Origin of the sequence: Dyella japonica A8 (assembly GCF_000725385.1) — a bacterium.
Taxonomy (GTDB): Bacteria; Pseudomonadota; Gammaproteobacteria; order Xanthomonadales; family Rhodanobacteraceae; genus Dyella; species Dyella japonica_C.
The window spans coordinates 3,221,396-3,278,318 of sequence record NZ_CP008884.1 but is presented as its reverse complement, the minus strand read 5'-3'; the positions used below and the strand labels follow the sequence as shown (position 1 = coordinate 3,278,318).

General features: G+C 64.6%; 52 protein-coding genes and 1 pseudogene (2 of these 53 cut by a window edge). 31 read left to right on the top strand and 22 right to left on the bottom strand.

Translation table 11 applies throughout. The annotated features are described in order from the left end of the window. Nucleotides 1–1,179: the final stretch of an autotransporter outer membrane beta-barrel domain-containing protein gene (locus HY57_RS13705; RefSeq protein ID WP_026034311.1), read on the top strand. 2,103 nt of this gene lie to the left of the window's left edge; 1,179 of the gene's 3,282 nt are visible here — the last part of the coding sequence; the start codon falls outside the window, past its left edge; its stop codon occupies nt 1,177–1,179. 73 nt (nt 1,180–1,252) lie between these two features. Here the strand turns inward: HY57_RS13705 and HY57_RS13700 are convergent, their stop codons facing one another. Both HY57_RS13700 and HY57_RS13695 read right to left on the bottom strand, forming a co-directional pair. After that, nucleotides 1,253–2,011 (bottom strand): SDR family oxidoreductase, encoded by a 759-nt coding sequence (locus HY57_RS13700; RefSeq protein ID WP_019467450.1) that lies wholly within the window; start codon nt 2,009–2,011, stop codon nt 1,253–1,255. Nucleotides 2,012–2,049: 38 nt separating this feature from the next. Continuing rightward, nucleotides 2,050–2,451 (bottom strand): nuclear transport factor 2 family protein, encoded by a 402-nt coding sequence (locus tag HY57_RS13695; RefSeq protein WP_019467451.1) that lies wholly within the window; start codon nt 2,449–2,451, stop codon nt 2,050–2,052. A gap of 132 nt (nt 2,452–2,583) precedes the next feature. On the opposite strand from HY57_RS13695, the gene HY57_RS13690 reads away from it, so the two are divergent. The 3 genes from HY57_RS13690 (at nt 2,584) to HY57_RS13680 (ending at nt 5,058) form a co-directional block, all read left to right on the top strand. Further along, entirely contained in the window at nt 2,584–3,219 is a 636-nt protein-coding gene (locus HY57_RS13690; protein ID WP_200873882.1) for a TetR/AcrR family transcriptional regulator, read from the top strand. Nucleotides 3,220–3,448: 229 nt separating this feature from the next. Then, nucleotides 3,449–4,576 carry a GGDEF domain-containing protein gene (locus HY57_RS13685; protein ID WP_019467453.1) on the top strand — a complete coding sequence of 376 codons (1,128 nt, stop codon included), beginning with the start codon at nt 3,449–3,451 and terminating at the stop codon, nt 4,574–4,576. Between the two features lie 206 nt (nt 4,577–4,782). Next, nucleotides 4,783–5,058, top strand: a complete 276-nt coding sequence (locus HY57_RS13680; RefSeq protein WP_019467455.1) for a hypothetical protein — start codon at nt 4,783–4,785, stop codon at nt 5,056–5,058. Between the two features lie 192 nt (nt 5,059–5,250). Here HY57_RS13680 and HY57_RS13675 read toward each other — a convergent pair whose 3' ends face one another. Then, nucleotides 5,251–5,862 (bottom strand): histidine phosphatase family protein, encoded by a 612-nt coding sequence (locus tag HY57_RS13675; protein WP_019467456.1) that lies wholly within the window; start codon nt 5,860–5,862, stop codon nt 5,251–5,253. Nucleotides 5,863–6,084: 222 nt separating this feature from the next. Between HY57_RS13675 and HY57_RS13670 the strand changes: the two genes are divergently transcribed. The 4 genes from HY57_RS13670 (at nt 6,085) to HY57_RS13655 (ending at nt 10,046) form a co-directional block, all read left to right on the top strand. Then, on the top strand, nt 6,085–6,504 hold the full coding sequence (locus tag HY57_RS13670; protein WP_019467457.1) for a DUF1801 domain-containing protein: 420 nt from the start codon (nt 6,085–6,087) through the stop codon (nt 6,502–6,504). Between the two features lie 60 nt (nt 6,505–6,564). Further along, nucleotides 6,565–7,047 (top strand): iron chaperone, encoded by a 483-nt coding sequence (locus tag HY57_RS13665; RefSeq protein ID WP_100218304.1) that lies wholly within the window; start codon nt 6,565–6,567, stop codon nt 7,045–7,047. A gap of 86 nt (nt 7,048–7,133) precedes the next feature. Then, nucleotides 7,134–7,583 (top strand): DUF2946 domain-containing protein, encoded by a 450-nt coding sequence (locus tag HY57_RS20935; protein WP_318024216.1) that lies wholly within the window; start codon nt 7,134–7,136, stop codon nt 7,581–7,583. A gap of 168 nt (nt 7,584–7,751) precedes the next feature. Then, nucleotides 7,752–10,046 (top strand): TonB-dependent receptor, encoded by a 2,295-nt coding sequence (locus HY57_RS13655; RefSeq protein ID WP_019467460.1) that lies wholly within the window; start codon nt 7,752–7,754, stop codon nt 10,044–10,046. An 85-nt stretch (nt 10,047–10,131) separates the two neighbouring features. Here HY57_RS13655 and HY57_RS13650 read toward each other — a convergent pair whose 3' ends face one another. Then, nucleotides 10,132–10,569, bottom strand: a complete 438-nt coding sequence (locus HY57_RS13650) for a universal stress protein (RefSeq protein WP_019467461.1) — start codon at nt 10,567–10,569, stop codon at nt 10,132–10,134. 244 nt (nt 10,570–10,813) lie between these two features. On the opposite strand from HY57_RS13650, the gene HY57_RS13645 reads away from it, so the two are divergent. Then, nucleotides 10,814–11,248, top strand: a complete 435-nt coding sequence (locus HY57_RS13645) for a universal stress protein (RefSeq protein ID WP_019467462.1) — start codon at nt 10,814–10,816, stop codon at nt 11,246–11,248. An 18-nt stretch (nt 11,249–11,266) separates the two neighbouring features. Here the strand turns inward: HY57_RS13645 and HY57_RS13640 are convergent, their stop codons facing one another. Further along, nucleotides 11,267–11,494: a hypothetical protein gene (locus tag HY57_RS13640; protein ID WP_019467463.1), complete on the bottom strand. Its 228-nt coding sequence runs from the start codon at nt 11,492–11,494 to the stop codon at nt 11,267–11,269. A gap of 120 nt (nt 11,495–11,614) precedes the next feature. Here HY57_RS13640 and HY57_RS13635 point away from each other — a divergent pair, with 120 nt between their 5' ends. Next, the gene (locus HY57_RS13635; protein ID WP_019467464.1) at nt 11,615–11,839 is read left to right on the top strand and encodes a hypothetical protein; all 225 of its coding nucleotides are present in this window, start codon (nt 11,615–11,617) and stop codon (nt 11,837–11,839) included. A 17-nt stretch (nt 11,840–11,856) separates the two neighbouring features. Here the strand turns inward: HY57_RS13635 and HY57_RS13630 are convergent, their stop codons facing one another. Beyond that, the gene (locus HY57_RS13630; protein ID WP_019467465.1) at nt 11,857–12,858 is read right to left on the bottom strand and encodes an NAD(P)H-quinone oxidoreductase; all 1,002 of its coding nucleotides are present in this window, start codon (nt 12,856–12,858) and stop codon (nt 11,857–11,859) included. Nucleotides 12,859–12,871: 13 nt separating this feature from the next. Next, a complete protein-coding gene (locus tag HY57_RS13625) occupies nt 12,872–13,873 on the bottom strand; it encodes an MBL fold metallo-hydrolase (protein WP_081500766.1) in 1,002 nt (333 codons plus the stop codon). Between the two features lie 343 nt (nt 13,874–14,216). Here HY57_RS13625 and HY57_RS13620 point away from each other — a divergent pair, with 343 nt between their 5' ends. Further along, complete coding sequence (locus HY57_RS13620) at nt 14,217–14,684, top strand: hypothetical protein (protein ID WP_019467467.1); 468 nt, start codon at nt 14,217–14,219, stop codon at nt 14,682–14,684. Between the two features lie 33 nt (nt 14,685–14,717). Here the strand turns inward: HY57_RS13620 and HY57_RS13615 are convergent, their stop codons facing one another. Both HY57_RS13615 and HY57_RS13610 read right to left on the bottom strand, forming a co-directional pair. Further along, nucleotides 14,718–16,358, bottom strand: a complete 1,641-nt coding sequence (locus HY57_RS13615) for an MASE1 domain-containing protein (protein ID WP_019467468.1) — start codon at nt 16,356–16,358, stop codon at nt 14,718–14,720. A gap of 321 nt (nt 16,359–16,679) precedes the next feature. Further along, nucleotides 16,680–17,096 (bottom strand): OsmC family protein, encoded by a 417-nt coding sequence (locus HY57_RS13610; protein ID WP_019467469.1) that lies wholly within the window; start codon nt 17,094–17,096, stop codon nt 16,680–16,682. A gap of 317 nt (nt 17,097–17,413) precedes the next feature. Here HY57_RS13610 and HY57_RS13605 point away from each other — a divergent pair, with 317 nt between their 5' ends. The 4 genes from HY57_RS13605 to pgm all read left to right on the top strand — a co-directional run bounded on the left by HY57_RS13605 (nt 17,414) and on the right by pgm (nt 21,556). Next, the gene (locus HY57_RS13605) at nt 17,414–18,916 is read left to right on the top strand and encodes an efflux transporter outer membrane subunit (protein WP_038581087.1); all 1,503 of its coding nucleotides are present in this window, start codon (nt 17,414–17,416) and stop codon (nt 18,914–18,916) included. Then, nucleotides 18,913–19,332 (top strand): GNAT family N-acetyltransferase, encoded by a 420-nt coding sequence (locus HY57_RS13600; protein WP_019467471.1) that lies wholly within the window; start codon nt 18,913–18,915, stop codon nt 19,330–19,332. The genes HY57_RS13605 and HY57_RS13600 overlap by 4 nt, the downstream gene beginning before the upstream one ends. Before the next feature lie 112 nt (nt 19,333–19,444). After that, complete coding sequence (locus HY57_RS13595; RefSeq protein WP_019467472.1) at nt 19,445–19,708, top strand: DksA/TraR family C4-type zinc finger protein; 264 nt, start codon at nt 19,445–19,447, stop codon at nt 19,706–19,708. Nucleotides 19,709–19,903: 195 nt separating this feature from the next. Then, nucleotides 19,904–21,556 (top strand): phosphoglucomutase (alpha-D-glucose-1,6-bisphosphate-dependent), encoded by a 1,653-nt coding sequence (pgm, locus tag HY57_RS13590; protein ID WP_019467473.1) that lies wholly within the window; start codon nt 19,904–19,906, stop codon nt 21,554–21,556. Nucleotides 21,557–21,613: 57 nt separating this feature from the next. Here the strand turns inward: pgm and HY57_RS13585 are convergent. From HY57_RS13585 to HY57_RS13570, 4 genes and pseudogenes are all read right to left on the bottom strand, one after another. After that, a pseudogene (locus HY57_RS13585) lies at nt 21,614–22,646 on the bottom strand (aldo/keto reductase). 152 nt (nt 22,647–22,798) lie between these two features. Then, nucleotides 22,799–23,149 (bottom strand): GIY-YIG nuclease family protein, encoded by a 351-nt coding sequence (locus HY57_RS13580; RefSeq protein WP_019467476.1) that lies wholly within the window; start codon nt 23,147–23,149, stop codon nt 22,799–22,801. Next, nucleotides 23,149–23,508, bottom strand: a complete 360-nt coding sequence (locus tag HY57_RS13575) for a DUF2239 family protein (protein ID WP_019467477.1) — start codon at nt 23,506–23,508, stop codon at nt 23,149–23,151. Before HY57_RS13575 ends, HY57_RS13580 begins: the two co-directional genes overlap by 1 nt. Continuing rightward, complete coding sequence (locus tag HY57_RS13570; RefSeq protein WP_019467478.1) at nt 23,505–23,870, bottom strand: hypothetical protein; 366 nt, start codon at nt 23,868–23,870, stop codon at nt 23,505–23,507. The genes HY57_RS13575 and HY57_RS13570 overlap by 4 nt, the downstream gene beginning before the upstream one ends. A gap of 553 nt (nt 23,871–24,423) precedes the next feature. On the opposite strand from HY57_RS13570, the gene HY57_RS13565 reads away from it, so the two are divergent. Next, nucleotides 24,424–27,645, top strand: a complete 3,222-nt coding sequence (locus HY57_RS13565) for a GH92 family glycosyl hydrolase (RefSeq protein ID WP_019467479.1) — start codon at nt 24,424–24,426, stop codon at nt 27,643–27,645. A 208-nt stretch (nt 27,646–27,853) separates the two neighbouring features. Here the strand turns inward: HY57_RS13565 and HY57_RS13560 are convergent, their stop codons facing one another. After that, on the bottom strand, nt 27,854–28,489 hold the full coding sequence (locus HY57_RS13560; RefSeq protein WP_026034314.1) for a response regulator transcription factor: 636 nt from the start codon (nt 28,487–28,489) through the stop codon (nt 27,854–27,856). 268 nt (nt 28,490–28,757) lie between these two features. Here HY57_RS13560 and HY57_RS20930 point away from each other — a divergent pair, with 268 nt between their 5' ends. The 3 genes from HY57_RS20930 (at nt 28,758) to HY57_RS13545 (ending at nt 34,517) form a co-directional block, all read left to right on the top strand. After that, a complete protein-coding gene (locus HY57_RS20930) occupies nt 28,758–32,588 on the top strand; it encodes an ATP-binding protein (protein WP_158407933.1) in 3,831 nt (1,276 codons plus the stop codon). 117 nt (nt 32,589–32,705) lie between these two features. Continuing rightward, nucleotides 32,706–33,011 (top strand): BON domain-containing protein, encoded by a 306-nt coding sequence (locus tag HY57_RS13550; protein ID WP_019467482.1) that lies wholly within the window; start codon nt 32,706–32,708, stop codon nt 33,009–33,011. A gap of 117 nt (nt 33,012–33,128) precedes the next feature. Further along, nucleotides 33,129–34,517 (top strand): FAD-containing oxidoreductase, encoded by a 1,389-nt coding sequence (locus HY57_RS13545; protein ID WP_026034315.1) that lies wholly within the window; start codon nt 33,129–33,131, stop codon nt 34,515–34,517. Nucleotides 34,518–34,711: 194 nt separating this feature from the next. Here HY57_RS13545 and HY57_RS13540 read toward each other — a convergent pair whose 3' ends face one another. The 8 genes from HY57_RS13540 to HY57_RS13505 all read right to left on the bottom strand — a co-directional run bounded on the left by HY57_RS13540 (nt 34,712) and on the right by HY57_RS13505 (nt 43,252). After that, a complete protein-coding gene (locus tag HY57_RS13540; RefSeq protein WP_019467484.1) occupies nt 34,712–35,494 on the bottom strand; it encodes a 3-keto-disaccharide hydrolase in 783 nt (260 codons plus the stop codon). 19 nt (nt 35,495–35,513) lie between these two features. Beyond that, entirely contained in the window at nt 35,514–36,416 is a 903-nt protein-coding gene (locus tag HY57_RS13535) for a hydroxypyruvate isomerase family protein (protein ID WP_019467485.1), read from the bottom strand. A 75-nt stretch (nt 36,417–36,491) separates the two neighbouring features. Beyond that, nucleotides 36,492–37,547 carry a sugar phosphate isomerase/epimerase family protein gene (locus HY57_RS13530; protein ID WP_019467486.1) on the bottom strand — a complete coding sequence of 352 codons (1,056 nt, stop codon included), beginning with the start codon at nt 37,545–37,547 and terminating at the stop codon, nt 36,492–36,494. 35 nt (nt 37,548–37,582) lie between these two features. Further along, nucleotides 37,583–38,173 carry a gluconate 2-dehydrogenase subunit 3 family protein gene (locus HY57_RS13525; protein ID WP_019467487.1) on the bottom strand — a complete coding sequence of 197 codons (591 nt, stop codon included), beginning with the start codon at nt 38,171–38,173 and terminating at the stop codon, nt 37,583–37,585. Between the two features lie 10 nt (nt 38,174–38,183). After that, nucleotides 38,184–39,875 (bottom strand): GMC oxidoreductase, encoded by a 1,692-nt coding sequence (locus HY57_RS13520; RefSeq protein WP_019467488.1) that lies wholly within the window; start codon nt 39,873–39,875, stop codon nt 38,184–38,186. A gap of 46 nt (nt 39,876–39,921) precedes the next feature. Beyond that, nucleotides 39,922–40,800, bottom strand: a complete 879-nt coding sequence (locus tag HY57_RS13515) for a sugar phosphate isomerase/epimerase family protein (RefSeq protein ID WP_019467489.1) — start codon at nt 40,798–40,800, stop codon at nt 39,922–39,924. Nucleotides 40,801–40,841: 41 nt separating this feature from the next. Continuing rightward, nucleotides 40,842–42,059: a nucleoside permease gene (locus HY57_RS13510; protein WP_019467490.1), complete on the bottom strand. Its 1,218-nt coding sequence runs from the start codon at nt 42,057–42,059 to the stop codon at nt 40,842–40,844. Then, nucleotides 42,056–43,252: a Gfo/Idh/MocA family protein gene (locus HY57_RS13505; protein WP_038579848.1), complete on the bottom strand. Its 1,197-nt coding sequence runs from the start codon at nt 43,250–43,252 to the stop codon at nt 42,056–42,058. The genes HY57_RS13510 and HY57_RS13505 overlap by 4 nt, the downstream gene beginning before the upstream one ends. Nucleotides 43,253–43,694: 442 nt before the next feature. Between HY57_RS13505 and HY57_RS13500 the strand changes: the two genes are divergently transcribed. The 12 genes from HY57_RS13500 to HY57_RS13445 all read left to right on the top strand — a co-directional run. Further along, nucleotides 43,695–44,675 (top strand): LacI family DNA-binding transcriptional regulator, encoded by a 981-nt coding sequence (locus HY57_RS13500; protein WP_026034316.1) that lies wholly within the window; start codon nt 43,695–43,697, stop codon nt 44,673–44,675. A gap of 64 nt (nt 44,676–44,739) precedes the next feature. Beyond that, the gene (locus HY57_RS13495) at nt 44,740–45,549 is read left to right on the top strand and encodes a hypothetical protein (protein ID WP_019467493.1); all 810 of its coding nucleotides are present in this window, start codon (nt 44,740–44,742) and stop codon (nt 45,547–45,549) included. A gap of 21 nt (nt 45,550–45,570) precedes the next feature. Beyond that, the gene (locus HY57_RS13490; RefSeq protein ID WP_019467494.1) at nt 45,571–46,251 is read left to right on the top strand and encodes a hypothetical protein; all 681 of its coding nucleotides are present in this window, start codon (nt 45,571–45,573) and stop codon (nt 46,249–46,251) included. 531 nt (nt 46,252–46,782) lie between these two features. Further along, nucleotides 46,783–47,286: a type VI secretion system contractile sheath small subunit gene (tssB, locus tag HY57_RS13485; protein ID WP_019467495.1), complete on the top strand. Its 504-nt coding sequence runs from the start codon at nt 46,783–46,785 to the stop codon at nt 47,284–47,286. A gap of 6 nt (nt 47,287–47,292) precedes the next feature. Continuing rightward, a complete protein-coding gene (tssC, locus tag HY57_RS13480) occupies nt 47,293–48,786 on the top strand; it encodes a type VI secretion system contractile sheath large subunit (protein ID WP_019467496.1) in 1,494 nt (497 codons plus the stop codon). Nucleotides 48,787–48,837: 51 nt separating this feature from the next. After that, the gene (locus tag HY57_RS13475; protein WP_019467497.1) at nt 48,838–49,338 is read left to right on the top strand and encodes an Hcp family type VI secretion system effector; all 501 of its coding nucleotides are present in this window, start codon (nt 48,838–48,840) and stop codon (nt 49,336–49,338) included. A 24-nt stretch (nt 49,339–49,362) separates the two neighbouring features. Next, on the top strand, nt 49,363–50,157 hold the full coding sequence (locus HY57_RS13470; protein WP_026034317.1) for a type VI secretion system accessory protein TagJ: 795 nt from the start codon (nt 49,363–49,365) through the stop codon (nt 50,155–50,157). Nucleotides 50,158–50,169: 12 nt separating this feature from the next. Continuing rightward, a complete protein-coding gene (tssE, locus tag HY57_RS13465; RefSeq protein WP_019467499.1) occupies nt 50,170–50,673 on the top strand; it encodes a type VI secretion system baseplate subunit TssE in 504 nt (167 codons plus the stop codon). A 5-nt stretch (nt 50,674–50,678) separates the two neighbouring features. Next, nucleotides 50,679–52,562 (top strand): type VI secretion system baseplate subunit TssF, encoded by a 1,884-nt coding sequence (tssF, locus tag HY57_RS13460; RefSeq protein ID WP_019467500.1) that lies wholly within the window; start codon nt 50,679–50,681, stop codon nt 52,560–52,562. After that, nucleotides 52,526–53,548, top strand: coding sequence for a type VI secretion system baseplate subunit TssG (tssG, locus tag HY57_RS13455; protein ID WP_019467501.1), 1,023 nt, complete (start codon nt 52,526–52,528; stop codon nt 53,546–53,548). Before tssF ends, tssG begins: the two co-directional genes overlap by 37 nt. Before the next feature lie 123 nt (nt 53,549–53,671). Next, the gene (tssH, locus tag HY57_RS13450; RefSeq protein ID WP_019467502.1) at nt 53,672–56,404 is read left to right on the top strand and encodes a type VI secretion system ATPase TssH; all 2,733 of its coding nucleotides are present in this window, start codon (nt 53,672–53,674) and stop codon (nt 56,402–56,404) included. Between the two features lie 48 nt (nt 56,405–56,452). Continuing rightward, nucleotides 56,453–56,923 carry the 5' portion of a hypothetical protein gene (locus tag HY57_RS13445; RefSeq protein WP_019467503.1) on the top strand. 1,017 nt of this gene lie beyond the right edge of the window, so the window shows 471 of its 1,488 coding nt (coding positions 1–471); the start codon lies at nt 56,453–56,455; the stop codon falls past the right edge of the window.

The following is a 56,923-nucleotide window of genomic DNA, read 5'->3' as shown; positions in this document are numbered from 1 at the left end:
ACGCTCAGCGCCGTGCTCGGCATCGCCACCGCGTATGACGCGCAGCACGTCTATCTGGATGTGGTGCAGAACCGCAGCCTGGGCAGCGTAGGTGCCACGCGCAACGAAGTGTCGACGTTGAATGGCGTGCAGTCACTGGCTGCGAACAACGCCATTTTCGCGGCGGTGGCGAACCTGCCCAGCGATGCGGCTATCCGTAGCGCGGCCGATCAATTGCAGGGCGATATCCACGCCAGCGCGCGTGGCACCTTCCTCGAAGACAGCCACTTCATTCGCGATGCCGTGAACGGAAGGCTGAGCCAGCTGGATGGCGGCGGCACGCCGAGCGCGTCCAGCGCCGACGCGTCGGCGGCGAATGGCCTGGCGTGGTGGGGGCAGTTCCTGGGCTCATGGGGGCATCGCGACAGCAACGGCAACGCGGCGGCTGTATCGCGTTCGCTGGGTGGTTTCGTCATCGGCGCGGATATGCCAGTGGGCGAGTACACGCATGTGGGCGCGCTGGGCGGCTACACGCAGACGTCGCTGCAGGCCGCGAGCCATCACAGTTCGGATGCCAGCGACGATGCGCACGTCGGCCTGTATGCCGGCTCGCAGTGGGGTGCATGGGGTCTGCGCGGCGGCGTCGCCTATAGCGGCCATAGTTTCGACAGTACGCGCGGCGTGGCCTTCGGCACGGTCGGCGAGCAGCTGCTGGGGCACGGCAAGGCCTCGACGGAGCAGGCGTTCGCCGAAGGCGGTTACCTCATGCAGTGGCGGCGCATGTCGCTGGAGCCGTTTGCGCAGGCTGCCTACGTTCGCCTCCATAGCGATGGCTTCACCGAGCATGGCGGAGCGGCTGCCCTGCGTGTGCAGGGTGACGATGATGCCTTGACCTACGGCACGCTGGGCGCCCGCGCCGCGACCCACTTCCAGCTCAATGGCGATGTGTTCGATGCACACGCCATGCTGGGCTGGCGTCATGCGTTCGGACAGGTGAACCCGCAGGCGCAGATGGGGCTTGCCGGTGGCGACGCGTTTGCGGTTGATGGCGTGCCGTTGGCCCGCGATGTGATGGTGCTGGATGTGGGACTGTCCGTGCCGGTGACCCGCCATGCGAACGTCAGCCTGGCCTACAACGGGCAGGTGGGGCATCGCGTGGTGGACAGTGGCTTCCGCGGAGGCTTTGTCTGGAAGTTCTAAGCGTCATCTGTGCATGAACGAGCCCCGGGGCTGTTTTCCCGGGGCTTTTTTTTGCTGTAGCGAGACGTTCTGGTCAGGCCGTGGCAAACAACGCAAGCGCCTGCTCGTTGAAGCCGTTGACCAGCGCGTGCTCGCCCGGGCCGACATTGGCGCGGAAGCCCTTGGCGGCCTCGACCAGGATCTCATCGGCGTCGGTGCCGAGCACGGTCATGGTTTCAGCGATGAACTGATCCAGCGGCATGGCCTGTTCGGCCTCCTGGCTGTTCATGAGTTCGGTGCGCACCCACGGCGGCGCGATCTCGAGCACGCGCACGCCGGTGTTGCGCAGCATGAAACGCTGCGACAACACGTAGGAATGAATCGCTGCCTTGGTAGCCGAATAGATGCCGGTGACCGCCATGGGCACGAAGGCGAGCACGGAGCTGGTGTACGCCACCACGGCGTGTTCCTTGCGCTTGAGGTGTTCGATCAGCGCGGAGGTCATGCGGATCGGGCCGAGCACGTTGGTGGTCATGGTGGCGGTAAGCAGGGCATCGTCGATCTTTCCGGCCACGTCGTCGGCCTGCATGATGCCGGCATTGTTGATCAGCACGTTGAGTTCCGGGTGTTCCGCGACCAGCCTGGTGGCTACGCGTTCGATGCTTGCCGGGTCGGTGATGTCAAGTTCCACCGCTTCCATGCCGGGGTTGGCGGTGATGACGGCGTCGAGATGGCTGCGGCGACGGCCGGCGATGATCACCTTGTTGCCGCGCTTGTGCAGTGCCTCGGCGAGTGCGCGACCAATGCCCGAGCCGCCGCCGGTGATGAGGATGGTGTTGCCGTTGAGTTTCATGACGATACTCCTGGGATGGGGATCAGATTGGCTAAAGATCAGGCGGGAAAGCGGTTGCCGAACATGGGCAGGCCGCTCCTGGATTCCGTTTGGGTGGCTTCGTCCTGCAGTACGTCCCAGTGCTCGGCAAGCTTGCCGTTTTCCATGCGCACGACGTCGGCGGCAATCCACGCGGCCGGGCGGCCGTGGCCAGTGAAACGCCCGTGCACGATCACGTAGTCGCCTTCGGCCAGGATCAGGCCGTGCTCGTAATGCAGGGTGTCCGGGATGCTGCGCACCAGGTTGAACAGGCCGTCGCGGCCCGGTTCGATATGCGCGCTGTGCTGGATGTACTTGTCGGACCAGAAGCGCTCGGCGGCGTCGTAGTCGCGCTGGTTGAACAAGGTGTTGAAAGCCTCGATGACGAGGGCCTTGTTCTGTTCGGGTGAGGTCTTTGACATGGTCGTGTCCTCTTCGATGACGGATGGTTGGGCGGCGGGTCGGCCTGAAACACAATGGTGACCGCCATTGACGTGATGTAGGATGGTCCTGCGGAAATCCCGTGTCAATGGTGATCACCATTGTTTTTTCGGATGGCCGCCATTGAACCGTTGAATGGGAGTAGGAATATGGGTGTCTCCAAGCGCCAAGCCATTGAAAACAAAGAAGCCATCGTCACCGCGGCAGAGAAGCTCTTTCGCGAGCGCGGGGTGGCTGATGTGGGCCTGTCGGAGCTGACCAAGGCCGCCGGCTTCACCCAGGGCGGCTTCTACAACCACTTCAAATCCAAGGACGCCCTGGTGGCCGCCGCCATGGACAAGGCGATGGAAGACGGCGCGAACCTGCTCCTCGCTGGCTTCGACGCGGCGCATGCGAAGGCGGCGGACCCCATGCGGCAATACGCGGAGTGGTACCTGTCCACCGAGCACCTGGCCAACATCGAATCGGGCTGCCCGCTGACCGCATATGCGGGCGATGTCCGGCGGCTGGGGCCGGAGGCGCGGCAATCCTATGCGCACGGCCTGTCGTGGAACATCGACCAGTTGGCCGCGTTGATGGATGGCGAGAGCCCGCAGGAGAAGCGGAAAAAGGCGGTGACGCTTTTCAGCCAGATGGTCGGTTCGCTGGTGCTCTCGCGTGCGGTGGCCGAGGCGGCACCCGCACTTGCCGAGGAGGTACTCGACGACGGGCGTCGGCAGGTGCTGCAGGCCATAGCCGGCGCAGCGTAAGTCCGCTGCTGCCGGTGCGCTGGTAAGAGCCGCAAACAAAACTCAGTGACATCTCGCATTCGTCATTCCGGCGCAGTCCGGAATGACGGAGCTGGGATCTCGCGGGGTTCTGTTAGCGGCGCTAAAGCCAGCCACGTCGTGGCCGATACCGGCTTGGTGCACGCATGCCACACGGCGGTGGCGCTGTGTGCGTTGCCGGTTGTTCCCGTCGCCCTCACCGAGATGCCGCGTGCTTTCCTCTCTCATTACCTCGGGCAGCATCGTCGTCATCAGCCTGATGTTCGGGCTTGCGCTACTGGTGGCCTGGCGACGGTTCGGGCTGGAGCGGCACGCGGCGCTGTGGGCCGGGTCATTCCTGGCGGCCGCCGTGGGCCACGGCCTACGCACGGCGGGACAGATCTGGCCAGGTCAGGTGGAGTTGTTCGCCACGCTGGCCTGCCATGCGTCGGTGGCCAGCTTCGCCTTGCTGGCGTGGGGATTCCGCCGGCGGGCGTCGCGCTCATCCCGGGGCGTCATGGCGGGCTGGCTGGTCTTCACTGTATGGATTCTCTGGGAGTGGATCGATCATTCGCAGACGTGGCGCGCCACCTCGCGCCTCCTGACGGCGACTGGCGATGCTTACATGGTGGGCTGGATCGTCGCCACGCTGTGGCACAAGCGTGGCACCGGCGCGCTCGCGCGGTGGATCATGATCTTCTACGGTCTATACGCGATGAGCGTGGGCGTGGCGGCGGAGCTGGCCAGGCCGGGCGGCATCATCAGCGACAAGGCCTTTATCCTTGTGCTTTCCATCGGTACGCCGACCGGCATGATCGGCACCGGCGTGATGACGCTGCTGATCGTGGCATCCGACCTGGCGAAGGGCTTGCAGCAACAGGCACGCACCGACGCGCTGACCGGCCTGCTTAACCGTCGCGGCGTGGAAGACGCCATCCGCGCCTTGCTGGGTACGGCGCGCAAGGCGGAACCGCTGACCGTGGTCGTGGTTGACCTGGACTACTTCAAGGCGATCAACGACAGGCTGGGGCATGCGGCGGGCGATGACGTGCTGCTGCGTTTCGCGCAACACCTCAAGACCAGCCTGCGCGCGCACGACGTGGTGGCGCGCATCGGTGGCGAAGAGTTCGTGCTGTTGCTGCCGCAGACGCCCCGGGCGGATGCCATGGCGCTGGTCGAGCGCCTGCGTTGCTCCGTGCCGGAGGCGTTCGCGCACGATACGAACCTCGAACGCGTCAGCGCCAGCTTTGGCGTGACGCAAGTGCGGCGAGGCGAAACTTTCGATGCCGCACTGGCAAGGGCCGACGAAGCGCTTTATCGCTCCAAGCATGAAGGGCGTGACCGCGCCACGCATGCCTGATCCCGAGAGCCTTGCCGTCGGGCCAATGCCTGCCGGCTGCGGCCTTTCAGTTCGCTGACAGAAGAGAAAGCGGTGCTGAACGGAAATGCCGGGCATCGGAATCCGGGCCGTTTCATTCATCGCCGGTATGGCGCGCCGGGCCCATGTTTCGTTCACCGCCCACGCGGCAGACGCCGCCGTGCTTTTCCGTGAACAGGAGCCATGTCATGCGCAAACTCATTCCTCTTGCATTGGTCGCTTCGCTCTTTGCCATGCCGTTGATGGCGTCGGCGCAGCATGGACACGGTGGCGGCGGCCCGGGCGCCTCTGGCGGCATGCCGGCCAGCATGTCGATGAACCACGACGCGCACGGTGATGCCGTATCCGCCGAAGCCAAGTCCGCCAAGGCTGCCGACGAGAAGGTGGGGCCGGAAGTGCGCGGCGTGGCGCGCGACAAGTCCCACGGCAAGGGTCTGACCAAGACCAAGGGCAAAGGGCACTAATGCACCGGTGCTGCGCCAGGCACGATGATGGGATGAGCAAGTGGTATCGCGACGGGTGGCCCGGCGCGGTTCCCTTATCGGTAGCGGCGGCGCGTTGAGGTGCACAACAAACGAAGGCCCTGCCGGTATGCAGGGCCTTCGTTGTTTCCGCCCGGTTTCATCCCGGTCCGCGCGGAAGCTTGGCGCGAAGTGTCAGGGCTGCAGCAGGTGCTGGGTGTGGTTGATGGCCGGGATCGCGAAGCCATCGCCAGCGTGGATCACGCTTATTCCGCAGGGTGATGGCTGGAACAGCCAGTAACTGGACAGCGGAAGCCCAGCCAGATGACAGAGCAGCACGCGGATCACGCTGTCGTGCGTGACCACGGCGACGGTCTGCTGTGGATGGGCATCGAGTATGGCGGCGAGCGTGTCAGTCGCCCGGGCGGCCACTTCCTGCAGCGACTCGCCGCCGGGGATGCGGAACCGGTGCGGCGCGGTTTTCCAGAAGCTGGCTTCGTGCGGCCAGCGTTGTTCGACGTCGGCCACCGGCAGGCTGCTCCAGTTGCCGTAATCGATGTCGATCAAGCCGGCTTGCGTGACGCCTTCGAGGCCGAAGGCGCTGCCAATGCCGCCGGCGGTAAGTACGCAGCGCGACAGCGGACTGCAGTAGATCGCGTCGAGCTTCCAGTGGCGGCTGAGGTGATCGCGCGTGAGCGCGATCTGATGCCTGCCGTTCTCGGTCAGCGCCAGATCCAGTCGGCCGCGAAACGTGGGTGGGGTGATGCCTTCCACTTCGCCATGCCGAATCAGCAGCAGCGTGGTCATGCGTGCGTTTTCCTTGAGTGTGCCCGCCCAGCGCCAGGCAGGCGCGTAGTGCAGGGTGTGGAATTTTTGCACGCCGCCGGGGAGCCCGGGGAGTGTTCTGAATACCGTGATGGGTGACGAAAGGGGTTTGTATCGCACGCGGCGTGGCGGCAGTATGCGCTGGCGCGGTGCACCCCCAAGCCGTGTTCCCGTCCCTTCAGGCATGCCAGGAGCAGTGACACGATGAATCCGTCAGAACGCATCGACCAGCTGATTGCAGGCATCACGGACTGGCGGGGCAAGACGCTGGCCGGTTTGCGCGAAACCATGCTCGGTGCCGACAAGGGCATCATGGAGGAATGGAAATGGATGGGCAGTCCGGTGTGGTCATGTGACGGCATGATCGCGGTGGCCAATGCGCACAAGGAGAAAGTGAAGATCACCTTCATGCACGGCGCGCAGCTGGATGATCCTGGCGGGCTGTTCAATGCAGGGCTGGATGGCGGTAAGTGGCGGGCCATCGATTTCCACGAGGGCGACAAGATCGACAAGCGCGCACTGAAGCAACTCGTACGCGCCGCGATTGCCTACAACCGCGCGAACCTCAAGAAGAACGCACCCGCCCGGCCACGGACGAAAGCCGCCAAAAGCGCCAGCAAGTGATGGTGGGCATGGGCCGGGATGGATCGGCCCCGGAAACTTGTCGCAACGGAGAAGGTACCCATGTCCGGGAAAAAGGCGTCGAGCAGCCCAAGGGTCGGCAAGGCGGCAAAGAAACCTGCCGGGAAGTTCTCTGTCGAGGAGCAGGCCGCCATGAAGGAGCGCGCCGAGGAGCTCAAGGCTTCCGCGCCCGGCCGTCGGCGCGGCGGCAAGGTGGACGACGAAGGCGCTGTGCTTGCGAAAATCGCCGGGATGGCGGCGCTGGATCGCACACTGGGCGAACGGCTGCATGCGCTCGTCAAAGCCAACGCGCCGGGGCTTTCGCCGAAACTCTGGTACGGCATGCCGGCGTATGCCAAGGACGGCAAGGTCGTCTGCTTTTTTCAGAGCGCGGAAAAATTCAAGACGCGGTACGCGACCTTTGGCTTCATGCAGGAGGCGACGCTTGACGACGGCCACATGTGGCCCACGGCCTTCGCACTGACGGCGCTGACGGCGGCCGATGAGGCGACGCTGGCATCGCTCATCAAGAAAGCGGCAGGCTGAGTTACGCGGGGCGACGCCACGCCGCACCTGACGGGCGGTGCCAGAACGCTCCGCTCATGCGATGATGTCTGGAGCCCACTCAAGGGTTGGGGAAACGTTTGATCCGACGCAGGACATCACGGCGCTTTGTTGCGTGGCTGGCTATCGCCGCCATGTGGCTGCTCGTGGCCGCGCCGACCATTTCGCGCGCCCTCCCGGGCTGGGCTCCGGCGTACGCAAGCGCCATGCAGGGGCAAGGTGGCGACCATTCGTCCATGCCTGCCATGCCCGGTATGCCGGATATGCCCGGCATGGTGCATACGCCAGGCACGCCCCCTGCGCCCGATATGCCGGGCGATCCTGCCCAGCATCTGGATCACTGCGGCTACTGCGTGCTGCTTTCGCACACGCCGCTGCTTTCGGGCGGAGTCGTCGCCCTTCTTCTGGCGACCCCCTTGCCGGTGATCGCACCGGCCATGTCCACGCCTGCGTCGTGGCACGCACAGCCAGTGCTCAGCGCAAATCCGCGGGGGCCACCGTCCATCCTGCCGGGATGACGCTCATGCAGCCTGGCGTGCACGTCGTGCGCCACTGACTGCTTTCGACGGCGACACAGGGTATGGGCGTGAACACGCGTGGAGTCGCGTGGGTGCGCCTGTTGCCCGTGCCTGCCGTGCCTTCGCCATGCGCCGCCCAGCGGTGCTGGACAGTCTGGAATTCATGTCATGCGCTTTTCCTTTTTGCGTGGGGCGGCCCTTGGGCTGCCGCTCACGTTGCTTGCTTCATCCATCGCCATGGCCCAGGGCGGGCCTGACGATCCGCCGGAACCCGCGGCCGCCGACAAGACGGTGACCAGCCTGGATCCGGTGAAGGTTTCCGCCGCCACGCAGAAGCTGGTCGCGCCGGGCTTTCCCGCCACGGTGGTATCCGTGCCCGCCGAGCAGGTCGAGGCCACCGTGAACCTGGTGGACGTGGAAGACGCGGCGAAATACCTGCCCAGCCTGTTCGTCCGCAAGCGCAACTACGGCGATACGCAGCCGGTGCTTGCCACGCGTACCTGGGGCGTCAACTCCAGTGCGCGCACGCTGGTGTATATCGATGACATCCCGATCTCGGCGTTGATCGCCAACAACAACACCATCGGTGCGCCGCGCTGGGGCATGACCTCGCCGGAGGCTGTCGACCACATCGACATGATGTACGGGCCGTATTCCGCCGCGTATGCGGGCAACGCGATGGGTGGCGTCATGCATATCGTGACGCGCATGCCCGACAAGACCGAGGTAACCATCAAGCAGACCGAGGCGGTACAGTCCTTCGACCTGTACGGCACGCACGGCGACTACAGCACCAGCCAGACCAGCCTTACGGCCGGTGGGCGCAGTGGCAAGCTGGGCTGGTTCTTTGGCGCCAGCGCGATGAACAGCTTCAGCCAGCCGTTGTCGATCATCACGGGCAACAACACGCCGGCCGGCACCAGAGGCACGATTCCGGCGCTGAACAAGACCGGCCAGGTGGCGAACGTCTATGGCGCGGGCGGCCTGCTGCATACGCGCATGCTGGATCTCAACGGCGAGCTGACCTACGACATCACGCCCCAGTGGAGGGCAAGCTATCTGGTGGGCTACTGGAGCAACCACGGCCAGTCGCGCACGGATACGTACCTGGCGGATGCCGCCGGTGATCCGACCTACGGCAAGGTAGCCGGGTTCGCCAGCAACACCTATCGGCTCAGCGCGCATCACCTGATGCAGGGCCTGTCTCTGAAGTCGGATACCAAGGGTGACTACGACGCTTCGTTCGTGGTGACGCATTACGCTTTCCTCAAGGACAATCAGTGGCAGCCGGCCGGCGTCACCAGTGGCACGGGGCTGGCCACCAACGGCCGTCTGGCGAGCTACGGGGGCACGCAATGGTCCACCGCCGATGCCACCGGGATCTGGCGGCCGCAGGGTTACGGCGGGGCGCACGAAGTGTCCGCCGGTGCGCACGCGGATGAGTACAAGCTCAACAACCCCACCACCAACCTGAGCGATTGGCGGGACACGGACAGCCTCACTACGCTGTATTCGGCGGGCCGCGGCAAGACGCAGACGCAGGCGTTGTGGTTGCAGGATGCCTGGAAGCTGGCACCTGCCTGGCTGCTCACCGTGGGCGGCCGTTACGAATGGTGGAAGGCGAGCGACGGCTACAACTTCAGCGGCAAGACGGCCGTGCAACAGCCGGTGGAAAAGGCCGATGGTTTCTCGCCCAAGGCTACGCTGCAGTGGAGCCTGGCACCCGACTGGCGCATCACGGGCTCGCTGGCCAAGGCGATACGCTTCCCCACCGTGGGTGAACTGTATCAACTGGTGCAGACGGGCTCGACCTACAGCGTGCCCAACCCCAACCTGAAGCCGGAAACCGCACGCAGCGGCGAGCTGGCCGTGGAGCATGCGATCGACCAGGGCGTGGTGCGCGTATCGTTGTTCCAGGAGAACACGCGGAATGCCTTGATATCGCAGACCTCGACCCTGCCGAACGTGGCCGTGCCGGTAACGTTCGTGAGCAACGTGGGCAAGCTGCGCAATCGAGGCGTCGAGCTGGTGATGCAGAAGAGCAACGCACTGGTGAAAGGACTGGATCTGTCCGCCAGCGTGACCTTCGTCGATTCGACCATCCTCTCGAACACCAGCTTCGCCAGCGCCGCGGGCACCACCTCGGAAGGCAAGCATGCGCCCTATGTGCCGCGTTGGCGAGCCACGGCGATGGCGACGTACCGCCCCGATGCGGCGTGGGCGTTCACCCTCGCGGGTCGTTACAGCGGCAGGCAGTACTCGACACTGGACAACACCGACAACACGCCGCATGTGTTCGGCGCGTTCGACACCTTCACGGTATTCGACGCGCGTGCGCACTACCAGATCAACGAGCACCTGGCGGCGTCGTTCGGCATCGACAACGTCACCAACCAGAAGTACTACCTGTACCACCCGTTTCCGCAGCGTACGTACGTGGCGGACCTGAAGCTGAGTCTTTGAGGGCCGTGAGGGGCCGAACGGCCATCGTCAGGTGGTGAGGCACGGCTGCGTTCCTGGGGGTATGGCGTCAGGAGCGCAGCCTGGGTCAATGGCAGACCAGGACGGGTACATCGGCGCGCAGGAGCACCTTGTGGGTTTCGCTGCCCAGCAGCAGACGCGTCATGCCGCGCCAGCCGTTGGAGCCCATGACGATGAGGTCCGCGTGCCTGTCCTTGCAGGCCTGCACGATGGTTTCGTACGGCTGGTCGCCGAACTCCGCGACGCCCTCGAACGGTACGCCGGCGGCGTCGGCCAGTGCTTTCACCTGGTCGAGATAGCGCTGGCCGTTGGCCTTGGCTTCTTCGTTGTAGGCGAACTCGGTGGCGGCCAGGATGGCGCCCATGTAGGCGATGGTCTGGAAGGGCGATATCACATGGATGGCGGTGACCTTGCCCTTGGTCAGCGCAGCTTGTTCGATGCCGGTTTTCGCGGCGCGCATGGAAAGTTCGGAGCCATCGACGGGGATGAGGACGTGTTTGAACATGGGTTCCTCGCATGAAGCCGCAAGGGCGGCGGAAGGGGCGTTTGCCAACGCCGAGGGAAGCGTGACGCGTCGTCCGTGCATGGCCTGTCACGGCGCGCATGGGGCAGCTTAGGCCGGGCGCCGGGGCGGGCGGGCGCGTGGCGTCAATCCGCCGCACGGAAGATGGGTCCGGTGCATGTCCGTGCACGTCATGGCAACGCCACGGGACTAAACTTGGCCCAGGGAAGTCACGGGAGTCCAGGCCATGTTCAAGCATATCCTTCTGCCGGTGGACGGTTCCGAGTACACGCTAAGGGCGGTGGATACCGGCATCGCCCTGGCCGCCAGGCTGGAGGCAAAGATATTCAGCATCCATGTACTGCCGCCGTTGTCCACGGTGTCCTTCATGTCCGAGCTGCTGCAGCATCGCGGCTGTTACAGCGAAGCGGCCAAGGCCCGCGCGCAGGCTTACCTCGACGAGGTCGTGCAGCGCGCCAGCGCGTTGAGCGTGCCGTGCGAGACGGAATTCGTGTTCGACCTACGGCCTTACGTCGCCATTGTCGCCGCCGCGGCCAAGCACAAGTGCGACCTGATCGTGATGGGGTCGCGCGGATTCGACGGCCTGGAGCGAGTGCTGCTGGGGAGTGTGACGCACAAGGTGATGCTCAGTTGCGACACGCCTGTGCTGGTGTGTCACTGAGGCATGCGTTGCGCGGCGTCAGATCTGGTCGGCGGGCGGTACCAGGTGATGCTTGACCTGGATGGCGTCCAGGCGATCGCATACCCAGCCGTGTTCACCGGGTTCGGCGCGTTGCTGGATGGTCTGGGCCATGCTCAGGAAGCTTGCCCAGAAGTCGCCTGGGGCGGGCTTGTTCTGTAACAGGCGTGGTACAGATTCATCCAGTGCGTCCAGCATCTGCTCAAGTTGTGCATGTGTCTGGAGCATGTCTGCAGCGTACACCCGTGCAGGTTCAAGACGGCGCGAAAGTCTTACCCAAAGCCTCACGACCGGTTAACGGCACCGGGGGCAACGTAGATTCCCCAACCGGGATCTGGCGGTGCCTTTATGGAATGGGATCGCGACAACGATCTGTTAGCCCGCGCCTGCGATGAGCTGACCGAGCAGAACGCACTGCTTCAGCAAGAGGTCGAGTTGTTGCGCGCCCAGTTGCGCCGCCACCCCACCGGTGAGATGCAGATCCGCGAGGCCCGCCGCCAGATGGACGAATGGCTGGAAGCCGCCCACGGGCATACGCCGATTCCGTCCGGTCCCCAGCTGGCATCCGCCTGACGATTCCCCTTCTCGGGTCAGACGGTCAGCACGATCTTGCCGATGTGCTGGCTGCTTTCCATTTCGCGATGAGCATCCGCGGCACGCGCCAGCGGGTAGGTTGCGTGGATCAGCGGCAGGCATCGCCCTTGCGCGAGCACCGGCCACACCTGTTCACGCAGCGAGGCGGCGATGGCCGCCTTTTCCTGGGACGAGCGCGGGCGCATGGCCGACCCGGTGACGATGGCGCGCTTGGCCATGATCGTCTGCAGATTCACGTGCGCCGCGATGCCACCACCGAGGAAGCCAATCAACAACAAGCGGCCATCGCGGGCCAGCGTGGCGAGGTTGTCCGCGAAGTACGAGGCGCCCATGATGTCCAGGATCACATCAGCACCGCGTCCCTCGGTGTTGGCCAGCACCACCTCTACGAACGAATCCTGCCGGTAGTTGATCGCTTCGCCGCCCAGCTCGCGGATGGCTTCGCATTTCTCCCTGCCGCCGGCGGTGGCGAAAGCGCGGATGCCGAACTCGCGGCACAGCATGAGTGCGGTGGTGCCGATGCCGCTGGTGCCACCATGGATCAGGGCCACCTCGCCGCGGCGCGCGTGCCCGAGCTGGAACAGGTTGGCCCACACCGTGAAAAAGGTTTCGGGAATCGCTGCCGCCTCCACCATGGAGACACCCTTGGGCAACGGCAGCACCTGCCCGGCGGGCACGGCGGCGTATTCCGCGTAACCGCCACCGTTGGTAAGTGCGCAAACATCCTCGCCGATGGCGTGCGTCGTGACGCCCTCGCCGAGGGCGGCCACCGTGCCGGCCACCTCCAGCCCCGGCACCGGATTGGCGCCGGGAGGGATGGGGTAACTGCCTTCGCGTTGCAGTACGTCAGGGCGGTTCACGCCCGCCGCCTGCACGCGGATCAGCACCTCGCCGGGCTTGGGCAGGGGTACCTCCGCCTCCCGTGGAATCAGTACGTCCGCCTTGCCGGGCGTACTGATACAGATCTCGGTCATCGTCGATGGCAGCGAAGCTTGCATGGAGCACTCCGGCTCAGGTGGGAAGGAGTTGGCGGGCGCGCACGCCGCGTCGGCGCCTGAACCACCAGCGTAGGGAGAGGGCGATGACGATCAGGAGAAGAATGCTCAGCGTGGCAACCGCCTGCAGCATGCGGGTCTGGCTGTACATGACGAAACGGCCGGACTGGCTATAGAACCCGTTGAACGACGCGAGCACCTGCGGAAGTTGCGCCAGATCCTCCTTGCTGAGCGATAGGGGTGCTTCATCGGGATGCCAGTTCGAGCCCATGGACTCTACCTGTCCCTGGCGATCCAGCTCGATATGGCCGCCCAGCACATGGGCGACGGGGCGGTCGCGCACGTAGTCGTTGATGCGCCTGGCGCTGGCGCGGTCGGCGTCGGTGTCCTCGATGATCAGGCGGCCGGGCAGGTAGAAATCGCCGGTGAACAACAGGCTTGCGCTGGCGTCATAGAACGATACGTGCGAGGGGTAATGGCCGGGCGTGGGAATCACGTCGACGATGCGGTCGCCAAGATCGACATGGGCAACGTCATGGGGCCAGTCGCGAAAACCGAAGCCGTCGATGACGTGCGGCAGGTCGGTGCCGAGGACGGTGACGTCGGGTTCGCCGCCAAACTGCGCATCGCCGGAACGATGATCGAGATGGCCATGCGTGTGCGCGACGAGTAACGGCAGCCGTTTGCCGTTCACTACGGGCAGCAGTCCCAGCACGGTGCGCGCGAGCGGCATCTGGTTGGCGTCGGCCACGTCGCCAGTGTCGATGAGCAGCGCCCGCGCATGGCCGATGAGCAGGTAGACGAACGGGCCTTCGTAGGTCTGGCAAAGGCTTTCGCGCAGGATGTAGGTGTCCTGGTCGTAACGATGCACCTGCAGCGGGCGGGTCGGACGGGTGGGGCAGCTGGTGGCGCCGGGATCCCAGTGCACGTTCATGTCGCCGGGTGCGGTGTCCTGGGCAAAGGCAGGTGCTCCCAGCAGGCTGGCCAAGCAGCACAGCACGATCAATGCGTATTTCATTCTCGCCTCGGTGGATCGGGGCGCAACCGGCGGTCGCGCATGCAGCGGGTCGGATGCAGGTGCGCGCGGAAGGGTTTAGTGGCGGCGCAGCGTCCCTTCCGCTTTTTGTTCAGGCGGAAGCGACGGGCGGAGCTGCGTGATGGATTCGTGAAAGCAGTGAACCCCATGCGCCCGGCGGCCGGAAAGCGTGCGCGTCAACGCTCCGCAGGCACTTACCACGATGCGGTGACTAGGGCAGAGTCGTTCGTCTGGCCGCGCGCATCCGTGCTGGCCAGTGATGATCGAACTGGAGCGGTGCCATCGGGCATCTCGGAATAGGGGATCAACTATGGAGGGAATACACATGCACCATGCATCGGGTCGTCGTTTTCGCCAGTGGTTTGCGGCAGGCATGTTGGTGGCGTCATTGACGTCGATGGGCGCGATGGCGCAAGGCGCGCTGCCGGCCTCCGGGCTTGGGCAATCCTGGCCCAACGCTGCGGACGTCAGTGCCAGCCCGCATTGGCATGTCTACGTGTTCGAGCGCCATGGCGTCCGCTATGTGCAGATCAACGACCTGGGTGGCAAGGTGCGCGCGGCGTTTGCTGCTTCCGGCGGCCACTTCCTGACCTTGCCTGTGGGTTCGGATGCGGCGCGCGTGGCGACGCCGGAGGAACCGCTGGCGGTTTCCGGCAGCACGGCAGGGGACATCGTTTACCAGGATAGTTCGGTGAAGGTGCTGGTGGCGCCGCAAGCCAATGGCACGACATCGACGTATGTGGCGGCCGGTGACTGCCACGACCCAATCGAGTGCAGCTCCCGCTTCCAGTAAATGGTGGCGTGTTGAAACAACGCCGGGGCGCTCCTAGCGCGGAGTGCCCCGGTGAGTTACCGATGTCCGCAGCGAATCGTGCAGGAGCAGGGTGACGCCGACGAGCGGACCGGTCTCGCGAAGATGCACGTCGCCACCGTAGATATGGGTGCGATCGCGGATGGAGGAGATGCCCAGTCCACTCGCGCCCAGCAGGGTCATCGCCTGCTTCCATGCTTCGTCACCCGCCTGCTCGGGTAGGCCGGGGTTGAGCACGGGGGCGCGGTGTCCCGTCAGGCGCATGACCACCCAGCGCCGCCCGCGGGTATGGCCGCCGCGCAGTTGCAGCTGGATATGCTGCATGGGGCCGCGCGACAGTACATGGACCAGCACTTCGCAGGCGAGGCGATACAGCGCCATGTGCACGTCGGGAGCAAGCTGGCTCAGGCCTCTGCCCGACAGCTCGCATTCGTAGGTGGCGCCCGCCATGTGGATGGCCTGCGCGAACGGACCTTCGCGCAAGGTGGCCGGCACGCCGCGCTCGCGCCATCCGCGCGGATACAGGGCGTTGGCCAGACGGTGCATCTCGTGCTGCGCCAGGGCTACCTGTCTTTCGTACGTGCGCCCTTCGTTCGTAGGGAGCACATGTCGAAGACGGTCCAGCAGGCGATTGTGGTTTTCGCGGATGGTGTGGCCGATGTTTTCCAACGCATCGGCCGCCTGCCGCAATCGCAGTTCTTCGAGGTAAAGCCCCTGTTGGGCCAGCTGGAAGCCGCGCAGCGTGTCGGCGTGTTGTTCGTGGCTGGCGACAGCCTGCTGCGCGATGCGCGAGCCGAGCATCAGCAGCGTGGTGATGGCGAAGGCGATCAGTGCCTGTGCCTGGATGACTGCCGGGTCACGCACGATGGAAGAGGTCATGGTGACCGCCACGCTCGCCAGCGTGCCGCCGAGTGCCGCGCCTTGCCAGCCATGGCGTGAGGTCAGCCACACCACCGGCAGGAACATGGCGATGCGGAACACCTGCATGCTGTCGCCTTGACTGCTGAAGACCAGGCCCATCAGGACCAGCAGCGAGGTCAGCACGCCGACCACGACATCCTTGGCGAGGCGGCTGCGCCACAAGGGTGCCTCGATGGTTGCGGAGGTCTTGTCAGTCAGCCACAGATAGACGGCGATGGCGGATGGCGCAATCGCCAGCGCGCCAAGATAGTTGCCAAGGAAGTAGCCGAACGCCACCTGCGCATCGATCTGCGGCGCAGGCATTCCCAGCGGCACCTGTGCGGCGGTTACCACGATGACATCGTCAAGCGCGGTGAGTGTTGCACCCGCGAAAATTACTCCGAGCAACATCGGCATATTGACCTGGTGCACGCCCAGCAGCAGTCGGGCGTGCCGTCGCACCCATGCAACCAGGGCCATGAGCGGCAGCAGCGGCGGCATGGCGGCCAGCACCGACCAACGCCAGCCGAAATCATCGACGCAATGCCAGGCGTGATAGCCCACGGGAATCAGCTCGCCGACGAGCAGCGCAGGCCAGTAGCGGGAAGGGAGCAGCAGCAGGCAGGCGATACGCAGGCCGGCCGGCAAGTTCCAGTGCGACACGGAAATATCGCGCAGCAGTGCATAGCTGATGGCGTAGGCCATGCATACGAAGACATGGCGGCCCCAGGTGCGCGGCGCGTACGTTTCCCCCATTGTGTCCTTCCCCATGTTTACCGTTGCTCCCCGGGCTTGCGTGGCCCCGGGGCTTGCGGGCGGCGCGGTATGGTCGCGCAGCATCCTTCCTTACTTCCGGTCTGGGCATCGGCTACTGGGCCAGTGCATCCCCGGACATTCCTGGCACCGCGAACAGCGATTGGGCTACACCCTCATCGAGCCTGGGAACGGACGCGCCCGTGTTTCCACTGAAGGGACTTTCGCATAGAAGCCGGTGACGTTCCGGTGAATGGCGTCGCATTGTGAGAAGAAGCAAGTACTTGCGATGCGAGCACATCTGCTTGGGCCGACGAGGCGAGATCAGGCTGCCGAAGGTGAATCGCCGCGCCGGCTGTTGATCTCTGCGCCTTCGCGCATCGCCTTGGTCACGGGTGTGTTGGCGACAATCTCGAGCAGGCGGTTCCACTGATCGTCCGTGAGTGGTGCCGAGGCATGCAGCGTGCGCATGACATGCAGGCGTCCGTCGTCGTCGCGGTCCAGTTGCAGTTCCGCGCGGAACTCACCCAGATCCCAGCCCTTGCGTTCGGCGTACATGCGCAGGGTGATCGCGGTGCATGCGGCGAGCGAGGCGAGGTAGTAGTCGAACGGCGCGGGCCCGGCACCCTGGCCACCCAGCTTGACGGGTTCGTCGGTGTCGAGCTTGAAGTGCCCGGCCTCGACGTGGTGGAGATAGTTGCTGCCCGTCGAAACGATGCTGGCGGAAGCGACTTTGGACATGACCGTGGACTCCTTGTGTGATGTGCTGCCGCGCCTCGTTCGGAAGGCGCGCGGATGCCGGTGGAGGTTAAGCGTCGGCGGCCGTGTCGCCAAGTACACGAAATGGTGAATATGCGACTGGCAATTGGACGATGGTAGAGGCCGCGTGGAGCATGTTGGAGCCACACACGCGCTGCGCGGCCCGGAAGGGCGGCGATATAATGGGCGCACAGGTGCGCGCTGCCGTTCGTTGCGTGGCGTCCGTATCGGTCCATCGTTACGTCGATGATCGCCATGTGGCGTCGCGTGCCTTTGTGTTTTCTTTCCGGAACCCCGCCATGCGCTCCCTCACTCTTCCCGCCGCCATCGCGCTCAGCCTTGTCCTTGCCGGTTGCGCCACCAGCCGCGGCCTGCATACCACCGGCACGATGACCGAGCCTGGCAGCTTGAAGTCCGAGCGCAGCCTTGCCGATGTGCAGCTGAGTCCCACGGCATGGCCGGCGCAGGACTGGTGGGTGGCCTATGGCGACCCCCAGCTCACCGCCTTGATCGAAGAGGCGTTGAAGAACAACCCCAGCCTGGAGCAGGCGCAGGCGCGCGCGCGTCAGGCGCAGGCCATCGCGGATGGCGTCAACGCAGGTCGCAAGCCGCAGGCGAATTTCGATGCATCGATCACGGGCGCCGACCTGTCGAAGAAGAACCCGATCTACCCGGAGTACGTGCTGGGCAAGTTTGCCTGGAGCAAGTCGCTGACCGCGGATTTCTCCTGGGATCTGGACCTGTGGGGCGGCAAGCGTGCCGCCTGGGAAAGTGCGCTTGGCCACAGCCGCGCGGTGGAAATCGAAGCGCACGCCGCGCGCATCGAGCTGTCCGTGAACGTGGCGCGCGCCTATGTGCAACTGGGTTATGCCTTCGCGACCAAGGACGTGGCCGATGCCGAACTGGAGCGTGCCAGCCGCACGCTGGAAGTGACGCGCAAGCTGGTGAAGGGCGGCCTTGACACGCCGCAGCAGGAGCACCTGGCCGACTCGCAGGTGGCTGGCGCCGAGCAGCAGAAGGTGGCGGCTGATCGCGCCATCGACGCCGCGCGCAGCAGCCTGTCGGTGTTGCTGGGGCAGGGGCCGGATCGCGGCCTGGACATCGAGCGCCCGCATATGGCCGATCGTGGCCCGGCCGTGCTGCCCGACAAGCTTCCGGTGGATCTACTCGGCCGGCGAGCCGACCTGGTCGCCGCGCGCTGGGAAATCGAGGCCGCCAGCAAGGACGTCAAGTCTGCCAAGAAGGATTTCCTGCCCAACGTCAGCGTGTCGGCCGTCGCCGGGCTGGTCGCCGTGGGTGCCAGCACCAATGTGCTGTCGCTGCAGGCCCGGCAGTATGCCTTTGGCCCCGCGCTGAGCCTGCCGATCTTCGACGGTGGCCGTCGCCGCGCGCACCTCGCGGCCGCGGATGCCGGATACGACGCGATGGTGGCGCGTTACAACGGCTTGTTGATCAGCGCGCTCAACGACGTGTCGGACCAGGTGTCCGCGCTGGCGTCGGTACGTCAGCAGATCGAGCTGGAAAAGCGCTCGGTGGACGACGCGCAGAAGAGCTGGGACGACGCGCTCAAGGCCTACAAGGGTGGCCTGAGAGGTCCACTCACGCCGCTCACCAGCCGCCAGCAACTGCTCACCGCGCAGCAGCGCCTGGCCCTGCTGCAGAGCCAGCAGGCCGATATTTCCATTCGCCTGATCGAGGCCCTGGGCGGCGGCTTTGACGGTAGCGGTGACCTGGCCAAACTCGGCAACGCCTCCAGCGCGCCCCCGCAGGCATCGGGCAGCACGGAAACCGTCCACCCATGATCGTTGAGTTGGTGGAAATCGCCGAACCCGGTTCGGCGGACCGCGAAGCCATTGCCGCGCCGTTGCGTGCCTACAACCTCAGCAAAGTCCCGGCGCTGGACATCCAGCCGCTGGTCATCGCCCTGCGCGACGAGCACGGTCATGTCGCTGGCGGGCTGTGGGGTGAGACCGCGCTCGACTGGCTGCACGTGGATCTGCTTGCCGTGCCGGAATCGATGCGCGGGCAGGATGTCGGCACGGCGCTGATGCAGCGCGCCGAGGCCGTCGCCCGGCAGCGCGGTTGCGTGGGCGCGTGGCTGGACACCTTTGCATTCCAGGCGCGCGGCTTCTACGAGAAACTCGGCTACACGGTCTTCGGCGAGATCCCCGATCACCCGGTGGGCGGCGCGCGCTACTTCCTGCGCAAGCGATTCTGAACCTTTGTCGTGGTTCCGCCATGGCCAAGGGATGGAAAAAACCCTTTGCGTCCCCATATTTGCGCGTGACCCTGCGTTTCGGGGTCGCCAGCAGTGTCGGGAGGCAGCAGTCATGGCAACGGGTTGGGCCGGCGATGGCGCCGTACAGGACCAGATCGACGCGACCGTGGAAGACGCGGTAAAGCGTGCGCGCAGCCGCCTGCAGCAAGGCCCTGGACTCACTCACTGTGAAGAATGCGACGCCCCGATTCCGGAGGCGCGCCGCGACGCCGTGCCCGGCGTGCGCCTGTGCGTGAACTGCCAGGCCGCGCAGGACAAGGAGGCCGCCTTCAGCGGCTACAACCGTCGCGGCAGCAAGGACAGCCAGTTGCGCTGAACGCGGGCTGGCCCACAGCACGCATTTCACTTCATGTGAACGTTTGCCGCGTCTTGCGGCAGTCCGCGGTATTGACACGCAGCGCCGCGGCGAGGGTCAATGTCGATCTTTCTGTCGACTCAGGATGCGTCCACGCATGACCACGTCTTACCGCCTGCGCCAGCCCGCTGTTCCTGACTTCCGTGAGGTGTCCCGATGAGCGGCCGCCTCAGTCCGCTGGCTGGCAAGCTGGCTCCCGAGGGCCAGCTGGTGGATGTGGCGCGCCTGCGTGATGCCTATATGGACCTGCGCCCCGACGTGGGTGTGCCGGCCCAGCGCGTGGCGTTTGGCACGTCCGGCCATCGCGGCAGCTCGTTCGACCGCAGCTTCAACGAGTGGCATGTGCTCGCCATTACCCAGGCCATCTGCGAATACCGCGCGGGGCAGGGCATCGACGGCCCCTTGCTCATTGGCATCGACACGCATGGGCTGTCGCAGCCGGCACTGGAGAGCGCGCTGGAAGTGCTCGCGGCGAACGGTGTAGAGACCATGGTTTCCAAGGGTGGCGAATACACGCCGACGCCAGCCATTTCGCACGCCATCCTCACCTATAACCGTGGACGCACGCACGGGCTTGCCGACGGCATCGTGGTGACGCCTTCGCACAACCCGCCGGACGGTGGCGGGTTCAAGTACAACCCGCCCAATGGCGGTCCCGCCGATACCGACATCACCGGCTGGGTGCAGAAGCGCGCCAACGCATTGATCGAAGGCGGGCTGCGCGAAGTGCGCCGTGTGCCGCTCGCACAAGCGCTGCGTGCATCGACCACGCACGAGCACGATTTCCTCGATGCCTATGTCTCCGACCTGGCCAACGTGATCGATTTCGACGCGGTGCGCGCCAGCGGCGTGCGCCTGGGCGTGGATCCGCTCGGTGGTTCGGGCGTGCATTACTGGGCGCCGATTGCCGACCGTTACGGCATCGACCTTACCGTGGTGAGCGAGGTGGTGGACCCCACGTTCCGCTTCATGAGCGTGGACTGGGACGGCAAGATCCGCATGGATCCCTCGTCATCGCATGCCATGCAGCGGCTGATCGGCCTGAAGGACAGCTACGACGTGGCCTTCGCCTGCGATACCGACCACGATCGGCACGGCATCGTGACGCGCACCACGGGCCTGTTGCTGCCTAATCACTATCTTTCCGTGCTGGTGGACTACCTGTTCCGTCATCGCCCCCAGTGGCGCAACGATGCAGCCGTTGGCAAAACGCTGGTGAGCACCGCGCTGCTCGACCGCGTGGCGAAGCGGTTGGGACGCCGGCTCTACGAAGTGCCGGTGGGCTTCAAGTGGTTCGTCGAGGGCCTGTTCGATGGCTCGCTCGGTTTCGGCGGCGAGGAGAGCGCCGGCGCGTCGTTCCTGCGTCGCGACGGCGGCGTGTGGAGCACCGACAAGGATGGCATTGCCGCCGCGCTGATGTCGGCGGAAATCACCGCGCGCATGGACAAGGATCCGGGCGAGCTGTATCGCCAGATGACCGATGAGCTGGGCCGCCCCGTGTCGGAGCGCGTCGATGCCCCGGCCAACACCGAGCAGAAGGCGAAGCTTTCCAGGCTGTCGCCGGATCAGGTGAAGAGCACGCAGCTCGCGGGCGAAAAGATCGAGGCCGTGCTGGATCGCGCGCCCGGCAATGGTGCGCCCATCGGCGGCATCAAGGTCGCCTCGGCCAACGGCTGGTTCGCCGCGCGCCCGTCGGGCACCGAGGACATCTACAAGATCTACGCCGAGAGCTTCAAGGACGAGGCGCACCTGCAGCGGTTGCTGGAAGAGGCGCAGGCCATGGTGGATCACGCGCTCAACGCCGGTTGATCGCCACCACAGGAATCAAAGGGCGCCCCGTATCGGAGGCGCCCTTTTTTGTTGCCATCAAACCGGTGAGGGATTGCGCTCGGTGAAACCCTGCTGGTGCCAATACGGATAGGCTGGCGTCACTCCGCTCGCGGCATCGAGCCTGGCGACCTGTTCGCGCGTGAGGTTCCAGCCGACGGCGCCGAGGTTCTGCTTCAGCTGCTCCTCGTTGCGCGCACCGATCACGACAGTCGACACGGTCGGGCGCTGCAACAGCCAGTTCAGCGCGATCTGCGGCACGCTCTTGCCCGTCTCCGCAGCGACCTCGTCCAGTGCATCGACGACGCGATAGAGATAGTCGTCGCTCACCTGCGGGCCCAGGTCGCCGGTCTTGTGCAGGCGGCTGGTGGCCGGCAAGGGTTCGCCGCGACGGATCTTGCCGGTGAGGCGGCCCCAGCCCAGCGGGCTCCACACCACGGCGCCGACGCCCTGGTCGATGCCTAGCGGCATCAGCTCCCACTCGTAGTCGCGACCGATCAGCGAGTAGCAGGTCTGGTTGGCGACGTAGCGCGGATAGCCGTAGCGATCGGCGACCGCGAGCGACTTCATCAGGTGCCAGCCGGAGAAGTTCGACACGCCCACGTAGCGGATCTTGCCTGCACGCACGAGATCGTCGAGCGTCGAGCGTCGAAAGCGTTTCCTCGGCCGGCGTCATGGCATCGAAGCCGTGCAACTGGAACAGGTCGATGACATCGGTGCCCAGACGCCTGAGCGCGGCATCGCAGGACTTCAGCAGGTGAAAGCGAGACGAGCCGACATCATTCGGGTCTTCGCCAAAGCGGAAGGTCGCCTTGGTGGAGATGAGCACGCGGTCGCGTCGGCCCTTGATCGCTTCGCCCAGCACCGATTCGGCGACGCCGTTGGAATAGATGTCCGCGCTGTCGAACAGGGTGAGTCCGGCATCGAGGCAGATGTCGATCAACCGCCTGGCCTCCGCGACGTCGGTATTGCCCCAGGCGCCGAAGAAATCCCCCTTGCCGCCAAACGTGCCCGTGCCGAAGCTGAGCACGGGAACCTTGAAACCCGATGCACCCAAATGCCGATATTCCATGGGGAACCTCGTTGCTGGTGTGAGGGGAGGGATGAGGTCGATGTTCCGTGGTTCGACGATAAGGAACCATGTCGGGCGAGGCAAACACGCCCCGCTATCGTCGCGCGGACCCTGCAAGGACTTTGTGTGCGCGCACCCTCGGCCCCGGCGCGCTAGAGGTAGGAAGCCGCCGAGCCCAGCGGTACGCGGGTTCGCCAACTCGCCAGCCGTCGCGCCAGTTCCGCCTTGTAGTCAAAGTCGGGCTCGGGACGTTCGCTGATCTTCTCCAGCACCTCGAACGCAAAGCCGGCGTCGCCATGCACCTGCCAGTCGTGCATCAATGGCTTGTTGCGATGGGTGCCCAACGTGAGTTCGATCCGGTGGCGGTGGATGGCGCCCGTCAGGTTGGTGCTCTGGTCGATGAGCATGCGTCCGTTGGCCAGGTTCCGGATGGCGAAGATGCCCATGGGCGGAAACGCCAGCTTGTAGGCCTGCACGAGCGCTTTGCGCTGGATGCGATCCATCACGCTGCTCCGTTGGCGCCATTCGCCGGCATGGCATCAAGGAGTTCGCAGATATGCCTCTGGACCGGCAGGGGCCAGGAGGAGATCTGCTGCTGCAGCTTGTCCCGGTCATGGGCAAACAGCGCGCGGACGGCTTCCTCGAAGTGAGGGCGATCCCCCGCCATATCGCGCATGTACAGATAGCAGGACTCCCTGATCGACGCCGCGCGGTATCGGCCATCCACGTCACGGCTCGCCATTTCCACCAGCTGGCGCAGGTTTGCGTTGATGCCACGGGGTTGTGCTTCCAGCCATTGCCAATGGCGGGTCAGCAGGCGGATGTTGCGTTCGTCGTGCGGTGTCGTGACGGGATTGTTCATGGCGCTTCCTTCGTGAATGGGCGGTTCGCGTCCGTAAGCGGAAGCAGCCGGGAATCTTCCAGCGCTGCCGTGCGATGCCCCAGGCCGGCGAGATAGGCGCGATGCGAGGCAAAGCCCAGGAAGGACTCAACGCTGTGCTGACGCACCAGCATCGCCATGTCCCAGCGCTCGTCGGCTGGTCCGATCAGGAATGGCCCGCCTTTGCCGAGGCATTCGATGCTGCCGCCGGACTCCCGCAGGAAAGGCAGCGTGTGTGCGATGTAGCGCTGGAAAGCTTCTTCGCCGGTGATCGGCGAGGCTGGCGCCAGCTCGGGGGTGGCGGTGTAGTCGGCGATGTCGCGGAAGCGCAGCAGGTTGAGCATGACGATGCTGCCTGCCACGGCGCGCCTGACGAATGCACGGCCCGCTGCCTCGGTGGGTTCCAGGTGTGGAGCTTTTGATGTCATGTGGGGCTCCCTGTGCAGACCCGGGGTGGGCACGAACGGTGGGCGCGAAATATACCCGGGTATATTTCATGAGGTCAATAACACCCGGGCAAAATAGAGGCTAAAAAGGCGCGCCTTGTTCGTGCGCCGCAGCAAGCATCCCGGTGCCGTTGCAGGCTAAAGTCGACCCAAGGCCACCTTGCTGGGCATCCGTTGATCGGGCTCGTCACTGCGTGGCTTTTTTTAAAGTGATTGACTTGGATCGATCTAATTGCAAAGAATGACCGGTCCGCGGTCTTCCGGGGAGACAGAAATGGGGCAGTGCTTGTCAGCGTGGCGGCAGCGTCGCGCAGGGGTGGTCATGCTGTCGGCCGGACTCTCACTGGTGCTTGCGGCACCGGCGCTGGCAGCAACCCTGTCCCGGGGTTTTGCCAGCTCTTTTGAGGTCGGTGAGCCCCAACCTTTATCGGCCAGCGTCGACGGCTGGCGAATGAGCGTGGTACCCGGCCCCGGCAAGGAGGAATCCCTCACCTCCCGGCCGGGTGCCGGCTTTACCGGCGTACGCTGTCTTCGCTACGACGCCCATGCGGTGCCGACCCCGCGCGAACGCCGCGCCACGCTGTATCGACTCAGGCAACCGGTGACGGCGGCCACGCACCTCTCCTACGTCGTGTTTCCGGCGGACGCCTCCGGCAAGGCGCGCGGCGATGCGCAATACGTAGCGGTGGATCTACTGTTCACCGATGGCACGCGCCTGTCCGCGCTCGATGCCGCGGATCAGCATCGTGTACACGCGAGCGCGGCAGCGCAGGGCAGCTCACGTGTGCTGCACGACAACCAGTGGAACGCTTTGGATATCGACGTGGGCGCCGTGGCTGCCGGTAAAACCGTGGCCACCGTCGAGTTGGTGGAGGATGCCCCCCAGGGCGCGGAGGCATTCCACGGCTATATCGACGACCTGCATCTGGCCGACACAGCCCCGACCGATGCTGCGGCCGCGCCCCATACCTATGTGGACACCCGCCGCGGCACGAATGCCAACGCGCATTTCTCGCGCGGCAACAACGTTCCCGCGGTAGCGCTGCCGCACGGGTTCAACTTCTGGACGCCGACCACGCAAGCCGGCTCCGACTGGATCTACCAGTACCAGGATCGCAACGGCGCGGATAACCATCCGCGCATCCAGGCATTCGCCCTCAGTCACGAGCCCAGCCCGTGGATGGGTGATCGCCAGACCTTTCAGGTCATGCCGGCGGCCGTGGCTGCCGGCGCGCCGCCACTGGATCGCGACGCGCGCTCGCTGGCTTTCACGCACGATCACGAGATCGCTCGCGCCGATCTTTACCAGGTCAGGTTCGACAACGGCATGAGCGCCGCGATGACACCGACCGACCACGCCGCCATGATGCGTTTCACCTTCACCGGCGACCGCTCGCAGCTGCTGTTCGACAACCGCAACGACAAGGGCGACATCGAGCTGGACGCGGCCCATGCCAGTATCAGCGGGTATTCCGATGTCGCCAGTCGGCTCTCGACCGGAGCGACGCGATTGTTCTTCTACGCGACCTTTGATCGCCCCGTGACGGAGAGCGGCCGGCTGACGGGGCAGGGGCGCGACCATGTCGCCGCATGGTTCGGTTTCGATACCCATGCCGACAAGGTCGTGACGATGCGCATGGCCACCTCGCTCATCAGCCTGGAACAGGCCAGGCGCAACCTGGCCCAGGAAATCGCGGACGGCGATACCTTCGACAAGGTGCAGGCCCGCGCGGCGCAGCGCTGGGACGACATGCTGGGTCGCATCGAAATTCCCGGTGCCAGTGCCCACGACAAGGTCACGCTGTATTCCAATCTCTACCGCCTGTTCCTGTATCCGAATGAAGCATTCGAAAACCTCGGGACGCTTGCTCATCCCGACTATCGCTACGCGAGTCCGTTCTCCGCACCTGCCGGCGCCAATACGCCAACCCAGACGGGCGCGCGCGTGCTCGCTGGCAAGCCCTACGTCAACAATGGCCTCTGGGATACCTATCGCACCGCGTGGCCGGCCTATGCCTTGCTGACACCCACGCAGGCCGGCGAGATGATCGATGGCTTCGTGCAGCAGTACCGTGATGGCGGCTGGATCGCCCGCTGGTCGTCGCCCGGCTACGCCGACCTCATGGTGGGAACCAGCGCGGACGTGGCGTTCGCCGATGCATGGAACAAGGGCATTCGAAACTTCGACGTGCGTTCGTTCTACCAGGCGGCCCTGAAGGACGCGACCGTGGTCAGCGACGTGCCTGGCGCCGGCCGCAAAGGTATCGCGCGATCGGTGTTCCATGGCTATGTGGACAACAGCACCGACGAGGGCTTGTCGTGGTCGATGGCCGGCTACCTCAATGACTTCGGCATCGGTGAACTGGCGCAGACGCTGGCCGCCGACCATCAGGCCAATGATCCGTACGCAGCGCATTACGCGGACGATGCCCGCTATTTTCGCAGCCGCTCGCTTGGCTACGTGAATCTGTTCGATGTTGCCACTGGCTTCTTCGTGGGCCGCAAGCCCGATGGCTCATGGCGCATCGACGCCGCGCATTTCGACCCCTTCGCCTGGGGCGGCGACTATACGGAAACCAACGCCTGGAACATGACGTTCGAAGGCGTGCAGGACGGGCAAGGGCTGGCGAATCTCTATGGCGGCGTTGAGGCGCTCACAGGAAAGCTCGATGCGTTCTTCGGGGCAGGTACCGATTTCCACGTGGGCGCCTACGGCGACATCATCCACGAGATGCTGGAGGCGCGCGACGTGCGCATGGGCCAGTACGGGCACAGCAACCAGCCATCGCATCACATCCTGTACATGTACGACCTGGCGGGCCAGCCATGGAAAACGCAGGACAAAGTGCGTGATGCCCTGTCACGGCTCTACGTCGGCAGCGAGATCGGGCAGGGCTATCCCGGTGACGAGGACAACGGCGAGATGTCCGCCTGGTGGGTATTCAGTGCCGCCGGTTTCTACCCGCTGCGCATGGGCACGCCGACGTACGCCATCGGCGCACCCTATTTCCCGCACATGATCATCCACCTGGAGAACGGCAAGACCATCGACATTCGCGCGCCGGAAGTGAGCGACCGCCATCGCTACATCCAGAGCGTGATGCTCAACGGCAAGCCGTACGACCGCAGCTGGCTGGCGCATACCGACCTCGCGAATGGCGCGGTGCTCGACTTCCGCATGGGCGATGCGCCCTCGACCTGGGGCAGCGCCGCGGGCGATGCGCGGCTTCCGTCGATCACCCAGGGCAGTGAAAAGCCCGCGCCGCTGGTCGATCTAGCCGACAGCGAGGGCGCCCAGGTGCTCGTGCCGGGCGACAAGGCGGCGGCGCGCGCCCTGAGTGACAACACGTCCGATACCGAGGCCTTGCTGCGCGGCGCGGAGCCGATCGTCCAGCTCGACCTGAAGCAGCCGGGACAGGTGAGCATGTATACCCTGACGTCATCGGCACAGCCGGGGCGCGACCCCGGATCGTGGACACTGGAAGGCTCCAGTGACGGCGTTCACTGGGTCACCCTGGACGAACGACGGGGCGAGAGCTTTCCCTGGCGTCGGCAGACGCGCGCTTTTGGCGTGACGCACCCGGGCAGCTATGCGCATTACCGCTGGCGGGTGGAGCGGGCCAGTGCATCGCAAGGCGTTGCCCTGTCCGAAATGGAATGGCTTGCCCCCTGACCCGGCGCGCTCCTTCATGGAGCGCTTCACCACGCCCTGGACCTGCATGGCGCGGGATGGGGCGTGGTGTTTCTTCGCCCGCTGCCCGCTCTTCATCCTGGCAAGGGCGGGAGTGCACGGGAGTGGCTAAGTAGATCTACTTGGCTTCCCGTGTTGATTTTGCGGATGCGGCAGCCGCAAGTGCTGGCTCAATCTAGCGACTTTCCGGTCAGCACAACCCATGCTCATGCGCGTACGTGTAAAGCTCCGGGTCGTTGCGCAGCCCCAGCTTGTTCATGGCGCTGATTTTCTGGTGGCTGATGGTCTTCACGCTGCGCCCGCGCTGAGCGGCGATTTCGGAAACGGACCGTCCAGAGGCGAAGAGCCGCAACACCTCGGCCTCGCGATCCGTCAGCGCGACACCGGGTGCCGCGTCGCGCCGCGATGCCGCGTGGAACAGGTGCCGCGCATTGGCGCTGACGTAACTGTCGCCGGCAACGACTGCTCGCAGGGCGGAAGCCAGCTCGCTCATGCCATCGGACTTGATGACGAGGCAGGACACGCCCCGGTCATGGATGGCGCGAAGCAGGGCGAGGTTGGTCAGCATGGTCAGCACGACGATGGGCAGGTCAGGCCGAAGGCGCCGGATCGTGTCCAGCATGGCGAGGCCGTCTTCGTCGACATCGCCCGGCATGCTGAAGTCGGTGACGAGGAGGTCGCAAGGCTCGGTACGGATGAACGCAACGAGCTCGTCGGCCGTCGACGCCTCGCCGACGACCTGGACATCGGCGATTCGACTGATCTCCATGCGGACGCTGGAGCGCACAATGGGGTGATCGTCGGCAAGAAAAGCTCGGATGGGCATGGCTGGCTGGACGGTTGATCGGGAAACAAGGTGGCAAGGATAGCGACCACGTCACGCCAAGCGATTGTCAGTCCGGGCAATTCGGATGTTTCTCATGGATGGTGCTTGTTCACGATTCTTATCCTGATGTCTTGAATCGATCAGACAGGGGACGTTTATGCATCGTGGTTGGCGGGCAGGCAAAGCGAATCGGCATGCCCCGTGGTCGTGCCATTCCGCCGCGGATACAGCTGTCCAGGCGTGCCGTCGGCTTGCATGGATGCTGGCCATGTTCGTGGCGACGACCTGTGCACAGGCCTCCACGGACATACCGGTGACGCTGACCCCGCAGGAATCCGAGTGGCTTGCGGCCCATCCGGTGATACAGGTGGGCGTATACGCCGGGAACCATTTTCCGCTGGAAGCCTGGGTGGCGGGCGCGCCGGATGGCTTTGGCGTGGACTACGCGAAGCGCGTGGCTGGCAAGGTAGGGTTGCGGTTGCAGTTCCGCCCCTTCACGGATTGGGACTACATCGCCTTCGACGACGTGGACAAGCCCATTCCGTTTGATCTGCTGGTAGCCCAGCCTTACGGGAGGAGCACGCGTCTTGACTATCTGAAGCCCTATGTGGAGTCGAACTTCGTTCTGGTCACGCGCAAAGGTGACCTGAAGATCGTCGACGAAGGGAGCCTGGCGGATAAACGTATTGCCATGGAGCGGCTCGGCAAGTACTTCACTCGTCAGCTGAAGACACGCCTTCCGGCCGCCACGGTGGTCTACTCCGACGATGCCAGGCAAGCTCTGGACCTGGTCGCGCAGGGGCAGGCAGATGCGTTCATTGGCGCACTCGGCCGCACGCGCTGGCTGCTGGCCGAACGCGAGCGCGACGACCTGGTGATCCTGGCCCGCCTGCCGGACATGGGGGTCTTGCGCGCTTCACTTGCCGTGCCGCAAGGCGAGACGATGCTGGCATCGATTCTGCGCAAGTCGGAGGCCTCGATCAGTGACGATGAGCTGGCCAACCTTCGAGCGCGCTGGGGCCTTACTGTCGACCTGTCGGCGCCCATTCCCCATGGGCACCACCTGACCACTGACGACCGCCAATGGCTTGCCGGCCTCGGCACGATCCGGGTCGGCTATGAAACCGATCGCTATCCCTACAGCTTCATGGACAAGGATGGCGGGCTCGACGGTCTGGCCAACGATTATCTCGAGGTGGTCAAGAACGAACTCGGCCTGCGGCTGGAGTTCGTGCCGGCGCGGGATCTGGATGACCTCCAGCGCCGCGTGGCAGCCAAGGAGGTGGACGTGGTCGCTGCCGCCATGTCCACGGACTACGACCCCTCGAGCATGACCTTTACGCGCCCTTATGAGCACTTTCCTGAAGTGATCGTGGCGCGCGTCGGTGGCCCAGCCATCGCGGGGCCCGAGGACCTACGCGGCAGGAAGGTGGCCGTGCGGGAAGAGGAAGGCCTGATCGACGGACTGAAAGTGCTTCTGCCGCGCACCGAGCTGGTTCCTACAGTGAGCAACGACGAAGGCCTGGCGCTGCTGGCCAAGGGTGATGTGGCTGCGTATATCGGCACCTTGCCGGCCATCGACGCGCTCATACGTGATCGTTACGCGGCCACCTTGCGCGTGGTGGCACCCGTCGGGCTGGATCAGGATTTCACCTTCGGCGTCAGCCGTGACAAGGCTCGCCTGGCCAACCTGATCGACAATGTCATTGCCGGGCTGAAGGACAATCAGCGACAAGCCATCCGCGGCCGCTGGCTCCGCGCCGATTACAACTATGGCGCGCCATGGCGATGGGTGCTGATCGGCTTGGCCATCAGCGCATCGGTGGTGGCCATCATTGGATTCGGCTACAAGCGCATGCGGGATGCCGAGGCCCGGGCGCGTGCCTCGGAACAGCGCCTCCTCGATACCAATGAAAACCTTCCGGGCGTGGTCATGCGCCTGCTTGTCGATGTGCATGGCAAGCGTTCCTACGAATATGTCAGCGGGCCCACGCTTGCCCTGTTCGGCATGTCGCACCAGGACATTCTGTCCGGCGCATCCAGTCCACTGGATGTCGCACAGGAGGGTGACCGGGAGGCGGTACGTGCGCTGGTGGGCCAGTCCTTCCACGCGCATCACGCGGAAGCGATCGAGTTCCGCACGCGCGTCAACCATGCCACGCGCTGGATACGTGCCCTGGGTGGCGAGCCCAAGCCTACGGACCACGGCGGCTATTTCTGGAGCGTCTACTGTGCCGACGTGACCGTGCTGAAGGAGCACGAACAGGCGCTGGTAGAGGCCAAGGCCACGGCCGAGGCCGCAGTGGCGGCCAAGAGCGCCTTCCTTGCCATGATGAGCCACGAGATCCGCACGCCCATGGCTGGCGTGCTGGGTTTGGTGGAGCTGCTATCCAAGACGCCACTGAACGCCGAGCAGTCGCATATGGTGGGCATGGTGCAGGACTCGGCCGAGTCGCTGCTGCAGATCCTTGACGACATCCTGGATTTTTCCCGTATCGAAGCGGAAAAGCTCGAGCTGGAACCGGAGCCGTTTGATCTTCGCCTGCTGACCGACAGCGCGATCGGTACGTTTGCGGCGCGTGCGCAGCAGAAGCATCTTCACCTGTACCTGGTGCAGGACTGGCGACTGGCTTCTGAGTATCGCGGTGACGCCAATCGCATCCGCCAGATCATCAATAACCTGCTGAGTAACGCGCTGAAATTCACCGCCACCGGGCATGTGATGCTGCGCGTAGACATGATGGGCGAGAACGGTGGCGCACATCGCCTCCGCTTCTGCGTTACCGATACAGGTATCGGCATTTCACAGGATCAGCTCAACCGGCTGTTCCAGCCCTTTACGCAGGCAGAGGCATCCACCACGCGCCGCTTCGGCGGCACCGGGCTTGGCCTGAGCATCTGTCGCCGGCTGGCCCACATGATGGGCGGCGATGTTCAGCTCAACAGCGGGGCCGGAAGCGGCACCCGCGCCATCTTTGAAGTCGATCTGCCCGTGACACAGGCGGCATCCGGCGTGCACGGCATGGCGGGCAAGCGCGCCCTGGTGTGCACCCGCGACGCGACGCTCGAGCAGGAGCTGGCCAATGCGCTTTCCGCCATGGGCCTGATGGCCATGGAGATCGATCCCGAGGATGTTGCCGAGTTCACCGCGGAGGACGTGGATGTCTATGTGGCCGATGCGGAGCTGATCGAAGAGGGCGTCATCGTCGCCGGTGCGCCCACCATCCATGTCCAGGGCGATACCGATCCGCGGGGTTTCCGTGTGGACGGCGGCCGGATCATGCTGTGCGGCAGCCCGCTGCTCTGGCGTTCGTCGGTGGAGGCCTGTCGCATGGCGCTGGGCCTGGGGGCGGCACGCGCGGCGACGTCAGTGGCGATGCCGGATGGCGCCCGCGACATCCGCGTGCTGGTCGCCGAAGATCATCCGATCAACCGTGCGGTGATCGGGCGGCAGCTGGACCTGCTCGGGTACGAACACCTTGTCGTGGAAGACGGACAGCAAGCCTGGGCGGCTCTGCAGGAGGGGCATTACGACATCCTTATCACCGACTGCCACATGCCGGTACTGGATGGATACGCGCTGGCCGAACGCATACGGCACGCGGAAGCCGGCCAGGCACGGCATCTGCCGATCATCGCGCTGTCGGCGAGTGCGCTGCCCGAGCAGGTCGATCGATGCCGGCGGGCCGGCATGGATGATTTCCTCGCCAAGCCGGTGCAACTCGATGAGCTGGAGCAAAAGATCGCCGGCATCAGACATCAGGCGGTGACCGGCGCCGTCGACGGCGGGCGATCCGGCAGGGACCGGCTGGCCTATCTCACCAACGTATTCGGCTCCGAAGCGCAGGTGAAGACCTTGCTCGAGGGGTTGCTCGATGCCGGTAACGCCGACGTGGCGAAACTCGACCTCGCACTCGCTGAACACGACACCACGGCGCAGCACAACCTGATTCATCGTCTGGTCGGCTCGTTGCGACTGATCGATCCCGGCATGCTGGAATCCGATGGTGATGAGACCCTGTCCGCGCGTCGTGACGCCATCGTGGCCCAGCTTGGGCAGATTCGGGCGCTGGTCGAGCAGCTGCGCGCGCGGTTCTGAGTGCTCGCCCGGGTTTCGCGCGCATCCGCCCATTGCACGCGCGATTCACGCCGGGCAGTGGCTAATAGGCCGCGTAGCGATATCGCATCGTCGCGGGGTAGGGATATGAAGCTTGCAATGCCGGGCTGGCTGGGCCTGTTCGTGGTTGGTCAGGTCATGGCCCTTCAGGCGCCACCACATCAGGCGGCGTCACAGATCCACAGTTCGGAAGATGCGCAGTTGCAGGCCTCCGTCCGCCAGGCCATCGCCAACGACGCGTCTTTGTCCGATGCCGGGCACCACGTCATGGTCATCGTCTCGGACGGCGCCGTGGTGTTGCGCGGCCCGGTCAGGAACGATGCGGAGAAATCGCGGATCGATGCCCTCGTGCGGAAGGTGACTGGCGTAAAGGAAGTCACCAACGAGATCGATGTAAGGCAGTGAACCCTCCGCGTTGCGCCCGCGAGCAAACGGCGCTGATACCGGCAACTCCCTGCATTGACGGTTCCTTACACGCCGGAGTGCCACGCTTACCCGCTCCAGGCGGCGTGAGCAATGGGCATGAGCAGGCGATTTGACGCGATCGTGGTGGGCGCGGGGCAGGCCGGTCCTTCGCTGGCCGCGCGCCTCGGCGCGGCAGGGCGCAGCGTGGCGCTGATCGAGCGCAAGCTGATGGGCGGCACCTGCGTCAACACGGGCTGCATACCTACCAAGGCCATGGTGGCCAGCGCCTACGTGGCGCACATGGGGCGCCGCGCCGCCGAATACGGCGTCTCGACCGGCGGGCAGGTGAGGGTCGACATGGAAGGCGTGTGGAAACGCACGCGTGGCATTTCGGAGCGTTCGCGCGGCAACGTCGAGTCCTGGGTGGCCGGCATGCCGAACGTCACCCTGATACGCGGGCACGCGCGGTTCGAATCGCCCCGCGTGCTGAGGGTGGGCGACGAGGTCATCGAAGCGGAACACATCTTCCTGAATGTCGGTGGCCGGGCTGTGGCGCCGGATTTCCCCGGTGTCGACACCGTGCCGTATCTCACCAATGTCGGCGTGATGGACCTGAAGACGTTGCCGCGCCACCTGCTCATCGTCGGTGGTAGCTACATAGGCCTGGAGTTCGGCCAGATGTTCAGGCGCTTCGGCGCCGGCGTCACCATCATCGAACGCAGCGAACGACTGCTGCCCCGCGAAGACCCGGATGTCTCCGCCGCCATCGCGGGCATCCTGCAGAACGACGGCATTGCCCTGCATCTGGGGGCGGAGTGCATCGAGCTGGAGGGAGCGGCCGGCGATGTGGGCGTGATCGCCCGCTGCGCTGAGCCACGCATGGAAATCCGTGGCAGCGATCTTCTGCTGGCCGTCGGTCGTCGCCCCAATACCGATGATCTCGGGCTGGAGCACGCCGAAGTGGAAACCGACGAGCACGGGTACATCGTGGTGGACGACCAGTGCCGCACCAATGTCGATGGCATCTGGGCGATGGGCGATTGCAACGGCCGGGGCGCCTTTACCCATACGTCATACAACGACTATGAAATCGTAGCGGCCAACGTGCTGGACGATGAACCACGGCGCATCTCGGACCGCATTCCCGCCTATGCGCTGTATATCGATCCGCCCTTGGGTCGCATCGGCATGACCGAACACGAGGCGCGGCAGCGTGGCTACGACGTCCTGGTCGGCATCCGCCCCATGACGCGCGTGGGCCGCGCCATCGAGCGTGGCGAGACCCAGGGTTTCATGAAGGTGGTGGTGGATGCCCAAAGTGAGCGATTGCTCGGTGCGGCCATGCTAGGTGCAAGCGGGGATGAGGCCATTCACAGCCTGCTGGACGTGATGTACGCGGATGCTCCGTATCGCATCGTGACCCATGCGGTGCATATCCACCCCACCATCAGCGAGCTGTTGCCAACGACCTTGCAGGATCTGCATCGCGTATCGCCGCCGCAGTGACGCACTATCCCGGTGTCGCTGAGCCGGCTTAAAGCGCGTCCACGATCTCTGGATATCCTCACCGTCATTCCCGTGCAAGCGGGAATCCAGTGCCTTTTCGCGGCCCATGGAGACGCTGGATTCCCGCCTGCGCGGGAATGACGGTGAGGGGAGTCGACTCGGCGGTAGATCGTGCACACGCTTTAAGCGGTCGATCAATCCAGCGGTCGCACCCAGATATTGCGGAAGCTGATCGGCGGCGACGGATCGCCGTGTGCCTGAAGCTTGATGGCCGCCTCGGCGTACGGCTTGTACGTCGGCTTGCCGATGTAGAGCGTTTCCCCGGTGAGCTGGGTATGGTTCTGCACCAGTACGCCGTTGTGGAACAGGGTGACGTACGCTGGCGACTTGAGCGTGCCGTCCGTGGCGAATACGGGCGCGCTCCAGACAATGTCGTAGGTCTGCCATTCGCCCGGCGGACGCATGGCATTCACCAGGGGAGCCGCCTGTTTGTAAACGCTGGCGGCCTGTCCGTTGACATAGGTCTTGTTCTGCCACGAATCGAGGATCTGGATCTCGTAGCCCTCGTCGCCCGGCCCGGTGGACGCAAGGAACACGCCGCTGTTCCCTCGCGCCTGGCCTTCGCCGGTGACGTCCCGCGGCACCTGCCATTCCAGGTGCAGCTGATAATTCCTGAAGTGTTGGCGGGTCTGGATGTTCCCCGTGACCTTGTCGACCGTGACCACGCCGTCATGGACTTTCCAGCGTGCCGCGGAATGGTCCTTGGAGGTTTCCCACTGGCTGAGGTCGCGGCCATCGAACAACACGACGGCGTCCGCGGGTGGCGCGCCTTCCCGGTTGCCCGGCATGACGGTCCTGGGCACGGGCTCCCATTGCTCGGTGGCCTTGGGGTCGGTGGGCGTGGCCGCCTGTGCCCAGGCGGATGCCGGCTCTGTGGCCGCAAGCGCGAGCAGGGCGATGGACAGGGAGTGTTTCATGAGTGTTCCCGGTGAAGGTTCATACCGTGCATATCCTGAGCGCTTCGGCGAAGGAGGCGAACGGGTCCGCTTGCGCGGGCATGAATTCGTGCGCGATGAAGCCCTGGTAGTCGAGGTCTTCGATGGCCTTGGCGATCGCGTGATAATTGAGTTCCTGCGTATCGTTGATCTCGTGCCGGCCCGGCACGCCGCCAGTGTGGAAGTGCCCGATCCAGGCGATGTTGTCGCGGATGGTGCGTATGACGTCACCCTCCATGATCTGCATGTGATAGATGTCGTAGAGCAGCTTCACATGAGGCGAGCCGACGCCCTTCATGACGGCCACGCCGAACGCGGTGCTGTCACCCTGGTAGCCGTGGTGATCCACCTTGCTGTTGAGCAGCTCCACGCACAGGGTGATGCCGTTTTCCGCCGCATAAGGGGCAATCTTTGACAGACCCTCCACGCAATGGGCGAGGGCCTGGTGCTCGTCGATGCCCGGCCGGCGATTGCCGAACATGGTGATCAGATTCTTCACCCCTGCCTGCCTGGCGAGCGGAATGGTGGTTTCGATTTCCTTGATGAGCAGGGCGTGATTGGCCGGGTCGTTGAAGCCCGTGGCGATGAAGTCCTTGCGTCGCGACGGATAACCCATGGATACGGCAAGGCCGCTGTCGGTCACAGTCGACCACTCGTCGGTGTACAGCAGATCCACGCCGGCGAAGCCCAGCGCCTTCAGTCGTTGGCAAAGCGAGGACAGGGGCTCGTCGGACGTCCAGCGACTCAGCGACTGCTTGAGGCGGCCCGCCGCCGGTTTCTCCTGCGCGGCCTTGTTCGGCGAGGCGTCGACGGAGGGCAGCCATGATGCTGCACCAAACGCAGCGGCCGCCGCGATGCGCCCCAGCGCGTCGCGGCGCGTGATGCCGCGGGAGTGATCTGTCATGGCCTGTACTTCCCCGATCGGTTGGCAGGTGGATGGGTGAGGCGGTACGCAACGGTCTGGCGTCGCGCCATGGGCTTAGTCGATGCCAAGCAGCTGGCGATTGAACGCCGGATCGGCTTCGGTTGCGACGAAATCGTCGAACGCGCGAGCGGTCACCGGGATGATGTGGTCGCGTATGAAGGCCGCGCCTTCCTTCGCGCCGACCAGCGGGTCTTTCAGGCAGCACTCCCATTCCAGCACGGCCCAGCCTGGATAGTCGTACTGCGCGAACTTGCTGAACACCGCGCCGAAATCGATCTGCCCGTCACCCAGTGAGCGGAAGCGGCCCGGGCGATCGATCCAGTTCTGGTACCCGCCATACACGCCGGATCGCCCGTTGGGACGGAACTCGGCGTCCTTGACGTGGAAGGCGCGGATACGGTCGTGATAGAGGTCGATGAACGCCAGGTAGTCCAGCTGCTGCAGCACCATGTGGCTGGGGTCGTACAGGATGTTGGCGCGCGGGTGGTGGTCGACGGCTTCGAGGAAACGCTCGAAGGTGGCGCCGTCGTGCAGATCCTCGCCCGGGTGCAGCTCGAAGCACACATCCACGCTCGCCTCGTCGAAAGCGTCAAGGATAGGGCGCCAGCGCCGGCCCAGTTCCGTAAACGCCTGCTCGATCAAGCCCGCGGGGCGCTGCGGCCATGGATAAAACAGGTGCCAGGCCAGCGCACCGGAAAACGTAGCGTGCGCCGACAAGGCCAGATGCCGGCTGGCCCGCGCGGCCAGCTTGAGTTGGTCCACGGCCCAGGCCTGCCGCTCCTGCGCATGGCCGCGCAGCGCCGGTGGAGCAAAACCGTCGAACAGCCGGTCATAGGCGGGGTGCGACGCCACCAGCTGGCCTTGCAGGTGCGTGGAAAGCTCAGTGACCACCAGCCCATGTTCCGCCAGCATGCCGGCGATGTCGTCGCAGTAGGTCTTGCTGGCCGCTGCCTGCTCAAGGTCGAACAGGCGCTGGTCGTTGGTGGGAATCTGCACTCCGGCAAAACCCAGCGACGCCGCCCAGCGGGCGATGTCGGGCAGGTTGTTGAACGGCGGTTCGTCACCTGCGTACTGGGCAAGGAAAATGCCCGGGCCCTTGAGTGTCTTCATGCGTGTTCACCCGGTCTGCGCGTGGGGCCCATGGGTCAGAGCGCCAATGCCGTTTCGACGGCCCAGGCCTTGCCGTTGCCCGCCTTGGCAAGCGGAACGTCGGCCTGGTAAGCGCCCGGCACCGCCGCGTATTGCAGCACCTGGGTACAGCCCGGCTCGGACAGGAAGAAGCCCGTCATGGTGAGCCGCTTGGTCATCAGCACGAAGTCGGCTGCGGGCTCGGGCGTGTCGCCCTTCCCGGTGGAAAGCGCCGCGCCGTGGAGTTTCGTCACCAGCGCCTTGCGCTGCGCTTCGTCCAGTTGCAGGAACGGCCTGGCGCCGGCGCGTTCGAACGAAGCGAGCGCGCTCAGGTAACGCGCCTGCTCGGCCTTGGTGTAGACGCTGGTAAACATCTGGTCGATGAAGGCCGGCACGCCGGCATCAATGGCGCCCGGGGTGCCACCGCGCGGGATGATGATGTCGACCACCGCGCTCACCACGTCGATCTGCGCCTTGCTGAAGAACTGCGGCGCAAAGCCCGGTGCCTGCGCGGCAGCATAGGCATCGGAGATGGCCAGCAGTGACGGTGCGGCCACGGCCCCCATGGCCAGGGTGGAAACGCATTTCAACCATTCGCGACGATTCATGGCGATGTCCTCAAATATTGCCGCGCTTCAGTTCTTCGACGGCGTGGCTGGCGGCGCGCGCGGTCAAGGCCATATAGGTGAGGGAAGGGTTCTGGCAGGCGGACGAGGTCATGCACGAACCATCCGTGATGAAGACATTCTTGCAGGCGTGCATCTGGTTCCAGCCATTGAGCACCGAGGTCTTCGGGTCGCGCCCCATGCGGGCGGTGCCCATCTCGTGAATGGCTGCGCCGACGTTCGCCTCGACATGGTATGGCTTCACGTCGCGATAGCCGGCCGCGGTCATCATCTCCATGGCGTCATCGACGATTTCCTTCGTCATGCGCTTTTCGTTCTCGCCGTGCGCCACGTTGAAGTTGAGTATGGGCAGGCCGTACTTGTCCTTGCGGTCGCGGTCGAGCGTGACGTAGTTGTCGTGGGAGGGCAGCATTTCGCCGAACCCCGACATGGCCAGCCGCCACGGGCCGGGCTCTTCCGCGGCGCGCTTGAGGTCTTCGCCCAGGAGGGGCTCGTCGACCAGTCGCGACCAGTTCTGGCGACTTGCGCTGCCCTGGTAGCCGAAGCCGCGCAGGTAAGGGCGCTTCTCCGAACCGAGGTTGCGGTAACGCGGTATGTAGAAACCGTTGGGACGGCGGCCAGTGTAATAGCGGTCTTCGTGGCCATCGACGGAGGCCGAGACGCCGTGGCCAAAGAGGTGGTCCATCACGTTGTGCCCCAACTCGCCGCTGTCGTTGCCAAACCCGTTCGGGAAGCGGCTGGAGGTGGAGTTGAGCAGGATGTGCGTGGTGCCAAAGGTTGAGGCGCAAAGAAAGATCACGCGCGCAAAGTATTCCGTCTGCTTGCCCGTCTCGGCATCGAGCACGCGCACGCCGGTCGCCTTGCCCTTGGCGTTGTCGTAAATCATCTCGTGGACGATGGCGTTTGGTACGATCGTCATGTTGCCGGTGCGCTCCGCCGAGGGCAGCGTCGACGAATTGCTGCTGAAGTAGCCGCCGAACGGACAGCCTCGCATGCACAGGTTGCGATACTGGCAGGTGGCGCGCTGTGGGCTCTTGTCGTGCTTGAGCGGCGCGGAAAGATTGGCCGTGCGGCCGATGATGAGCTTGCGGTTGAACTTGTCGGCCAGCCTGCCGGCAAATTCCTGCTCGACGCAGTTGAGTTCCATCGGCGGCAGGAACTGGCCGTCCGGCAGCTGCGCCAGGTGTTCGACCGATCCGCTCACGCCGATGAACTCTTCCACGTAGTCGTACCAGGGCGCGAGGTCGGCGTACCGGATGGGCCAGTCCACGCCGACGCCGTCCTTGCCGTTCGCTTCGAAGTCCAGGTCGCCCAGGCGGTAGCTTTGCCGGCCCCACATCAGCGAACGGCCGCCTACGTGGTAGCCGCGGAACCAGTCGAACGGCTTGGTTTCCACGTAGGGATTGTCGAGGTCGTCGACGAACCAGTGCTTGGTGGACTGCGTGATGCCATAGAACGACGGGCGCGTATGGATGGGATGGCGCAGCACATCCTCCCGCGTCGGCTCATCGGCGTAGGGAAGCTCCCACGGGGCCTTCATGGCCGTGGGGTATTCGCCGTGCTTGACCATGCGGCCGCGATCCAGCACCAGGGTCTTGAGCCCCTTTTCCGTGAGTTCCTTGGCAGCCCAGCCGCCGCTGACGCCGGTGCCGACGACAATGGCATCGTAGGTGTTGTTGTTCATGGTGATCCCTGGGAACAAGCTGTCGGTTCGTGGAGTGGCGTGCTGCTCAGCGCAGCGGACGCAAGTAGTCGTAGTCGATGCGCGCCGCGTCGAGCTGGCCCACGCGACTGAAGGGGCCCTCCTGCTCGACGAAGCAATGCCGGAGCCCCGAGGCATCCGCCGCCGCCATGATGGGTTTGTAATCCACCGTGCCGCGCCCGAGTTCCGCACCTGGATACTGGTTCAGTCCCGGGGAGGGCAGGAAATCCTTGGCGTGCATCAGCGGGATGCGCCCCGGGTTTGCCTTGAAATAGTCGGCGGGATTTTTGCCGCCCACGTGCACCCAGCCGCAATCGAGCTCGAACTTGACCAGTGCCGGGTCGGTTTCCTTGAGCAGCACGTCATAGAACGTCTGCCCGTGGCCGACATCGGTGAACTCCCGATGATGATTGTGGTACGCGTACTGCAGGCCGGCCTGCTTCGCCTTCTCGCCCACCTGGTTGGCGAACTCGGCCGTGCGCTTGGCGCCATCGAGGGTGTAGCCGGGTTCGCCCGTGCTTCCCTTCATCTTGCCCATGAAGGACGGCAGCATGCTGCTCACGATGTATTGCGTGCCCAGCGTATGCGCCGCTTCGATGCCAGGTTCGATGCCGAGGCTGTCGAAGTGCAGGCTGGGGCAGGCCAGTCCCGTTTCGTTCAATTGGTCGCGCAGCGTCTTTGCCGTCGAGGTGACGATGGCCTCGATTTCCGTATAGCCGATCGACTTGAGCGTCCTGAGCGCGCCCATGGGGTCGTCCTGATACGCCTTGAGCACCATGTACAACTGGATGCCGAGTGACTTGCCTTGCGCTGCCGCGGCGAACAGCCGGCCGGGCATGTTGGCGGCGAGCCATGCCGCGCCGCCGAACAGGGTGGATCGAGCCAGAAACTGCCTGCGGGTCATCATGAAGCGGTCTCCTGGATGGCCAGGTATGGGGGAGTATGGGGTCAGGCCGTGGTGGGAACGGGGCGGCTCGCTGCCACCCGGCGCTCCTTGAACAGCAGCACGAACAGCACAAGGACAAGGCCGGCGCATCCACCCGCGATCAGCCAGATGTCGTGCCAGTCGTGCGTCACCACGCCTTGGGCACCGGGGCGAGCGTAAGTGTCGACGACCACGCCGGATAGCCACGAGCCGACGAACATGCCCAGGCCGTAAGTGAGAAAGGTGATCAGGCCCTGCGTGGCGGCACGCAGGGAGGGCGGCGCTTCGCGGTCGATGTAGATCTGGCCGACCACGAAGAAGAAGTCGAAGCAGATGCCGTGCAGCACGATACCGATCCACAGCATCCACATCAGCTGGTCCGCATCACCGTAGGCGAACAGCGCGTAACGCAGCACCCATGCCAGCATGCCGACGGCGAGCATGTATTTCACGCCGAGTCGCCGGAAAAACCAGGGAATGAGCAGCATGCACAGCAGCTCGGACATCTGCCCGCCCGTCATCTTGCCGGCAGCGTTGGCTACGCCGACCTCGTTGAGGAACAGGTTGGTGAAGGCGTAGTAGAACTGCAGCGGGATACAGATCAGGAACGAGGCCAGGGCAAACACGGCCATCGAGCGGTCGCGCAGCAGGTGCAGCGACTCCAGCGGCAGCGCATGGCGCAGGGCGAACTTCTGGTGGCGCGCCAGTGGCGGCGTCGAGGGCAGGGTGAGGCAGTAAATGGCCATGAGCACGGAAAGCGCCGCCGCCAGGTGCAGTGGTGAGGCAGTCGCTTCCACGCCCCAGGCGCCCACGACCAGACCCACCACGATCCAGCCGATGGTGCCGAACACGCGGATGCCGCCAAACTCCTCGCGAGGATCGTCGATATGCCGCATGGCGAGCGACGTGGTCAGTGCCAGCGTGGGCATGTAGCAGAGGCTGTAGGCAAGCAGCGCGACGTACAGCACCGGGAACGCATGCTGTTGCGCCGCCAGTATCAACAGGCCGGCGCCCAGGACATGCAGGACGGCCAGCACAACGCGCGTATCGAACAGCCGGTCGGCCAGCAGGCCAATGAATAGCGGGGAAATCATCGCGCCGACGGCGGTGGTGCCAGCGATGGCGCCGATTTCCCGTCCGCTGAAGTGCAATGCCTTGCCCAGCCAAGTGCCCACCGTAACGTACCAGGCGCCCCAGATGGCGTACTCCACCAGCATCATCAACCGAAGGCGCCACTTCATCCGCGTTCCCCCTTTTTGCGTTGCGGTTCGATCGGGTTCTCGACGTCCTGCCAGATGCCGCCGGCCGCGTGACTGCGGAGCATGGCGTCGATCACGAGACTGTTGCGATAGCCATCGGCGAAGGTGGGCAGGGCCGGGGGCCGGGTTTCCGGCGTCGCGCCGCGGCGGATCCACGCATACGCATCGGCCATCAGGTTGCGGAAGGCATCGGCCCAGGCTTCCGGATGGCCGGCGGGCAAGTGAGCATAGCCACGTGCCGCTGTATCCAGCTGTGCGGGATCTCTCGCCAGCACGGTATTGGCCTGCGCGTGATGGCCGATCCACAACTCGTTGGGTTGCTCCTGCTGCCACGCCACGGAAGCAAGGCGGCCGTTCACCTCCAGCCGCAGGTCGTTCTTGTGCCCGGGCAATACCTGTCCCACCACCAGACAGCCACGGGCACCGTTGTCGAAGCGCAGCAGCACGCTGGCCAGGTCTTCGCTGGTGATCCGGACAGCGCGCCGCCGGGCCGCCCTGGTCGGGTTGGCGAACGCCTTGGCGGATATCGCCGGGGCTTGCCGCACGGGAACCGCCGTATGCAGGTCGGCCAGCACGGCCGTGATGCGCGAGCCGGTGACGTGCTCCGCCAGGTCGCACCAGTGCGAACCAATGTCGCCCAGCGCGGAACTGGCACCGCCCAGCCGGGGATCAAGCCGCCAGGAGTAGGTCCGCTCGTCGGTCAGCCAGTCCTGCAGGTAGCGGCCATGCACGAACACCGGCGCGCCGAGCTTGCCCTTGGCGATCATGCTGCGGGCCTGTTGCACGAGGGCATGGCCGCGGTAGTTGAAGGTCACGACATGCGCCACGCCGGCCGTGCGCGCCGCTTCGAACAGCTCGCGGCTCTCCTGTGCGCTGCTGGCCAGTGGCTTGTCGGAAATAACGTGCTTGCCCGCGCGCAGGGCGGCCAGGGAAACCTCTTTATGCAGATGATTGGGCGTGGTGTTGTGGACCACGTCCACGGCAGGGTCGGCCAGCAAGGCCTGGTAGCTGTCGTAGGCACGGCCAACGCCCAGTTCGCGCGCCCGCTTCGTGGCGGATTGCGGACTGGAGCCGGCGATGCCGATAACGTCGACCAGGCCCAGTCGACGCACGGCATCGAGGTGGTGCGCGGCAATGAAGCCCGGGCCGACGAGGCCCATGCCGAGCCTCTTCATCGAGTCATCCCGGGTGAACCGCCTGATGCGGATTGGCCTGTCATTTCCCCTCCGGTGCGTCACTGCAATCTGCAATGTATTCGATTACATCGGCATGAAACATGGGGTTTCAGCCCATGACCAGGGCTCCCCTTGAGCTTGCCTGGCCAGTCACTACGTTGAATCGGCTAAAATATGTAGCAGAAGCCTAAAAGCAGATGCAACGATTTCATGTAATCCATTACATTGCACTGCATCAATGCGCGACCGACGGGCAGGGCGGGCCGGCGCTTTTTCGCGAGGCGCGCCGGACAAAGTGGCGGTGCTATCGTCCCAAGCAATGCAACAAAGGAAGGAGGCGGGGCTTGTGAGTGCGGACGGATCCAGGCGTAAACGCCAAGGCACCGAAGGCGGAAAGCCGGGGGGCGAGGCCCAGCCAGCGCGTGCGCGAACGGTCAAGGAGATCGCCGCTGCCGCCAACGTGTCCGTGGCGACGGTGTCGCGCGCGCTGCAGCGCCCCGAGATCGTCAGCGAGGCGACGCGCCAGCACATCCATGACGTGGTCAAGCGCCTGGGTTACACGCCCAACGCGTTGGCGCGCAACCTGCGCACGGCGCGCACCCGCCTGATCGTGGCGCTGCTGCCCGACATTGCCAACCCGTTTTTCTCCGAGGTGATCCGCGGCATCGAGCAGGTGGCGCACGAGAGCGGCTATTCCGTGCTGCTGGGTGAAACCCAGGGCAGCCTGGTGCGCGAGCAGGCCTATGCCGACATGGTGGCGGCGCGGCAGGCGGACGGGATCATCACCATGTCGCATCGCGTGCCGGCCATCCCGATGCCGGGCCGGCTGCCCGTGGTCAATGCCTGCGAGTACGTCAAGGACAGCCAGATCTCCAGCGTCTATGTCGACAACATCGCCGCGGCGGGCATCGCCGTCGATTACCTCGTCATGCTCGGGCACTGCGATATCGCCTTCATCAGTGGCCCGCCGGCAAGCCCCATCTGCGTGGATCGCGAGCAGGGCTATCGGCTAGCGCTGCAGCGGGCCGATATCGCCATCAACCCGGCATTGACCGTCGCCGGTGACTTTTCGATCGAGGCGGGCGAGCGCGCCATTGAACTGCTGTTGTCGCAGGGGCAGTCGTTCACGGCGGTGTTCTGCTCCAACGATGAAATGGCCATCGGCGCCATGCGCGCGCTGAGCGCCCGCGGCCTGCGCGTACCGGAAGACGTCTCGGTGGTTGGCTTCGACGACATCCGCTTCGCGCGTTACATGTCGCCGGCATTGACCACCATCGCACAGCCCAAGAACGCGCTGGGTCGCGAAGCCATGGCCATGCTTATCGAGCTGCTCAACGATGTGGATGTGCCGGCGCGCAAGCGCGTACTCTCCGCCGATCTCGTTGTGCGAGGATCGACGGCGCCGCCATTACGGGGCAAGTAGCCGGTTGCGAGGGCCACCGGCGGAGGTCGTGCCGGGTGTATTTGTAGATTCAGGGAGAAGAATCATGGGTACCGGACATCACCTGCGCCAACGGTTGGCATCCTTCGCCTGCCTGGCTGGCATCGGCCTTTTCCCGTGCGCCTGGGCCGACCAGGCAGGGCCAGTCCTCCAGGAGCAGACTGTCATGGGGACGGTGTCGCGCCTCACTGATCGGGCAACGACCAGTCGCGCTTTTTCCATCAGCGCGGTGAGCTTTGAGCCATCGACCCGGGAGTGGACCGTCCCTGTCTCGGCGGCGGAGGGGCAGGGCGTGGTGAAAAACTTCATCGCGACGATCAACGAATCCACCGGCCTGGCCTGCCTGCGGCTCCCGCCGGGCGCGGGGTGTGTCGTCACGATCGACATCCATCAGCAGGTCATCGATGCCAAGGCCAGGACCGAGGCCGAGCTGATGGCGCAGACGCATCCGGCACCGGATCTGCAGCAGATGGCCGAAGTGCTGATCCGCTATCAACTCGATCCAAAGAGATCCGGCGCCAGCGCATCAGGGGCGCAGGCTCTCTATTACGTGACACTGCAGTCGCCGGATAACGCCAAGGGCGTGGACTTGTCTCCCGAGGTGGTAACCAGACTCAGGCGTGATGGCATAGAGACTCATCCCGGCAGCGAATGGGTGCCGCCCGGGCGGGCCGCCACCAGCAGTCTGGCGATGCACTATTCGATTGGCTTGCCGGTGCGCCGGCCCGATGGCAGGTATGACGTATCCTTTGGCTATTACTGCGGTACGTTGTGCGCTGGCTGGTTTACGGCCGTCATGACCTACGATGCGGCCGGCTGGCATGTTGTTTCGACGGTGATGAACGCCATCTCCTGATGTCCTTGGCGCAGGCGTGACGTGGTCGCCATGCAGGTGCGACATGCGGAGGCCTTGATGTCACGCCACGAGGATTCACCCCAACCCGCGAGCCTGGGGTTGCGCGCATGCAAGGGCGGCGCCGTGGCGGTGGGTGTCGCCGCAGGGAACGATGTGCCGCGGGTCGTGCTTTCCACCTTCCTTGAAACGCACGCCGAGGGTGAGCGGCTTTCCCTGGAGCCTTACCGCGCGGCTTTCGACATGGTGCATGCAGCGGATGGCGGCAGCCTGGTGGACGCCGCCGAGGTCGTCGCGACGGGGCGCAAGCGGCAGGAGCAACTGGCAACCGCCAGCCTGCAACGTATCGTTCGCCAGATGCAGGGCGCGGGATACCGGGTGGTGATCGGGGCCCTGCTGACCAACCGCGCCGGATGGATCACTGACCTGCTTGGCTACAGTCTCGCGTGGCAGGAGCATGTGGCCGTTGCCGAAACCCTCGCCGTGCGCGAAGCGATCCGGCATGCCTTTGGCCTGTGTGAGCTGGTCCTTGTCGAACAGGATGAGAAATCGCTTCCCGCGACGGCCGCACAGGCATGGGGCATGACGCAAGCCGAGATCGACGCCCGCCTGAAGGCGCTTGGCGCCACGGTCGGAAGGCCCTGGCGGAAGGAGCAGAAGCTCGCCTGTCTTTCAGCCTGGCTGGCGACGCAAACACAGCCATGAGCAGCTCGAGCCGATAGCGGGTCATCCGAGACATGCGGCGATGTTTGCGTGCCTGATCGAATGCCATGCCTGCGATATTCACTTGCTGCATTAGCGGGCGCGAATGGAGATGCCGTTTGCCGCGCAGGTTCGATGGCTCGCAGTGGAACCACTGATTGCGTCGCTTGAATCGGGTCACGGCCGCACAAGGAAATGCGTAGGACTTTGGTCTTAGGCATGTGCCAATGGGTGCGAGCCGACGTGTTGCATCAGCGCGATAACGCAATAGCCGTAGCGCGTCACGGCATTCCATGAATGCCCACCGGCGAGGCGGTTGGTTCGTCATCGTGATGCCGCAAAACCGGCAGCAGCCGTAGCGAAATCGTCATGCGAAAACCCTGAGACGGAATGACGGGTAGTCGTTGTGGTTCGGTGCAAGACTGCGTCTTCATCGAGCAGTTTGCCGCGACGAATGCAGCACGGATGTGGCCGCGTTCGTCGCCACGCAATGCCTCGACAAGGAATTCCGCCCAATACGATGGGAGACTCCGCATGGCTACCCAGAGCAGCCAGAAGTTCATTGCCCGTAACCGGGCGCCTCGCGTGCAGATCGAGTACGACGTCGAGGTCTACGGCGCACAGAAGAAGGTACAGATTCCCTTCGTGATGGGCGTGATGTCCGACCTCTCCGGCGCGAATGCCGGCGAATTACCCCCGGTGGAAGAACGCAAGGCGCTAGAGATCGATGTCGATAATTTCGACAGCCGCCTCCAGTCGATGAAGCCGCGCGTGAGTTTCGCCGTGCCCAATACGCTCACCGGCGAGGGCAACCTCAGCGTGGATGTCACGTTCGAGAGCATGGACGACTTTTCGCCCGCCGCCCTGGCACGAAAGATCGCCCCGCTGGCCAAGCTGCTGGAGGCACGTACCCAGCTGGCCAATCTCGACACCTACATGGACGGCAAGGCGGGCGCTGAAAAGCTGATTGCCCAGGCGTTGCAGGATCCTGCACTGCTGCAGTCGCTGGCCTCTTCACCCAAACCGGACGGGGAGTGAGCACCCATGGCAACCGAGAAACTCGCCGAAGCCGGCGCCGCGACCGAAACCCTCGACGCCAACGAATTCGCCTCGCTGCTCAGTAAGGAATTCAAGCCCAAGAGCGATCGCGCCAAGGAAGAAGTGGAGTCGGCGGTGCGCACGCTGGCCGAGCAGGTGCTCAGCAAGTCCGACATCGTTTCCGAGGACGTGTCGCAGACCATCAAGGCCTATATCGCCGAGATCGACCGCAAGCTCAGCGAGCAGGTCAACCTGGTGATGCACCACGCCGACTTCCAGAAACTCGAAGGCGCCTGGCGCGGCCTCCATCACCTGGTGAACAACACCGAGACGGATCAGCTGCTGAAGATCCGCGTGATGAATATCTCCAAGAAGGACCTCGCCAAGACGCTCAAGCGTTACAAGGGCACGGCGTGGGACCAGAGCCCGGTGTTCAAGAAGCTCTATGAGGAAGAGTACGGCCAGCTTGGTGGCGAACCGTACGGTTGCCTGGTCGGCGACTATTATTTCGACCACAGCCCGCCGGACGTGGAGTTGCTTGCGGGCATTGCCCAGGTTTCGGCAGCGGCGCATGCGCCGTTCCTGGCCTCGGCAGGCTCCACGCTGATGGGCATGGACAACTGGAACGAGCTGGCCAACCCGCGCGACCTCGCCAAGATCTTCTCCACGCCCGACTACGCCGCGTGGCGCTCGCTGCGCGAATCGGACGACGCCAAGTACATCGGCCTGACCATGCCGCGCACGCTGGCACGCCTGCCGTACGGCGCCGCCACCAATCCGGTGGAAGAGTTCGATTTCGAGGAAGACACCGCGGGGGCGGACTCGTCGAAGTACACCTGGCAGAACGCCGCGTATGCGATGGCGGTGAACATCAACCGCTCGTTCAAGGAATACGGTTGGTGCACGCGCATCCGGGGCATTGAATCCGGTGGTGCGGTGGAGGGGCTTCCCACCCATACGTTCCCGTCGGATGACGGTGGCGTGGACATGAAGTGCCCCACCGAGGTCGCCATCACCGACCGCCGCTCCGCCGAACTGGACAAGATGGGCCTGATGCCGCTGGTGCACCGGAAGAACTCGGACATGGCCGCCTTCATCAGCGCGCAATCGCTGAACAAGCCGGAGGAGTACGACAACCCGGATGCCACCGCCAATGCGGCGCTGGCAGCCCGTCTGCCCTACATGTTCGCCTGCTGCCGCTTCGCGCACTATCTCAAGTGCATCGTGCGCGACAAGATCGGCTCGTTCAGCAGTCGCGAGCAGATGCAGAGCTGGCTGAGCAATTGGATCATGAACTACGTGGATGGCGACCCGGCCAACTCCACCGAGCAGACCAAGGCACGCAAGCCGCTGTCCGCCGCGGAAGTGGTGGTGGACGAAGTGGAGGGTGCGCCGGGTTACTACACCTCCAAATTCTTCCTCAAGCCCCACTACCAGTTGGAAGGGCTCACCGTGTCGTTGCGCCTGGTATCGCGCCTGCCGTCGGCAGCGCAAGCCTGAGCATCCCACCCATCACTCGTTTAGCGCGTTGCACATCAAGGGAGATATGTCATGGCTTTCGACATGCATCTGAAATTCGGCCCGGGCAAGGTCGAGATCAAGGGCGCTTCAAACCACAAAAAGCACAAGGGCGAAGTGCCGATCCTCGCGTGGTCGTGGGGCGTCAGCAACACGGGCGACCTGCATAGTGGCGGCGGTTCAGCCAGCGGCGGCAAGGCGCACGTCCAGGATATTTCCATCACCAAGTACGTGGACGGTTGCTCCAACGCCTTGCTCCAGGCGTGCTGCACCGGCGGTCGCATGGATCAGGCGTGGCTGTACGTCACCAACGCCACCGGCGAACAGACCGACTTCCTCACCATCGAACTCAGCGAAGGCGTGCTGATCACCTCGGTATCCACCGGTGGTAGTGGCGGGGAAGACCGGCTTACCGAGAACGTCACCTTGCACTTCGGCAAGTTCAAGTATGCGTTCCAGCCGCAGAACGACAAGGGTGCGGCCGATGGCGGCGCCAAGGAATTCACCTACGACATCCAGGCTGTGTCGGCATAACGGCGGCCCGCCCACGTGACTGTCCTGGATGCCAGCGCGGAAAGCCTCCTCAGGCAGGGTCGGCCGGAGGAGGCGCTTCAGCAGCTTACCGCTGAAGTCAGGCAACACCCGGCGGACGCCAAGCGGCGTGTCTTCCTGTTCCAGCTGCTGAGCTTGCTGGGGCAATGGGAGAGGGCGCAACACCAGCTCGTCGTGAGCGGCGAGCTGGATGGGCTCAATAGCTTGCTGGTGGGTGCCTATTCCGCGGCACTGAAAGGCGAGCTGACACGTGGCGCGGTGTTTCGTGGGGAGGCCACGCCCACGGTCATCGGTGAGCCGGACGCGTGGCTGGCGTTGCTGCTTCAGGCGATCCGCCACACTGCGGAAGGCCACCATGTGCAAGCGGCGCGATTGAGGAACGAGGCCTTCGAGCAGGCTCCGGCAAGCAAGGGCCATGTGGACGGCGCAGCGTTCCAATGGTTGGCAGATGCCGATACACGCATCGGTCCCTGTCTTGAGGTCATCGTCAGTGGCGGCTATGCCTGGGTGCCATTTGCCAGGATCAAGTCACTGGTATTCGAGGCACCTTCGGACCTGCGCGACAAGGTTTGGGCTCCCGTGCAGTTGACCCTGGCCAATGGTGGCCAGATGGTGGGCTTCGTACCGGCGCGCTACCCGGACACGGAACGCTCGGGTGACAACGATCTGCTGATGGCACGCAAGACCGAGTGGAATGACGTGGGCGAGGAGACCTTCCTCGGCATCGGGCAACGCATGTTCGTCAGCGACGCGGGCGATTACTCCCTGCTGGACATCCGTCAGATCGACTTCGAGTCATGAGGTGAGGGCTCCATGGCCGAACTCACCACCCAGGAACGCCTGCAGCCTTCGCTGCTCGACCGGTTGACCGATGACGAGCCGGGCAAGACGGAGGAAAGCCGCGACAAGCGGGTGATCTCCGCCACGCGATTGCGCGAATGCGTGACGCGCGACATGTCCTGGCTGCTCAATTGTGTAAACCTCGGGGTGAGCGTGGACCTGGAGCCCTACCCGGACGTGGCCCGTTCCGTGCTCAATTTCGGCATACCCGACCTGACGGGTGTGGCGCTTTCCGGCATCGATGCCGACGCGCTGCAGCGTGAGATCCGCGACGCCATTCTCGCCTTCGAGCCCCGCCTCACCGGCAGCAGCCTGCGTGTCACGGTGCACGCCAACGCCGGGCGCATGGATCGGCAGTCCCTGATGTTCGACATCGAATCGGAGATGTGGGCGCAACCGCTGCCGCTGAATCTTTACCTCAAGACCGAAGTGGACCTGGAAACGGGCAAGCTCGCGGTCACGGAAAGTCTGGGTTGAGTGGCATGGATCCGCGTCTGCTCCGTTACTACAACCGTGAATTACAGCATGTGCGCGAGATGGGCGGCGAGTTCGCGCGCGAGTACCCCAAAATCGCCGGCCGTCTCGGCCTGGAAGGCTTCGAGTGCGCCGACCCCTACGTGGAGCGCCTGCTCGAGGGCTTCGCCTTTCTGGCGGCGCGCGTGCAGCTGAAGCTCGACGCGCAGTACCCTGTATTCACCCAGCATCTGCTGGAGATGATCTATCCGCACTACCTGGCGCCGGTACCTTCGATGGCGGTGGTGCAGCTGCATCCCGACCTGAAGGAAAGCGGCCTGGTCGCTGGCCACACCGTGCCGCGGCATACCGCGCTGCGCAGTCTCACCGCGCGCGACGAACGCACCGCCTGCGAGTACCGCACGGCGCACGACGTCACGCTGTGGCCGCTCAGCCTGGTCGATGCCAAGTATTTCGAGACGCCAGCGGCGCTGGCCGCCGCGGGCATCGAGCTGCCCGGTGGCAAACCCGTGCGCGCGGGGCTGCGGCTGAAGCTGACCGTGCCGGCGGGCATGCAGGTCGGCATGCTGCCCATCGATGCGTTGCCTGTCTTCATCGCCGGCAGCGACGAGCAGCCCAAGCGCCTTTATGAGCAGTTGCTGGGCAACGCCGTGGCCTGCGTGGTGCGCGGGCAGGGCGCGGATGGCCTGTTGAGCCGCACGCTGGAGGCGGGCAGCATTCGCCCCCGGGGCTTCGAGGACGCAGATGCCCTGATTCCCTATGATGGCCGCTCGTTCAGCGGCTACCGTCTCCTGCAGGAATATTTCGCCTGTCCGGAGCGCTTTCTGTTTGCTGAATTCACGGGCCTGCGCCCCGCGCTCGCGCGCATGCAGGGCACGGAGTTCGAGCTCGTCGTACTGTTCGACCGCAGCGTCGCCAGCCTGCACAATGCCGTGGACGCGAACAACTTCCGCCTGTTCTGCACGCCGGCCATCAACCTGTTTCCGCGCCGCGCCGACCGCATCCACCTGCAGCAGGGCAAGACCGAATACCACATCCTGGCCGATCGCACCCGGCCCATGGATTTCGAGATCCACAGCGTAGACCAGGTGGAAGGCTTCGGCGACCTGCAGGAGCCCGAGCAGCGCTTCCAGCCTTTCTACGGCGGCGACGAGCGCACCTGGCACCAGCGCCAGGCAGCGTTCTACACGATTCGCCGCGAGCCGCGCCTGCTCTCCGCACGCCAGAAGCTGCAGGGTGCGCGCTCCAGTTACGTCGGCAGTGAAGTGTTCATCGCCCTGGTGGACGCCAACGATGCGCCATACCCGACCCGGCTTCGTCAGCTCGGCATGCAGCTGCTGTGCACCAACCGGGATCTGCCGTTGCACATGCCGATCGGCAAGACGCGGACCGACTTCGCCATGGAAACCGGCGCACCGGTGGAAAGCGTGCGCTGCGTCGCCGGCCCCACCAAGCCGCGCGCGCCGCGCGCCACCGGCGAAACCGCGTGGCGCCTGCTCAGCCACCTGCAGCTCAACTATGTTTCGCTGCTGGATGATGGTGCAGGCAAGGGCGCAGCGGCGTTGCGCGAGATGCTGATGATGTACTGCGACGAGTTCGATTCCGCGGCGCTCCGCCAGATCGAAGGCATCAAGGCGGTCGGCTCCCGGCCCATCGTGCGGCGCATCCCCGTGCCCGGTCCCATTGCCTTCGGTCGCGGGCTTGAAATCACGCTGACCTGCGACGACGGCGCTTTCGAAGGTACCGGCGCCTACCTGCTCGGCGCGGTGATGCAGCGCTTTTTCACGCGTTACGTCTCCGTCAATGCTTTCACCGAAACCGTGCTGCGCACGCTGGAACGCAACGAGGTAGCCCGATGGCCGACCATGCTCGGCAAGCGTCAGATCCTGTAGCGCTGGAAGAGGCGCTGCAGGCGACGCCGGAAGCCTTCGAGTTTTTCGAAGCGCTGCGCCGGCTCGAATGCGCGCATCCGTCGCAGCCCCGGCTGGGCGAATCGGCCAAACCGTCCGATGACCCGGTGCGCCTGTGCCATGCGCCGTCGCTCGCGTTCGCCCCGCGCATGATCGATCGCTACGAAATGCGCGGCGCTGGTCAGCCGTCGCGGTTGCACGGCCTGTTTTTCGGCCTGTTCGGACCGAACGCACCGTTGCCGCTGCACCTGACCGAGTACGCGCTGGATCGCGAGCGCAATGCGAAAGACACGACCTTCGTCGCCTTCGCCAACATTTTTCACCACCGCATGATGGGCTTGTTCTACCGCGCCTGGGCCAATGCCCAACCCACGGTGCAACACGACCGCCCTGACGAGGATGGGTTCTACCTGTACCTGGGCGCACTGATCGGCCAGGCCACCCCGCACCTGGATGGCCGCGATGCCTTGCCCGATCGTTATCGGCGTCATTTCGCCGGCCGCCTGTGGCAGCAGACGCGCAACGCGGAGGGCTTGCGCGGTCTGTTGGAGCGCTTTTTCCACGTATCCGTGGCGGTGGTGGAATTCGTTGCCGAATGGATGAGCCTGCCGGAAAGCGCCCACCTGCGCCTGGGTGGCGGCAGCGACGTGGCAAGCCTGGGCCAGACCGCCGTGCTCGGTGCACGTGTGCGCGGTTGCCAGCAACGCTTTCGTCTGCGCCTGGGCCCACTGGATCGCCTGCAGTTCCATCGCTTCCTGCCGGGTGGCGAGGCATTGAGGCAACTCACCGCCGCCGTGCGCGGCTATGTCGGCGACGAGAAGGCGTGGGACGTGCAGCTGGTGCTTCACCCGCATGACGCCCCGGTCGCCCAACTGGGGCGTCAGGGCCGGATAGGGATGACGACCTGGCTCGGCAAGCCGCGCCACGCTGCCGACGTGGACGACGTGATTCTCCATCCACTGCGATAGGCCGTGCATGCCCATGTGTCCGATGTTGCCGGTAAATGGGTGTCGATGATGCAGTTAGCCCCAAATCAGCTGACGCGTGCCCCCAGGGTGCGTTGCTCCCAACTCTAGAAGGAAGTCGTCGCCATGGCCGAGATCAGTCGAAGCGCTCTGTTTGGCAAGCTCAACAAGCTGGCCTACCGCGGCATCGAAAGCGCCACCGTGTTCTGCAAGCTGCGGGGCAACCCGTACGTGGAACTGGTGCACTGGATCCATCAGATCCTGCAACTGCAGGATTCAGACCTGCATCGCATCGTCAAGCAGTTCAATCTCAATCCGTCGAACCTGGCGCGCGACGTCACCGACGCACTGGATCGCCTGCCGCGCGGCTCCAGCACCATCTCCGACCTGTCCAGCAACGTGGAAGAGGCCGTAGAGCGTGGCTGGGTGTTCGCCACGCTGATGTTCGGCGAGGCGCAGGTGCGCACCGGATACTTGATCCTTGGCATTCTGCGCACCCGTCATCTGCGCAACGCGCTGATCGCGATCTCGGCAGAGTTCGACAAGATCAAGCCAGAGGCCCTGGGCGAGAAGTTTGCCGAGGTCGTGGGTGGTTCGCCCGAAGACGGCCAGAACGCCAGTGACGGTTTTCGCATGGGTGGCGCGGTACCCGGCGAAGCCAGTGGCGCGATGGGCCCGGCGCAGATGGGCAAGCAGGAGGCGCTGCGCCAGTTCACCGTGGACCTCACCGAGCAGGCGCGCAGCGGCAAGATCGACCCCATTGTTGGGCGCGACGAGGAAATCCGCCAGGTGGTGGACATCCTCATGCGTCGCCGGCAGAACAACCCGATGCTGGTGGGCGAGGCCGGCGTGGGCAAGACGGCCGTGGTGGAAGGCTTCGCGCTGCGTATCGTCGCGGGCGATGTGCCTCCGCAACTGAGGGACGTGGAGCTGCGCACGCTCGACGTCGGTCTGCTGCAGGCCGGCGCCAGCATGAAGGGCGAGTTCGAGAACCGGCTGCGCCAGGTGATCGAAGAAGTGCAGTCCAGCCCCAGGCCCATCATCCTGTTCATTGACGAGGCGCACACGCTGGTCGGTGCCGGCGGCGCTGCCGGCACGGGCGATGCCGCCAACCTGCTCAAGCCGGCATTGGCGCGCGGCAACCTGCGCACCGTGGGTGCTACCACCTGGGCCGAATACAAGAAACACATCGAGAAGGATCCCGCGCTTACCCGTCGCTTCCAGACCGTGCAAGTGGACGAGCCCAGCGAAGAGAAGGGCATCCTGATGATGCGCGGCGTGGCCAGCGTGATGGAGAAACATCATTGCGTGCAGATTCTTGACGAAGCGCTTGAAGCCGCCGTGAAGCTGTCGCATCGCTATATTCCCGCGCGGCAGCTGCCGGACAAGGCCGTGAGCCTGCTAGACACCGCCTGCGCACGCGTGGCGATCAGCCAGCACGCCGTGCCGCCCGAAGTGGACGACACCCGCAAGCGCATCCAGGCACTGGATACCGAACTAGCCATCATCGCCCGCGAACGCACGGTAGGTGTGGATGTCGCCGAGCGCGAGGCGGCAGCGTGCGAAAAACTCGCTTTCGCCAAGGCGCGACTGGAAACGCTGGAAGTCAACTGGCAGGCAGAGAAATCGCTGGTCGAGCGCATCCTGGCGTTGCGCGCCCGCCTGCGCGGCGATGCCTCGCCCGTGGAGGGTACTGGCAGCGCGTTGGAAAAAGCTGCCGATGCGGATACGGATGTCGCCGTTCACGAGCCTGTGCTTGACGAGATGACGCGCGCAAAGGCGCTGGGCGAACTCAAGGCGCTACAGGCCGAGTTGGCCGAATTGCAGGGTGACGCGCCGCTGATCCTGCCTACCGTCGACTACACCGCCGTCGGCGCCGTCGTTGCCGACTGGACCGGCATTCCGGTCGGGCGCATGATCAAGAGCGAGCTGGAAACGGTGATGAACCTCGCCAGCCTCATGGCCCAGCGTGTGATCGGACAGAACCACGCCATGGAGATGATCGCCAAGCGCATCCAGACCTCCCGCGCCGGACTGGACAACCCCAACAAACCCATTGGCGTATTCATGCTGGCCGGCACCTCCGGCGTGGGCAAAACCGAGACAGCGCTAGCACTCGCCGAAGCGCTCTACGGTGGCGAGCAGAACCTGATCACCATCAACATGAGCGAGTTCCAGGAAGCGCACACCGTTTCCACGCTGAAGGGCGCACCCCCGGGCTATGTTGGTTATGGCGAAGGCGGCGTGCTCACCGAGGCCGTCCGTCGCAAGCCGTATTCCGTGGTGCTGCTGGATGAGGTGGAGAAGGCGCACCCGGATGTGCATGAAATCTTCTTCCAGGTGTTCGACAAGGGCGTGATGGAAGATGGCGAAGGTCGCCAGATCGATTTCAAGAACACCCTGATCCTGCTGACCACCAATGCCGGCACCGATCTCATCGCCAGCATGTGCAAAGACCCGGAGCTGATGCCTGAGCCCGAGGGCATGGCGAAGGCGCTGCGCGACCCGTTGCTGAAGATCTTCCCGCCGGCGTTGCTTGGGCGCCTGGTGACGATTCCGTACTACCCGCTGAGCCCGGAGATGCTGGGGGAGATAGTGAAGCTGCAGCTCAATCGCATCAAGAAGCGGATCGAGGCGCGCTATCGCATTCCGTTTGAGTATGACGATGAGGTGGTGAGGTTGGTGGTGAGTCGGTGCACGGAGAGTGAGTCAGGTGGACGGATGATCGATGCGATTCTCACCAACTCGATGTTGCCGGATGTCAGTCGAGAATTCCTGACAAGAATGATTGATGGTGTGGCGGTGTCAGGTGTACGGGTGGGTAGCAGGAACGGTGATTTCGACTACGCCTTCGCCTGAGTATGACTTGAGCGATGGCCGGATTTCTTTGGGGAGAAAGGAACTTCTATGTCAGTCAACGAAATCGAGGGCTTCGAAGAGGCAAAAAGGCGACTCACGCTCTACTTCGGTGATGGCGCCTTCAAGTCGGGCGATCTCGACAAAGCGTCTCAACTTCTTGACTTCTTATCAAGCAAGGAGTCGCGCGCAAGATTTACAAGTTCCCTTGATGAACTATCGAGATCGATTTGGGTTGCCTATAACAATCCAGAAATCATGGAACAATCAAATCGCTTCACTGCTGCCATCATCAGGGTGGGTGCGGGACTTGGCTTCTCTTGCCAGGAAAACGTTGTTTTTGTCGGCGCGCTTGACGGCAGGGCCTTTGGAGACAATTTGAAGGGAAAGGTTCTGTGGAAGGATAGTTTCGCGGTTGATCATGGAGAGTTTTCACACTCTTATCAGTGGTTGGCGGCAGGTGAAGCGCTTGGCTGGCACACGGGGACCGCCGACTTCTACAAGAATGTAGCGGAGATACGA

Bases quoted from the DNA above. Each gene is read 5' to 3' on its own strand.
- HY57_RS13610 (WP_019467469.1), bottom strand. From the start codon at position 17,096: ATGTCCAAAGTCGCTTCCGCCAGCATCGTTTCGACGGGCAGCAACTAT.
- HY57_RS13700 (WP_019467450.1), bottom strand. From the start codon at position 2,011: ATGAAACTCAACGGCAACACCATCCTCATCACCGGCGGCGGCTCGGGC.
- HY57_RS13615 (WP_019467468.1), bottom strand. From the start codon at position 16,358: ATGGGGGAAACGTACGCGCCGCGCACCTGGGGCCGCCATGTCTTCGTA.
- HY57_RS13475 (WP_019467497.1), top strand. From the start codon at position 48,838: ATGGCTTTCGACATGCATCTGAAATTCGGCCCGGGCAAGGTCGAGATC.
- HY57_RS13545 (WP_026034315.1), top strand. From the start codon at position 33,129: ATGAGCAGGCGATTTGACGCGATCGTGGTGGGCGCGGGGCAGGCCGGT.
- HY57_RS13495 (WP_019467493.1), top strand. From the start codon at position 44,740: ATGGGTACCGGACATCACCTGCGCCAACGGTTGGCATCCTTCGCCTGC.
- pgm (WP_019467473.1), top strand. From the start codon at position 19,904: ATGAGCGGCCGCCTCAGTCCGCTGGCTGGCAAGCTGGCTCCCGAGGGC.
- HY57_RS13510 (WP_019467490.1), bottom strand. From the start codon at position 42,059: ATGAAGTGGCGCCTTCGGTTGATGATGCTGGTGGAGTACGCCATCTGG.
- HY57_RS13570 (WP_019467478.1), bottom strand. From the start codon at position 23,870: ATGCTCAACCTGCTGCGCTTCCGCGACATCGCCGACTACACCGCCACC.
- HY57_RS13515 (WP_019467489.1), bottom strand. From the start codon at position 40,800: ATGATGACCCGCAGGCAGTTTCTGGCTCGATCCACCCTGTTCGGCGGC.
- HY57_RS13505 (WP_038579848.1), bottom strand. From the start codon at position 43,252: ATGAAGAGGCTCGGCATGGGCCTCGTCGGCCCGGGCTTCATTGCCGCG.
- HY57_RS13650 (WP_019467461.1), bottom strand. From the start codon at position 10,569: ATGTTCAAACACGTCCTCATCCCCGTCGATGGCTCCGAACTTTCCATG.
- HY57_RS13575 (WP_019467477.1), bottom strand. From the start codon at position 23,508: ATGAACAATCCCGTCACGACACCGCACGACGAACGCAACATCCGCCTG.
- HY57_RS13600 (WP_019467471.1), top strand. From the start codon at position 18,913: ATGATCGTTGAGTTGGTGGAAATCGCCGAACCCGGTTCGGCGGACCGC.
- HY57_RS13540 (WP_019467484.1), bottom strand. From the start codon at position 35,494: ATGAAACACTCCCTGTCCATCGCCCTGCTCGCGCTTGCGGCCACAGAG.
- HY57_RS13675 (WP_019467456.1), bottom strand. From the start codon at position 5,862: ATGACCACGCTGCTGCTGATTCGGCATGGCGAAGTGGAAGGCATCACC.
- tssG (WP_019467501.1), top strand. From the start codon at position 52,526: ATGGCCGACCATGCTCGGCAAGCGTCAGATCCTGTAGCGCTGGAAGAG.
- HY57_RS13665 (WP_100218304.1), top strand. From the start codon at position 6,565: ATGTCCGGGAAAAAGGCGTCGAGCAGCCCAAGGGTCGGCAAGGCGGCA.
- HY57_RS13565 (WP_019467479.1), top strand. From the start codon at position 24,424: ATGAGCGTGGTACCCGGCCCCGGCAAGGAGGAATCCCTCACCTCCCGG.
- HY57_RS13580 (WP_019467476.1), bottom strand. From the start codon at position 23,149: ATGGATCGCATCCAGCGCAAAGCGCTCGTGCAGGCCTACAAGCTGGCG.
- HY57_RS13520 (WP_019467488.1), bottom strand. From the start codon at position 39,875: ATGAACAACAACACCTACGATGCCATTGTCGTCGGCACCGGCGTCAGC.
- HY57_RS13640 (WP_019467463.1), bottom strand. From the start codon at position 11,494: ATGCTCCAGACACATGCACAACTTGAGCAGATGCTGGACGCACTGGAT.
- HY57_RS13655 (WP_019467460.1), top strand. From the start codon at position 7,752: ATGCGCTTTTCCTTTTTGCGTGGGGCGGCCCTTGGGCTGCCGCTCACG.
- HY57_RS13605 (WP_038581087.1), top strand. From the start codon at position 17,414: ATGCGCTCCCTCACTCTTCCCGCCGCCATCGCGCTCAGCCTTGTCCTT.
- HY57_RS13630 (WP_019467465.1), bottom strand. From the start codon at position 12,858: ATGCAAGCTTCGCTGCCATCGACGATGACCGAGATCTGTATCAGTACG.
- HY57_RS13530 (WP_019467486.1), bottom strand. From the start codon at position 37,547: ATGAAGACACTCAAGGGCCCGGGCATTTTCCTTGCCCAGTACGCAGGT.
- HY57_RS13595 (WP_019467472.1), top strand. From the start codon at position 19,445: ATGGCAACGGGTTGGGCCGGCGATGGCGCCGTACAGGACCAGATCGAC.
- tssC (WP_019467496.1), top strand. From the start codon at position 47,293: ATGGCAACCGAGAAACTCGCCGAAGCCGGCGCCGCGACCGAAACCCTC.
- HY57_RS13535 (WP_019467485.1), bottom strand. From the start codon at position 36,416: ATGACAGATCACTCCCGCGGCATCACGCGCCGCGACGCGCTGGGGCGC.
- HY57_RS13525 (WP_019467487.1), bottom strand. From the start codon at position 38,173: ATGAATCGTCGCGAATGGTTGAAATGCGTTTCCACCCTGGCCATGGGG.
- HY57_RS20930 (WP_158407933.1), top strand. From the start codon at position 28,758: ATGTTCGTGGCGACGACCTGTGCACAGGCCTCCACGGACATACCGGTG.
- tssH (WP_019467502.1), top strand. From the start codon at position 53,672: ATGGCCGAGATCAGTCGAAGCGCTCTGTTTGGCAAGCTCAACAAGCTG.
- tssB (WP_019467495.1), top strand. From the start codon at position 46,783: ATGGCTACCCAGAGCAGCCAGAAGTTCATTGCCCGTAACCGGGCGCCT.
- HY57_RS13560 (WP_026034314.1), bottom strand. From the start codon at position 28,489: ATGCCCATCCGAGCTTTTCTTGCCGACGATCACCCCATTGTGCGCTCC.
- HY57_RS13695 (WP_019467451.1), bottom strand. From the start codon at position 2,451: ATGTCAAAGACCTCACCCGAACAGAACAAGGCCCTCGTCATCGAGGCT.
- HY57_RS13690 (WP_200873882.1), top strand. From the start codon at position 2,584: ATGGCCGCCATTGAACCGTTGAATGGGAGTAGGAATATGGGTGTCTCC.
- HY57_RS13645 (WP_019467462.1), top strand. From the start codon at position 10,814: ATGTTCAAGCATATCCTTCTGCCGGTGGACGGTTCCGAGTACACGCTA.
- HY57_RS13680 (WP_019467455.1), top strand. From the start codon at position 4,783: ATGCGCAAACTCATTCCTCTTGCATTGGTCGCTTCGCTCTTTGCCATG.
- HY57_RS13625 (WP_081500766.1), bottom strand. From the start codon at position 13,873: ATGAAATACGCATTGATCGTGCTGTGCTGCTTGGCCAGCCTGCTGGGA.
- HY57_RS13620 (WP_019467467.1), top strand. From the start codon at position 14,217: ATGCACCATGCATCGGGTCGTCGTTTTCGCCAGTGGTTTGCGGCAGGC.
- tssE (WP_019467499.1), top strand. From the start codon at position 50,170: ATGGCCGAACTCACCACCCAGGAACGCCTGCAGCCTTCGCTGCTCGAC.
- HY57_RS13670 (WP_019467457.1), top strand. From the start codon at position 6,085: ATGAATCCGTCAGAACGCATCGACCAGCTGATTGCAGGCATCACGGAC.
- HY57_RS13635 (WP_019467464.1), top strand. From the start codon at position 11,615: ATGGAATGGGATCGCGACAACGATCTGTTAGCCCGCGCCTGCGATGAG.
- HY57_RS13550 (WP_019467482.1), top strand. From the start codon at position 32,706: ATGCCGGGCTGGCTGGGCCTGTTCGTGGTTGGTCAGGTCATGGCCCTT.
- tssF (WP_019467500.1), top strand. From the start codon at position 50,679: ATGGATCCGCGTCTGCTCCGTTACTACAACCGTGAATTACAGCATGTG.